Raw genomic sequence first — 57,671 nt, 5'->3', positions numbered from 1 at the left:
CACAAAGCCAACAGTATGTCATCCCAATTTTCATGCTTATTGCGGTCGTATACTTCCTCGTGAACTATGCATTATCTTTGGTCGCAAGAAGACTTGAGCTAAGGCAAGCATGATTTACCTTATATCTTACTATTCGGCACCTGAAAAAAAGAAGGGTAGACTTTCCCTTCGTTTTTTAGGTACCTTTTTGCAATTATCGCTTTCTTCTTAATCCCCTTCTATTTCTTTTTATGTTAAAATAACGAGAAAGTCTTAGAAGGAAAAAATGAAAGCAAGGTGTTTACTATGTCATTTCCGAGGGGAAAAATTTATGATGCAAATATTGAAAGCAGACAACTTCAAGAAAATATCCCTTTACTTGTTTATTTACCAGCTGCTTTTTCCCCAAGTGAAAAGCATTCTCTCATCGTCGTACAGGATGGAAAAGACTACTTCCAATTGGGCAAACTGACCCGTTACGCAGACGAGTTAATTGAACAAGGCTTATTAGAAAAAACGATTATTGTTGCGACACATTATAAAGACATTCCTGATCGTCGAAAAAAGTATCATCCATCGGGAGAGGAAAATTCTTCTTTCATGACATTTCTTGGAAAGGAATTAATCCCCTGGATTGACCAAAAATATCCAACTTATACACAAAGAGAGAAGCGGACATTAATGGGCGATAGTCTTGCTGGAACCGTCTCTTTACGTACAGCCATGCATTATCCAGAACTATTCAAAAACATTATCCTTCATTCGCCTTATGTGAATCAAGAGATACTCAATGAAGTTCAAACTGCACCTCCCTCTGTCCAATTTAAAATTTACCAAGTGGTCGGGACAGAGGAAACGGTCGTAAAAATATCGAATAATCGAGATTTCCTCACACCTAATCGTGAATTGCATCAATTATTTATCGAAAAAGGTTATGAGACTTTTTATGATGAATTTAATGGTGGACATTCTTGGAAATATTGGCAACCAGATGTTAAAAGGGCATTACAAACGATGTTTTCCTGAGCAACCTGTATAAGAATCTGTTATAGTAATGTAATAAGGTATTCATATAAGAAAAGGAGGCAAAAACATGAAATATGGTATTGTCATTTTCCCATCAAAAAAGTTACAGGATTTAGCCAATTCTTACCGGAAGCGTTATGATCCTCACTATGCCTTGATTCCTCCACATTTGACGTTGATGGAAGGTTTTGAAACGGAGGAAAGCCCTGAAAAATTAACCGAAATACTAAATTCAATTGCTCAAAAATATCAGCCTATCCATTTAAAATTCCTTAAAGTTAGTTCATTTCAGCCAATAACCAACACCATTTATCTAAAAGTCGAAAAAACAGACGAACTGGAACGCCTCCATGAAGAACTATACAATGAAATGCCAAGTGACCCACCTGAACATCCTTTCGTTCCTCATGTAACGATTGGACAAAAACTATCAAATGACGAGCATTCCGACGTTTTCGGTGCACTTGGAATGCTAGGTGTTGAACACGAAGAAACAGTTGATCGTATCCATCTAGTTTATCAATTAGAGAATGGTTCGTGGTCAACTTATGAAACCATTCGATTAGGAAAGGATTAATAATAATTATGCAAGCTGTACAAACAACGACAGAACAACAACTAGAAGATGCGTTTTATATTAGAAAAAAGGTATTTGTTGAAGAACAAAAGGTACCATTAGAACTAGAAATAGATGAATTTGAAAATGAATCTGCCCATTTTGTTTTATATGATCAAGATGAGCCTATCGGGGCTGGAAGATTCCGAACAATAGATAAAATAGGAAAGGTTGAGCGGATTTGCATTATGCCCTCTTATCGTGGTATGGGAGCAGGGAAAATCATTATGCAAACAATCGAACACTTTGCAAAAGATAATAAAATTCAACAACTGAAGCTTCATGCTCAAACTTACGCGATTCCGTTTTATGAAAAACTTGGCTACAAGGTATGTTCAGAGGAATTTATGGATGCTGGAATTCCCCATAAGACGATGATAAAGCAAGTAAATGAAGAAAAAACACTGCTGGATTAAGCTGTAACTGATAATAACTATTTCTTATACAAAAACAAGAAGGCATTTCAATGTTATACATATTCATTGAAATGCCTTCCTTTCGTTTTAAAATCAAACTCGTTAAGGTGAATAGGTTTTCTAGATAAATTCTTATCCCTCGTCGCCTTTTTCCTTATTGTCTGTTGATTGTTAGATTGTTTACGATTTAAAATTCTTTGAAATGGAGTAAGTAATGGCACTTTCTCAGTAGTGGAAATCGGCATCGGGTCATGTTGTTTTCGCCGTGTCAAAATTCTTTTATCGTATTCCTGATACTGATAAGGTCGCACAGGCCCAATATATCCCATAAAGCCCCCTCCCATCCATATCTTTTCTCTATTCAATACCCCGAAATGATATGTATGAAACATTTATCTAACTCATTTTAAGAAAAGCCGCCCTTCAGGACGGCAATGCTGATCTTTACCGCTTATTATTTAACATTTTCGAAATAGAATCCATATCTAATTGGTTCCCATCTTGAACAATGGATTTGACCAATTTATCTTCCATTTCTTTAGAAACGGGCTTATTGGCAATACGGGAAACCTTTTTAATGATTCCCCTCACCGTTCTCTCGTCTTTAAAGTTTGCATTTTGCAGTGAATTTGCTAACTCTAAAACTTCATTCATGTTGACGCCTGTTTTCTTTTCTACATTTTTAAAAAAATGATTTTCCATTTCTTCCGCTCCCTTCCGTTCATACTTTATATAATATGAAGGAAAGTCAAATAAGTGTGGTTAAAAATGAAAAAATGAACAGGAAAAAGATAGGTTGCTTTAAACGCAACCTATCTTTTTGTATTCTCAACATTTTTAACAGAAGGCTGCACCAACAATTATCAGCAGGATAAACAAAACAACAATCAAGGCAAAGCCTCCGCCGAAAAAGCCACCACCTGCATAACCACCATAACCACCACATCCACAAGCTCCTGCACCGTATCCATATCCGAACATCTACGCTCACCTCTCTTTTGTTGGTTCACTATAGCTTATGTGTCTAGTGTCATTTGCGTATGGGCGAACCTAAAAAAAAAGAGGCAAAAAAACCAAAAGCACAAGTATTCCGTTTAAAGGATGAACGGTTAAGGACGCGCCATATCCGCATGTCTTCGCCGTTTTGACCAACGTCCTGTTGGCCACTATCCTTTCGGTTTAAAAATAAGAGCGCCAATAAATCCAAACACAATTGCGGCGGAAATACCGGATGATGTGACCTCAAACATTCCTGTCAACACGCCAACCAACCCATGTTTATCCGCTTCAGCCATTGCCCCTTTTACAAGGGAATTGCCAAAGCTTGTAATAGGGATGGTTGCTCCCGCCCCCGCAAAGTCAATTAGCGGTTCATAAAGCCCAAGCCCAGCCAAAACGGCTCCTATCACAACAAATAAACTCAACATATGCCCTGGTGTTAATTTAAGCGTATCCATGATCAACTGGCCAATCATACAAATAAGACCGCCAATCATAAACGACCAAAAAAACATGGCTAACATTTGCTTTACCTCCTCTTACTCGTACTCCAATGAAACCGCATGGGCAATACACGGAATCGATTCTTTTTGTAAAACCGTTAATGGTGAAAGCAGTGCTCCTGTAGCGACGACTAAAATCCTTTTATACCTGCCCCTTTTCATTTCATTTACTAAATGTCCATACATTACAGCAGCAGAACACCCTGGACCACTAGCTCCCGCAAACACTTCTTGTTCATCTGTGTATAGAATTAACCCACAATCATGAAATCTGTTTTCATCAAGAGATATACCTTTTTGCTGAAAAAGCTCTAAAGCCGTATTTCTCCCAACTTCGGCCAAATCCCCTGTAATGACTAAGTCATAATAAGAGGGTTCCCTTTTTAAATCAAAAAAATGCCTTTGAATCGTATCTACTGCTGCTGGTGCCATTGCCCCACCCATATTAAAGGGATCGGTTAATCCCATATCAATCACCTTCCCGATTGTCGCAGAGGTGATACGAGGTGCAGGCCCATTTAGTTTTTCGGCTGTTCCAATAAGCCCAACCCCCGAAGCTGTTGCTGTCCATTGAGCTGTCGGCGGTTTTTGTCCACCATATTCTGTCGGATAACGAAATTGTTTTTCGGCTGAGGCATTATGACTTGCTGTTCCCGTCAAAATATGATTTGCTCCCCCACTATTGATTATGAGGGCGGCAAGTGCCAAACCTTCAGTAGAAAGCGCACAGGCACTGAAAAGTCCTAAATAGGGCATTTGGTTTGTTCTTGCTGCAAATGTGGTTGGGGTAATTTGATTGATTAGATCACCTGAGAGGAAAAATTGTACGGCATCTTCTGTTAAACCCTTTTTTCGAAGAGCGATTTCAACTGCATCTTCCAGTAAAACATTTTGAGCTTTCTCATAAGTATCTTTGCCCATACGCAGGTCATCATGGAATTTATCGAAATCATTTGCCAAGCGACAATCCTTTTCAAAAGGACCCCCAACAACCCCGGTTGATAATATCGTTGGTTTTTGTGAAAAAACCCATGATTGAGCCCCTTGTAGCATTAAAATCCCCCCCATAGTATCCAGATGGTTTTTATTAAAGCGATAACAAAAGCAGAGAATACGCCGAATAAAATAACTGAACCAGCTAATTTAAACATATTACCACCCACACCAACTACAAAGCCTTCTGATCGGTGCTCTATAGCCGCTGAAATGACAGCATTTCCAAAGCCTGTTACTGGTACACCACTTCCTGCTCCACTAAATTGACCCAGTCTGTCATAAGCCCCAAAACCGGTCAAAAGCATCGCAATAAATACCATTGTCGCTGTAGTCGGGTTACCTGCTGTTTGTTCCGTAAAATTAAAGAAATAAATATAAAAATAAGTAATTGCCTGTCCGACTAAACAAAAGAGTCCACCGACCCAAAAAGCGCGAAGACAGTTTCTTAAAAGAGGGCGCTTAAGTTCATGTTTTTTTTGTAACTGGTCATATTGTATTTGTTCTGGTGTTTTTGTTTTATTTTTGCTAGCCATTTATGTCATTTCCTTTTCTAAATTAATAATTTTTTTGAAACGCTTCTTTGCTTCATCCGTTGATATATTTTCTTTTTCCATAGCCTCCTTAAGACGAATGGCTTCCAAGAATATTTTATAATCACTGGAAACAATAAATTTTTTCTGTGGATATTTTCGTTTTAATTGTGCTTGTAACTTTTTTTCAATTTTTTTCATATTGAAGCGTTGGAGATGTTTTACTTTATAAGCAACAATAATTTCCTTCTTTCCTTCAATAACAGCGGCATCATAAATTTCGTCCACTTTATTTACATCTTCTCTTACTTGATAGGCTACAGACTTATCCTTTTCTTGAAAATTCAATTCGATAGGGGCAGGTTGGGTTGTATTCATTAAAGATAGGCGTGCTTCTTCACCGTCTTTATTACCTGAACACCCATTTACTATCAAGAAAAAAAGAGCCGTCATGAAAAGCCATACTATATTTTTTATCATCGGCGCCTCCTGTATTTTCTCTGTCCCTTTTAAAGGAGACATGATTTGTTCTATAAGATATTTTTCTCCAGATTTCTGAAATTATGATGATGAATTAAATCTCCTTAAAAAAATAAAACCTAGTCCCCTCCTTAAAAGGAAAGTGACTAGGTTTTATATGTCTTTTAGTGAATTTTTTTTATAGGTTTTTTTGGCCCACATCCGCAACCTGTTCTTTTTTTACGCCCCTGCCAAGCAGCATTCTTTTTTCTAGGTCTATTATTCATTACAATCACATCCCGGGTAATATTATCTCACTTTATTTTATGTACCCAGTAAAAATGTGTTTGCCAAATTGCCCTTATTCTTCAGAAATCTTGGGTTGGATGATCGTCTCTATAATGGAAGCAAAACCAGCAATCGATAAAATATATACCAAAGGTTCCGCTACTATTGGATAAAACCAGTAGATCAAAAAGATAAAGATTGATACCCAGATCCCTGTACACCAGTAACAATTAATGAGTTGGCCGATCCATCCTCTAAAACCTTTTTCTCTTGGAATAAGATAAATCTCTAATTCGCCATTTTCATCAGGTGCTTCATACTCTTGCATAAAAGGACGTCTAATAAACTCTGTTATTTGATCATAAACCAATAATCTTGTTAATCGAAAAACCGCTAAGCCTAATAAAATGAATGTAAACCAATTGATTGACATCAAATTTCACCCGCCTATTTTTGTCCGATCAAGGCATTTGTCCGTTACCCATTTGGCTAATGTCTAATATGTTATTAATGAATATGGATCAATAGATGACAAGGAGGAATTTATCCATGAGTTACGAAGAAATGGAATCAGTGGAATCAGTTGGATCAGTTGGTACAAATCACTGTGGTGGTGGATGTACTTCAGGATGTGTTTGTCAAGTTGTTCGAGCGATAAAAGATATTCAGGAAATGGCTATTGAAGAAGAAGAATGCCCAAGTTGCCCAACGAATTGCTTTATTGAGCCATTAGGCGGAGCTCCTAATCGTTCCCATGTGGATACCAGAGTATTTACCCTTACAAATAAAAATGGGGAATTATTCAAAGCACTATTTAAAGGTCGTGGAGGCAACTGTATATCGGTTTATTTCAGAGTTGAAGATATCTTTGACAACTGCTGTGCCACATTGCGTGTATTGGTTCCTTTAAATAAAGATGGGGAACCAGTAAAAATAACTCACCACGGGGACATTAATTATGAAGCCCTTTGTGCAGTACGCAGATGGGGAAAAAGCAGCAGCTGCATAACCGTTGATCTACACTGCTTCTGTGCAGTTCAATGTATTGCAGATGTTGATTTACAACTTTGTGATTAATTTTGAAAGCGGAGGGTTCACACCCTCCTCTTAACTAAAAAATAATCCGTATCGCTTGCAGTTCTTCAATAGCGATTGTCCTAACTTCCCCATTAAATGTTTTCACACGAATGGTATCCCCTTCTTTACTCTCCAATATGCCGCGAATTCTTTCATCTTCCTTTATAAATTCACATGGAAATGGAGGCTGAGCCCGAGGAACTTGTAATAAGTATTGCAGCTTTTCAGCTATTGACATTTCTTTAAAAGCTTTAACAGGTGTAAGGTTCCAGGTTCTTTTTCCGGAGTTAGCCTGTTTTCGAAAATAATCTGCTGCTGACTTCGGCTTTTCAGCTGGATGTTCAACTTTTTCTGTAAAGGATTCGTGTTCCTCGGAATTTGTTTGCACTTGGAAAGGAACGCTATTCTTTGGCTTTTTTGGTGTTGGGGGTTTATTTTCAGTTTTATTGATTGTATTTGAATGAGAAGAATAAGAATGTTGCATTGAAAAATCTGGTTTTACAAAATTTGGCTGGTCAATATATAGCAAAGGGCTCTTCCCTTTCTGTTTCTCTTCCATTAAGGTACACCTCCGTATTTCATACTTCGTTTTATATGTATGCAAATAAATGTTCAAGGTGAACTAAACTATAAAAAAAACTGCCACGCTAAAGGTGACAGTTTAAAAAGAACTTGATCCCGCATTAAAGTTTCACTTTACAATGCGACAATATGAAAGCCCGAATCAACATGAATATTTTCCCCAGTAATACCGCGGGAAAGATCACTAAATAGGAATAAAGCTGTATCTCCCACCTCTTCAGGAGTAGTCGTTCTTTTCAGTGGTGCTTTTTCCTCAATATCTTTTAACACACTGTTAAAATCACTAATTCCCTTTGCAGAAAGTGTTCGGATTGGCCCAGCTGAAATGGAATTGACACGAATTCCATATTGACCAAGATCTTTCGCTAAATAGCGGACGCTTGCATCTAGTGAAGCTTTTGCTACTCCCATCACGTTATAATTAGGTACAACCCGTTCCCCACCTAAATATGTCATCGTGACCATGCTTCCGCCTTCTGGCATCATATCTAGTTCTTGAATCACTTTCGCCACTGCGGTTAAGGAATAAGAACTAATATTATGAGCTAAAAGAAATCCATCTCTCGTTACATTTAAATAGTCACCATCAAGTTCTTCTTTATTAGCAAAAGCAATGGCATGGGCAATTCCATGAATAGGTCCCACCACTTCTTTGATTTTACTGAAGCATTGGTGAATTTCCTCATCATTTGTAATATCACAAGGAAGAACAAGCGATTCATTTCCCTCCAAAGAGTCCGCTAAATCACGAACATTTTTCTCCAATCTCTCCCCTGCGTATGTGAACACTAATTTCGCTCCAGCATCGTGAAGTGAACGGGCGATGCCCCATGCGATACTACGTTTATTTGCCACACCCATTACGACAAAAGTTTTTCCTTGAACAGATAGATTCAATTTAATCCCTCCAATAATCACTTTTCGGACTATATTTACTAATAGAACGAATCAAAAATAATACGTGATATTAGTACCTAGTAATAACTATATCATACACGACTACTTTTAAGAAGCACAAAGAAAAAATATTATCTTTGTGCTCTGTATTTAAAATTGTAATTCACGCATTAGGTCATCTACGAATTCTTTCGTTCCGGTGACAACAAGTCGATCCTCTGTTTTTAATCTTGTGTCACCATGTGGGACTAGTGATTCATTATCACGGAAAATCCTAACGACAATGACATCACCAACAAACGGAAATTCACGCAGTTTCATATTATGATAGTTTGGATTACGCATTTCGATCTCATAAAGGGCCGTTTCTTGATTTGTAAAGATATCCGCAATAGCAGGTGATTCAATGACTGCCGTAACAAAAGCCTTTGATGATAGCAAGGTGGAAAATACCTCAACATCGTGTTCTTTTAAAAGGCGAGCTAGATCTGGACTTTCAGTTCGAGCAATGACTCTTTCAATTCCAAGTTCTTTCGCGTGAACAGCTAGTGTCGAATTTAATTCTTCATCACCTGTAGATATAAACAAAATATCGGCATCAAAAACACCCGCATTTTCCAATTCTGATTCACTATAGTCTGGAAGCTCTGTAATATTAAAGACCGTATCGGAAATATGGGAATCAGGTTTCTCCATCTTTTTGTGAAATACCGTGGCTTCAAATAATTCTTTATCCAACTCTTTAGAGACAGGTAGGGTAATTTGATTGGCTCCAATAAACGTAACTTTTTGTTTTGGTTCAAGACCATTTTCTTTTGGAAACCACTTTTTAAAGAAAATAGGTGTCACAATACAGCTAATGACAGCAACTAGAATAAACGTGCTACTCATTTCAGCGGTAATGACATCCATGCGTTCAGCAATTTTAGCTGCGGCAATCACCAAAGATAACGTTGAAGTAAGCAAAAAGGAAGCAGCCAATACAGTTTTTGTATCATACCATTTTCTTAAAATAAACACCGGGAAAATCTTTGAAACGAGTAGTCCAATTAATAGTAATGGAATCAACAATAATAATTCCTTATTACTAAGTAATGACCATAAATCAAGATCAACCCCTACCATGACAAAGAAAATAGGAATTAAAAATCCATAACCAAAGGAATCAAGTTGTCGAACCATTTCTGGTTTAGGATTTAACAATGAGACAAGCGTACCGGCTAAGAAGGCACCTAATATATTTTCCGCACCTAATGATTCGGATAAAGCAACTAATACAATAATTAATGTAAAAATCGCACGAGTGCCAATTTGCACGGTCCCTGTTGACAACCTTTCGATAAAGGAACGGTTTTTAAAACGTCTGCCAACAAAATAAAGAATAACCCCTGCTACAAATAAGATCAGCAACAACCACATGTTTCCTTGGTTATCACCAGATAAGGAAACAAACACAGCTAATAAAATCATCGTCACAAGATCAGCAATAACCGCAATTAAAAGAATAATTTGGCCAATGCCTGTCTTCATGACATTTGCTTCCTTTAGAGTCGGAACCACCACCCCTAAAGAAATGGTAGAAATGATTAAGGTCATTAAGAACACATTATCAATGAGTCCCATCCAGACGAATAAATAAGATAAACCAATCGATAGAACGAAAATCCCCAAAAATATAACAATGGAAACGGTGAGGCGATTCGGTTCTGTTTTTCCATTAGACATTTTAATTTTCTTATTAGACATTTTAAATGCAGAAAAATCTATTTCCAATCCGCTCAAAAACATGAGAAAGATAAATCCAAGTGTGGAAAGAATATCTAACCATGAGCCGCCACGAATTAAGTCAAAGCCGCTTTTTCCAATGATTAAGCCCATTATAATTTCTGCAATGACAACAGGCATAAATGAAATTCGAAAGCGATCAAGGACAAGCGGCGTCAAAAAAGCAAAAATTAATACAATAACGAGTGAAAATAATGATTCGTCCATAATAAAATTCTCCCATCTTAAATCACAAATTAAGAGGTAATCATCTTTTCTAATGTATAAGATAGCTCATAAACATTGTAGCTAATCCAAAATAAATCAATATGGATGTAATATCATTCATAGTTGTAATAAATGGACCTGAGGCAACCGCAGGGTCAATTTTTAATTTATGCATGATCAGCGGAACAAGCGAGCCACCGATCGTCGCAACCAAAAGGGAAGCGAGAATGGCAAAACCAACTAATAAACCTAATATAAGATCATGCTTCCATACAAAAATCACGAGAGAAACCACTACTCCGCAAATAGCCCCAGTTAAAATCCCTGTTCCAGCCTCTTTCAAGATAATTTTAAATTTTCCCGAATCCTCCATCTCTCCTGTGGCGATCCCACGAACGGCTACTGCCAAGGATTGTGTCCCGGCATTTCCCGCCATCCCAGCAATAAGTGGGATAAATACAGCGACAATAGGGACTTTACTTAAGGTATCTTCAAAGCGACCAATTAAGCTTGCAGTAAACATCCCTAAAAAGAGAAGGATAATGAGCCAGGGCAATCGTTTTTTTGCGGCTGTAAATGGACTTTTATCCATTTTGTCGATATCAGAAATACCAGCAAGCTTAGAATAATCATCAGATGCCTCTTCATCAATAACATCAATGATATCGTCGACCGTGATGATCCCTAAAAGATGGTTTTGAAAATCAACAACTGGCAAAGCTAATAAATCATAATCCCGCATTTGTCTGGCAGCCTCTTCTTGGTCATCCCCTACTGAGATAGAAACTACCCGATCAGACATCATTTCTGAAATCATCGTGTCATCATCCGTAATAATTAAATCACGTAAGGACAAAACACCCACTAAACGTAAATCCTCATCAATGACATAAACATAATAAATGGTTTCTGCTGTAGGAGCCTGCTTCTTTAAAATATACATCGCTGATCGTACCGTTTGATTCTGTGAAATGGCCACATACTCGGTAGTCATAATACTTCCGGCCGTATATTCCTTATAATGAAGCAAACCTTTAATTTCTTGGGCAGCATCCTTATCCATAATGGTAAGGTAACTAGCCGTCTGATCTTTCCCTAATTTATTTAATACATCAACAGCATTATCAGCATACATATTAGCAAGCATTTCTGCCGCATATTTCGGCTCCATCTCTGCCAAAATTTCTTTATAATCATTGTCATCTATTTCAAGCATCTCAAAAAAATCCGCTACTTCTTTCGGAGATAAGTAGTAATACATCTTTAATCTAGTCTCTTTATCAATTTTGAAAAAGAATTGGGCCTGATCATATGAGTGAAGATTTAGAAATTCTTGCCGAAAGGATTCAAGATTGCCTTCATTTGCCGTTTGGATCAGTAATTCTTCATTTATGTTTTCTTGTGTATCGTTTATTTCCATGACGACCCTCTCCTTCCAAATTGGTCCCCATTATCCTAACAAATCTTGATCAATTTGTCGTCAATAATTGTCTTTTTTTCTATATTTATTTTTCAGATGATCAATACCGTTAACTTAAACCTTGGTATGATGCAAAATAGAATAGAGATTGGGTATGTTAAAATAATGAATAGAAAATAAATTAGCGATTGACGAAAAAATAGTTACACTAAATATTCAGTTGCTTTGTAGAGTCAAATTCGTGGTCGTTAAAAACTGTCTATCCAAGCAATACGGAGGCACCTTAGATGAAATGAGAGTGAATAAAATGAAAATAGATATCATTGGCGATATTCATGGTTGTTTTCAAGAGTTTAAAGAGCTTACCCTCAAACTGGGTTATTCCTGGGAAACCAACTTGCCTATACATCCTCAAAATCGGATATTAGGCTTCATTGGGGATATTACAGATCGAGGTCCTAATTCAATCGAAATGATTGAACAAACATGGGAACTTTGGAAATACCATGGTGCTTATTATGTACCTGGCAACCATTGCAATAAGTTATATCGTTATTTTCTTGGTAGAAATGTCCAAATTACACATGGATTAGAAACGACTGTTGCTGAACTTGATCAGCTTTCTGTTAAAAAGTTTAATCATATTAAGAAAATGTTTATGGACCTTTATGAACACTCTCCTCTTTATCATGTGCTGGATCACGGTCAATTAATTATGGCCCATGCTGGAATCAGAGAGGATTATATCGGAAAACAAAATAAAAGCGTGAAATCATTTGTTTTATATGGGGATGTAACAGGGGAGACACTTCCAGATGGAAGACCTGTACGAAGAGATTGGGCCAAACATTATAAGGGAAATGCCTTTATTGTTTACGGACATACTCCGGTGAAACACCCACGCCAAATTGGAAAAACTTTTAATATCGATACGGGGGCTGTTTTTGGGGGAAGTTTAACGGCTTTACGGTATCCAGAAATGGAAATGATTTCTGTCCCTTCTTCCTTACCTTATGTCCAAGAGAAGTTTACAACCTTTGATTAAAATCCATCTTCTTATCATTTGGAATTCCATGGATATATGATCAAGCTTATGCTAAAAATGACAGTTCCATCCTGATATAAACACCTCCTGACTTGCTAAAAAGGCCTTTCCTACATGGGTAAAGGCCTTTTTAAATCACTTTCTATTTAACAGGATTTGCAAATCCTCCGGTAAATCAACTTGAAAAGACAGACATTCTTGGCTAATGGGATGAGTGAATTGAATTTGTCGACAATGGAGTGCTTGTCGCTCGATTAAATTCCGTTTCCCACCATATAAGTCATCTCCAAGCAAAGGATGGCCTATATAAGACAAATGCACCCTAATTTGATGAGTCCTCCCTGTTTCAAGCTTTAACTGCACATGCGTAAAGGTTGAGGTTGATTGAATGACCTTATATCGCGTCACAGCCGGTTGCCCATCCCTTCTTACTTCTCGCTCAATAATACTGTCTGATTTACGACCAATTGGCTCATTAATTATCCCAACGGGTTGTTGCAATACACCATCCGCAAAAGCTTCGTAAAATCGCTGGACTTCTCCTTGTTTTTGCATCTGACTTAATAAATGATGAGCATGACGATGTTTTGCAATCAATACTAAGCCTGATGTATCTCGATCCAATCGCGTAACGATATGTACTGCGGAAGCTAGCTTAATTTGTTTATAATAATAGGCTAATGCATTGGCCAAACTTCCTGTCGGCTGCTGCCTTGATGGGATGGTATTCATTCCAGCAGGTTTATTAACAACTAGAAGATCCTCATCCTCATACATAATCCATAAAGGGATAGGTTCTTTGACTAATCGCTCATTTTCTTGTTCTGGAGGAAATAGGAGCTCTAAAAAATCACATTCTTGTAAACGATAACGAACATTTTGCTCCACTCCATTTACACGTATATGGCCACCTGTAAATTTAATAGCCGATAAAGCTCTTCTAGAAATCCCTTGCTCTTGTAAAAATACTTTTATCTCTTTATTCTTATGTTCCCGTGTGATTTCCCAGTTTAATTCATGTTGCTTCATATTTTTATCGACCGTCCGAAATAAATGAATCGTGGACTCTTTTCCAGAAAGGAAATGGGCGAAATCTTGCAAAACGAACCTTCTCTTTTGCTACCTTAAATTGGATTGATTTCACATCTCGATGCATCACGGTTAAATGATCTAGAGTAACATGAAAATCAAAAGAATTAACAGGTTTTAATACGAGAGTATGATGTTCGGGTAAAATGAGCGGGGATCCGACCGTTCTAAATACTCTATTATTAATTGAGGCCATCTCAGCCAATTGAATAGAAGGTAAAGATGGATGAATAATTGCCCCTCCCAAAGCCTTATTATAGGCTGTGCTTCCTGATGGCGTAGACACACAAAGACCATCCCCACGAAAACGCTCAAAATGATCTCCTCGTATTTCCACATCCATTACTAAAGTTCCAACTAGTCCTTTCACTGTGGATTCATTTAAGGCAAGATAACGCATTTCTTTCCCGCCATTACGATAACGGATTGTGACCTCTAACAATGGGTATTCCACTACTTGATAAGGGGTTTTTGCGATCGCAATAACTAATTTCTCTATTTCGCTTGGAACCCAATCCGCATAGAAACCTAAATGTCCAGTATGTACACCAACAAAGGCTGTTTTATCTAATCTAGAACTGTAGCGATGAAATGCATATAATAAAGTACCATCCCCACCAATGGAAATAACAATATCTGGATTGCTTTCGTCATATACCATTTCAAAATCCTGCAAATACGTCCTCACCTTCTGTGTTAAAGCATTAGAAGCAGGATTCCCTTTTGATGTAATGGCAAATTTCAATCCTCTCACCCTCCTAGTTTAATCATTATTTTTCTTCATCTTCTTTGTAGCTTCCTTATTTTTTGTAAAATAAACCTGCGCTTCCTGAATTTCTTCCTTAATTTGCGACATTTCCTCATCAAGACGAAATGCTGCCTCAGCTGCACGTTGCAACCTCATATTGATTTCTTCCGGAAATTCACCTTTATATTTATAATTTAGAGAATGTTCAATCGTCGCCCAAAAATTCATGGCTAATGTTCGAATTTGGATTTCAGCCAAAATCTTTCGCTCCCCTTGAATCGTTTGCACAGGATATTCAATCACAACATGGTAGGACCGATAACCGCTTGGCTTTTTATGAGAGATATAGTTTCTTTCCTCTATAACCTTGAAATCATTTCGTTTCCTTAACAATTCCACGACTTGCTGTATATCATCAACAAATTGGCACATCATTCTTAAGCCGGCGATATCTTGCATTTCCTCCGCTAATTTATCCAACGGGATATTTTTCTGCTGTGCCTTGTCTAGGATACTCGCAATCGGCTTTACCCTACCTGTTACAAATTCAATCGGAGAATGATCCTGTTGTCGTTCAAATTGGGCACGCATCCCTTTTAATTTAATTTTCAACTCATCTACTGCTTGTTTATAAGGAGCTAGAAAAAGTTCCCACTGATTTATCATGCTACCACCTCTTAAAATGCGTGTTCACATCCTCTTAAATGAAAAACAAATACATCTTCCCATCACAACCTCCATCATCCTATGTTAGAAAGACGGAATTAAGAAGCCATCTTTATTTTAGCATAAACAAGTTTTACATAATAATTTTTATCCCGGGCATAGAGTCTAGAGCAGAAAAAATATAAAGTTTATTATATTGAAACCTCTTCGTAAATAAATAATAATAGGAAATAGGGTAGGTTGGGCAGATTCATGAAAGGAAGTTATCCATGTCAGAAGAAATTGAAAAGGAATTTAAAAATCTTGTCACAAAGGAAGAATTTAATCTCCTTTTACATACGTTTCACATTAGCAATCGCGATTTTTTCACTCAAAAAAATCATTATTTTGATACCTATTCCTTTTTGTTAAAAGAAAAAGCTGCTGCTTTGCGTATTAGAGAACTCCCGAACTTTTACGAGCTAACATTAAAAAGAAAAACGATAGAAGGTGTCATCGAAACCAATCAAATCATTAATCAAAAAGAGGCCGATTTATTATTCCATGATGCGATATTACCTGCTGGGGAGATAAAGGAAGCATTGATCAAATTGGGAATTCCCGTTCAAAATTTGACGTATTTTGGGAGCTTAACGACCCATCGTGCAGAACACGAATATAAAGGTGGGCTGTTGGTTTTCGATCATAGTCATTATTTAGATAAGGAAGATTATGAGCTTGAATATGAGGTCAAAGATTGGGAATTAGGAAAAACGATTTTTACAAATTTGCTCACGCGGCTTAACATTAAGCCTCAATCAACCGATACTAAAGTTGGGAGATTATATCGCGCAAAATTAGAGATTATGAAACAATCCGATAAGGAATGATTAACATGAATACATTAGGAGAAATGAAATCCTTAATTGAACTTCAATTATTACAAGGGATGACGCGTTCAAATGCTGAGTCACCTATCCCAAAATCAGGTTCAAATTTTTCGGAGATCCTTGAGCAAACTCTTTTAAATACAGCAAAGGGAAATCTAGAAACTACTGAATCTTTAAATACACTAGGGGCTATGAGCCAACTTGGAGTAAATTTTCTTCCCAGTACAATGACAAAATCAGTTGTACCTAAAGTCAGTCACACGAAAAACAATTCAAAAATAGAAACTAATATAAATGGGATTATCCAACAAGCAGCTGATACATTCAAGTTACCTATTAAATTAATCCATTCTGTCATTAAACATGAGTCCAATTACAATACTAGTGCGGTAAGTTCCGCCGGCGCAACTGGACTTATGCAACTTATGCCTGCGACCGCAAGAGGGTTAGGTGTACAAAATATAAAAGATCCTCTGGAAAATGTGATGGCTGGAAGCAAATATTTACGACAAATGCTAGATAAATATAACGGAGATCTTTCCCTAGCACTTGCCGCTTACAATGCTGGTCCCGGTAATGTAGATAAATATGGGGGAATTCCTCCATTTAAAGAAACACAGAACTACGTTAGAAAAATAACGAATACGTATTATAGTTAAATCAATCTCATTTCCAATTTACTTACTAATAAGCAAGTTGGAAATGAGACTTTTTGTTGTGAAGAAAATTAAACAGGCGCTTGCGCTTTTCTTACCACAGTTCAATTTATTTGAGTTCTGATAAGGTCATTGCTAAAATAAATGTACCATTTTAAACAAAGGAGCGAATCATATGGTTGAGATGAAGATGACACCGTATGATGCTATTGGGGAAAAAAAGCTTCATAAGCTTGTAGAACAATTTTATCTACGTGTCGGCACACATCCCGAACTTACCCCTATTTTTCCTGATGACTTAACAGAAGTTGCCAGAAAACAAAAGCAATTTTTAACACAATTTTTGGGTGGCCCCAAGCTATACACTGAAGAACATGGTCATCCGATGTTACGTGCACGCCATTTACCCCATGAAATTACACCTAGTCGTGCAAAGGCGTGGTTAGCATGCATGAGTGAAGCAATGGATGAAGTGGATATTGAACCAGGCCTCCGAGAGCTTTTCTATACACGTCTAGCCATGACGGCAAAAAATATGGTGAATACTCATTCATCTGATGTTATGCAAGGTGAATTACTTTGAAAACACGACATATCAAGCATCTTTTAAATAAAAGACCAATGGAAATATATTTTTTTGTTGATCCTTTTTGCTCGGAATGCTGGTCACTTTCTCCAATCTTAAAGAAATTACAAATAGAATACGGTGAGTATTTCTCTCTTAAATATGTTTTGTCAGGCAAACTATCTTCCTTAAATCAAATTAAAGATCGAGTTTTCCCTTGTCAGAACAAATGGAAGCAAGAGCAGGGGAGATTCAAAAGATTGAAAAACAGATCTTTACAACAAACACCACATCTTGCCGCTATAAGTATTAAAGCGGCGGAATTACAAGGAAAAAAGGCAGGAGTCCGTTTTATCCAAAAGCTTCAAGAACTATTATTTATCGAGGATAAAGATATTTCGGATATCAATGTGATTCAGCAGTGCGCACAATCTGTTGGCCTTGATCTTAACGAATTCCTACAGGATGTTTATTCAGAAACAGCTGCCAAAGCTTTTCAATGTGATTTAAAGATTTCATCTGAAATGGAAGTAGATGAAATGCCATCTATGGTTTTCTTCAATGAAAAAATCGAAGATGAGGGCATTAAAATTACTGGCTTATACTCTTATGACATTTATGTACAAATATTAACGGAGATGCTTCAGGGATATCCAAAACCTGCAGAGAAACCTCCATTGGAAGTTTTTCTCTCACTAAACCCAGTAAATGCAACACAAGATTTAGCCTTAATTTTTGATGTGTCCCCTCAAAAGGTAGAAAGACAGATGAAAAAATTACAGATCCAACAAAAAGTACAAAAAATCGCCTCACTCCATGGGTCCTATTGGCGATACAAATATAATAATTTATAGGAACAAAAGCGCAAGCGCCTGTTCAGCGACGTACAAATTTAAAGACTTCTGACGAGATAAAGGAAACACGGCGACGAAGGAGCCGATGTTGACTTATCGTAGGAAGAAGGCGTAAATTTGCTAGTCGCTAGGCGCTGGAGCTGGATGTCAACCGTGACATAAGCAATTTATCCACAAGCTAGGATTTTATAATTTCCTAAGCAGTAAGAAAAGCGCAAGCGCCTGTTTAGCGGCGTACAAATTTGGAGAATAAGGTTCAAAGGCTAAATACGCGCCGTCCTGGCGCAACGCCTTTGTGACCAACGTCCTGTTGGCCTGAGATAAAGGAAACACGGTGAGGACAAAGGATGAACCGATGTTGACTTATCGTAGGAAGAAGACGTAAATTTGCTAGCCGCTGGGCGCTGGAGCTAGACCTAGAAACAAAAAAAGCACAAGCGCTGTATAGCGCTGGACAAAACTGTTAAAAAAGGCATCCCCAATTTAGGTGGATGCTTTTTTATCATGAAAAGAGGGTTGTATACATATATATAGAAGTAGTAAGGTCCAACCATGAAAGGAGTCCCAAGGATGCGAAAAATTAGCCTCCTTCTTATCATCGTTTTTATCATCGCATGTTTCTTTCTTCATATTTTAGCATTATTGCGCTTAATTTCGCTTTATATCACTTCCCCGCTCCTTTTTATTGGATTATTCACACTGGTCTCTTTTATGAACAGAAAAAATAGATTTAGGGGATTTCATTAATTTTAAAGACTGGTACAAAAACGCCCATCGGTCATTCTTTTATTGTGAAATTCTTTTTTGAACGCGCATCATAAAACTATAAAAAGAGCGAACTTTTCTATCAACATGATAGAAAAATGCGCTCTTTGTGCAATGGTAGGAAAGTATAGAATGTTTCTTAGGGTTACTTCGGAACTCGGTGTATTTTTTGTCCAGCTCCAGCGCCCAGCGACTAGCAAACGGGTGCTTCCGCTTTTCTTGTTATTCAGAAAGCAGGGCTTCCATTTCGTTTAATTTTTCCTCAAAAATTTGACAAGCAGCTTCAATTGGTTGTGCAGAAGTCATATCTACGCCTGCTTTTTTCAATACTTCAATAGGATAGTCGGAGCTTCCCGCCTTCAAAAACGCTAGATAACGTTCAACAGCTGGATCTCCTTCTTCTAAAATTTGTTTCGACAATGCTGCGGCCGCGCTAAATCCTGTTGCATATTGATACACGTAATAATTATAATAAAAATGAGGGATTCTTGACCACTCTAGGCCAATTTCATCATCAATATGAATATCCTCTTCTCCAAAATATTTCTTATTTAGTTCGTAATATTCCTTCGTTAATAAATCCGCTGTTAACGCTTCTCCATTCTGATCCTTTTGATGGATAAGATGCTCAAATTCTGCAAACATCGTTTGCCTGAAAACAGTCCCACGGAAACCTTCAAGATAATGATTTAATAGATATAATTGTTCATGTTTATTCTTTGCATTCTTAATCATATACTCATTAAGAATGGACTCGTTTGTCGTGGAAGCAACTTCCGCCACAAAAATAGAATAATTTCCATATGGATATGGTTGGTTTTTACGTGTGTAATAACTATGGACACTGTGACCAAATTCATGAGCAAGTGTGAAAAGATTATTCACATTGTCCTGCCAATTCATGAGAATATATGGATTTGTTCCATAGGCCCCTGATGAATAGGCTCCACTCCGTTTTCCTTTATTCTCCATCACATCTACCCATCTATTTTCAAAACCTTCTTTTAATATGTTTGTATACTCGCTACCTAACGGGGCAAGTGCTTCTACAACGATATCCTTTGCTTCTTCATATTTCACTTCCATCTTGACTTCTTTGACAAGTGGAGTATACAAATCATACATATGAAGCTGGTCGACCTTCATAATTTTCTTACGTAACTTTACATAACGATGGAGTAAATACAAGTTTTTATTAATGGTATTCACTAGGTTATCATAAACACTTTCAGGAATATTATTTGCCGCAAGTGCTGCTTCGCGGGCAGAACTGTAATCACGGACCTTAGCAAAGAAATTGTCTTTTTTGACTGTTCCGTTTAATGTACTTGCAAATGTATTTTTAAACTGACCATACGTTTCATATACCTTTTTAAAAGCTGTTTCTCTTACTTTCCGATCCTGACTTTCAAGAAAACGAATATAGTTTCCATGGGAAATCTGGACATCTTCCCCATTTTCATCTTTAATAACAGGAAATTCTAAATCTGCATTATTCAGCATTCCGAATGTTGTACTTGCAGAGCCTAAAGCTTCAGAAGCTTGGGCAAGCATCGCTTCTTGTTCCGCCGATAAGACGTGGCCACGTTGCAAATTAATTTCCTCTAAAGCATGACGGTACACTTGTAACTCACTATTTTCTTCAACAAATTGGGCTATTTTGCTTTCGTCCATCGCTAAAATTTCTGGAACAACATAGGAAAATTCACTTGCAAAAATTGAATATAAACTTTCAGCTCGTGAATTTAATCCTTGGTAATGAGAATTTCCTGTATCTTGATCGTAGCGCATATGGGCATATGTATATAATTTCCCTAATCGTTCAGATAACTGCGATTGAAATTGCAGAACCTGATTTAGTTTGTCTGCACTTTCTGCGATGGTCCCCTTATATTGTCTTGCCTGTTTCACAAGCTCCTTGACCTCTTCGTATTCTTTTTCCCAGGCTTCATCAGTTGGGAAAATATCCTCTAAGCGCCAAGTCATCTCCTCTGCTACTTCTGACCGTTGTGGCAATGATTTAATCGTTGTTTCTTTTGTCATAACCATCCTCCTCTAAATTCACAAAATCCTCGATATGCGAAAAATCCTACAATACTATCTATTCTACCTATACAATATAAATCCCTGCAACTTTAATGATTGGTTGAATAGAGGTTATGCAATATATCTTTTTGAAATACGGCATTTTCCTTCATAATTGCTTCTTCTGCATTTTTGGGGATCTCCACTTTTTTTTCAATCACAAATAAGTCTTCTCCTATTTTCGATAAATATTCTATGGTAGTAAGCAGAGAAAAATATTCTGAAATGGTCATTTTCCAACTATATAAGTTATGAAGGTCTAACGGAAATTCGCGAATCGTAATGGAACCATTCTTTATACGTGTAAATATTTTTTGATTTACCCATTTCAATGAGAGCTTTTGTCCAACTGGTAATCCATGTAAACAATCAAGATATAAATAAAATTGCCAAACAATCGGCGGTTCATAGATGAAGTGCGCATGAGGTACAGGGATCCCACAAATTTCCGGCAAAAGGAATGGGTTATGCCCACTTGTGTAAACCTCTTTTAAAAATGGATCCTCTTGAAGATTCCCATAATAGACTTTATGTTGTAACCACGTTCTTTTTTCATTCAACCAAATTTGACTATCATAGGCGTTATCATTCATATTAAGGGATGGCTTTTTATTGTTAAGAAGGGATACCTCTTGTAACACTCCTAGTAACTTTGTGGATGTTAAGGAGATCATTTTTGAAAGCTGTAAAAATGCCTTTTTCTCAGGTAAATAACTCAAAAGGGTTAATCCAGAATGGGGGTTATGTTTGCTTAGGGAAAATTGGAAATCTGTTAATTCAAAGATTTTATTTTTTCTTTTTTTGTAAGGAGTCGTTCCGAGGACCCATATAGGCAGTATATCGAGTTTCTGATAACCTGCGTTTCTTTCTTCTAAACGCTGCCTAGGTAAGGGAGAACATTGAAATTCAATAGCATAAGTGAGGTCACCTTTCTTTACAAACAGATCAGGTCTTTGTTGGATTTCAGGGAGGTAATATTCTAAATAAACGTCAAACCCCTTTCTTTTATAATGTTGATATAAATGTTTTTTGCCTAGTAAATGTCGGGGACTTTCAGGTTCTGTCGTGAGGAAGGCGCAGTTTGCAAAGCGCTTATGGGCGAAATGAGGGATGCGGATTTTCCCAACCTTTAGGATTAAGGGTTCTTCACAAACAGGACAATAATAGTGCGAGGAAAGCTTTTGTTTCACAAAGTCCTTTGGAACATTGATCAATGATACAAGTTTTCCTTTGTCATTTAATGCCGTTAACAATTTTTTCACTCCTTTATCTTACACTATTCGCCACAAACTGATAAAATCCTTTAAAACAACAGAAAAAAACCGATTCTTTTTAGGAACCGGCTGATTTATTCAAAATATTGGTTTAGAGTAGACCATACATTTTTCTCAATAATGTTTTTACCATATTCCACCAAACGATGAATCGTTATGTTACTTTCCTTCCCATATTCAAGAAGAATACTTAGTGAATTGTTTATATCATCTTCATCAAATAGTTCTTCGGGAAATTGAACATGTAAATAATAAACGTTATTCCACGAAAACAATTGTGTTTTAATTTGTTCATCTAAGTTCTTATTTTTTGAAAGGGATAGGAGATCTTCAAAATCTCTGAATTCAAAGACGTATTCAAATTTGTGTTTTGATTTTCCATAATGATTCACTTGAAAATTCTGATCCAGCAAATCTTCTATCGCATGATCAATCGGTATCTCACCATGTTTCTCATCAGGAATCGGAAGTTCTAATTTCTGTCCATCTTTAGACAGTTGCGCCTTTGTGACGATCACTTCGAGTCCCTTATCAAGAGCTTGTATCTGGATCCAAAGTGGTCCTTCATTAAGGAATTCATCTTCTTCGTGGATTTCTTCCATCATTTCCCAAAATAATTCTTCACTTCGTTCTCGATCATACCAGATTTCTTCACGGTCAAAACCACGTTCCTCTATATCTATATAAGAAATATATAGCTTGACTGTGTTTTCATTAATGCGTTCAATCTCCAAAATCAACACTCCCTTCTATAATAGTTGGTGAAGGGATCACGATCCCGTATCGGAGATTCTTATCCTCAGAAAGAATGAGTGTATATTGTTCTCCTTGTACTTCTATTTTATGATAAGTAGCGGATAAATGGAAACAAAAGCTACCTTAAAGTTTAAAATCCTCAAATGCCTATAGTTTACCTCATGTTTTGCTTATTTTATCTAACATAGAAGAGAAAATCAAGGTCATTTTCAAAATTTTCTTTTGCCTATGGCCAAGTTTCTTGAGTTCTCACTAGATGAATTTGTTTGTTTATAAGGATGAAAAAAGGCCAGCCCATTAGTCGATGCACGACATAATAGGTTTAGCCTTTTCAAATAAGATTAATTAACCATTTTTTGCGCTTCACGAAGCTGATAAGTCCGAACCTTTCTAGGAAGGAAGCGTCTAATTTCATCTTCGTTGTATCCAACCTGAAGCCGTTTCTCATCTAAAATAATGGGACGTCTTAAAAGACCCGGATTTTTTTGAATTAATTCAAATAATTGTTGTAGGGGCAATGATTCTAAATCAACATTTAATTTTTGGAAAATCTTAGATCTTGTCGAAATAATCTCATCGGTCCCATCCTCTGTCATACGCAAGATTTCCTTAATTTCGTCTAACGTAAGAGGATCTGAAAAAATGTTTCTCTCTTTATAAGAAATATTTTGTTGCTCAAGCCAATTTCTTGCTTTTCTGCATGATGTGCAGCTAGGTGAAGTGTACAACGTTACCATAATAGAACCACACTCCTGATTAGAATTTGAATTCTTGCTTCATCTATTGAATGAATGACTATATAATGTAAAACAGTCATATGTAAGTAACAGACTTACATTGTTTTATTGATAAATAAAAGAACCTTACATATGTATTATACACCAAACTTAGCATAATGAATAGGTTCTTTTGAGTATTTTCCTATCTGTTACACAAAAAACACATTGCTGTTACAATTTGTTCCTATATTCATTCATTACCCATTATAGATTTATTTTAAACAAGAATTTCCTTTTTTTACTATCCCCGAAATCAACTGCTTCATACTTGGATAATAAAAATTTTTCCACTTATGATTAAAAACGAATTGAGGCCGGGACAAAAGAAAAGTGTTTTCACCAAAGAAAAAACCGAACTACTATAGCGCATATACCCCGCTCCGGAAAAATACTTCGCTTTCCGCGGGCGGCTGGTGAGCTTCCTCAGGCCTACAGGATGTAGGTCACGAAGGCGTTGCGCCAGGACGGCGCGTACTTAGCCTTTGATCCTGAGGTTAGCACTCCGGGATCTCGCTGATGCCTCCTCCCGCTGGAGTCTACGTATATTTCCTCCGCTAAGGCAATGCATTGTTCATCTTTGGAACTTAGCATTTTGTAAGATAGGCTCTACTTCTTTCCAACCTTATAATCAACATTTTCTGTATAAGTATTCCCGGCATTCCATAATAAGAATTCATTGATTCCTTCATCATAAAGGGCTCTGATTTGGTCTTCCACTTGCTTTTTACCATATACTTGATAATTTCCAGAACCTAAATAAGAAGCTGTAAAATCTTGGAGCCACGGACGTGATATGGGGGCATTTTCCAATTCTCCAAGTTTGGCGTTTTCTACTTTTGCATATTCTTTAACAAGCTTATATGGTTCTAAATCAGGTTTTGCAATCCCAAAATAAGAAGTCCAATGACTTGGATAAATCATGGAAGAAATCACATCAACATTTTCAGATATCTTATGAAAGTTTTGCCCAATTCCTGGTGCTTCAGGTAGTGTAGCCGTGTAACCAAATATATCCACAGATACTTTTACATTATATGGCGCTAGTTTTTCTTTCGCATAGGCAACAAAATCTGTTACGGCCTTGACCCTTTTCTGAATATTATCTTCATCCGCATCAGCGTAATCGCCCATACTATAGGTTAACGATCCATCTCTATTTTCAAAGCCTTCGGGGAAACGAACATAATCAAATTGAATTTCTTGAAACCCTAATTTTGCTGCTTCAATCGCAATATTAACATTGTAATCCCATACCTCTTTCATAAATGGATTAACAAAGGACTCCCCTCTCCCATTCGTCCATACCTTGCTCCCTTCTTTAAAAGAAAGCTCTGGTTTTTCTTTCGACAATTTGGAATCCTTAAAAACAACAATTCTAGCAATTGGATAAATCTGCTTTTTCTCCAAGGTATCCATCATTTTTTGAGGATCTGTTATGTAATCTTGTGAGATATCCGCGTATGGGGAATCCTTTGGCAATTTATATGTAATATCTCCCCAATCGTCTTTTATATCAATCACCATGGCATTCAGATCTGTCGAATCAATCATATCAACTAATTGATCAAAACGGGCTCCTCCAGCTGAATGACCAGTAAGATAAACACCTCTCACAGCATCTGGATATTCAAACTTTCTCCCAGAATCATATACAAATCTCGGCATCACATCTGGGAGTACTTTACGATCAACGGCTAATTCCCTTACCTTCAAAGGCTGCGTTGAAATTTCTGTTTCTGCGGAAACTCTAATGAAAGCCACACAAAATAATGCAGCTGCAATTGCCGCAACCATCGAGCCCTTCTTCCAATTCACTACTAACCTCTCCCTTTTAAAAAAATGTCTATTTTTATTATTTCTTGTTAATTTATGTCTTTTTCATTCTAACAATATTTTTAGCTTAATTAAACATCTTTTCCATTTTCATCCTTCTTGGTAAACAGTTTGGTTCTTTATACCTTGCTTGATTGTGCCACTATGAGCAGGTATAATGAGGTAATAATGATCATATATGGTTCCTTTATACCTCAATTGGTTTAAGGTAAAACATTGCTTGTAAAATGGAAAACCCATTCTCTTCATATAATGGGGCTAGTTGCTTAAGGAGGATTTCTAGATGAAAACAATTTTCTCGGGTATTCAACCGAGTGGCGTCATTACCCTTGGTAATTATATTGGCGCAATTAGACAGTTTATTGAGCTTCAAAATGATTATGATTGCTATTTTTGTGTAGTAGACCAACATGCCATTACAGTTCCCCAAGATCGTTTAAAATTAAGAAAAAACATTCGATCTTTGGCTGCCTTATATATCGCTGCTGGTTTAGATCCTCAAAAAGCCACTTTATTTGTTCAATCAGAGGTACCTGCTCACTCCCAAGCAGCATGGATGTTACAATGTATAGCTTATATTGGTGAATTAGAACGAATGACTCAATTTAAAGATAAATCGGCAGGTAAAGATGCTGTCTCTGCTGGACTATTAACGTATCCACCTTTAATGGCAGCTGATATTTTATTATATGGCACCGATTTAGTCCCTGTTGGCGAGGATCAAAAGCAACATTTAGAGTTAACGAGAGATTTAGCCGAGAGATTTAATAACCGTTATAATGACATATTCACCATTCCGGAAGTACGGATTCCTAAAGTAGGTGCAAGGGTGATGTCTTTACAGGACCCTACTAAAAAGATGAGTAAATCAGATACCAATCAACGTGCTTTCATTACAATGCTAGATGAACCTAAGCAAATCGAAAAGAAAATAAAAAGTGCTGTCACAGATTCAGATGGAATCGTTCAATTTGATCAGAAAAATAAACCTGGAGTATCGAATTTACTCTCCATTTATTCTATCCTGGGAAATAAAAGTATAAAAGAACTTGAAGAAATGTATGTTGGAAAAGGATATGGAGATTTTAAAACTGATTTAGCTGAGGTTGTATTAAATTATATTACTCCTATTCAAGAGCGTTTTTATCAATTAGTGGAGTCAAAAGAATTGGATGATATTTTAGATGAAGGTGCAGCAAAAGCTGCGGCAAAAGCAAATAAAATGGTTAAAAAGATGGAAAATGCTATGGGCTTGGGAAGAAAAAGAAAATAACTTGTTTTTCACAAACAATAAGGCGCTGTTCTATGAAATAAACTTAGTCATTGGAGGCTAAGCAGCCTGTCAATGTGCTAAGCTAGTTTAGACAGTCGCCTTATTTTCTTTTTAATTGACTTTAGAGTCACATTCCATTTCCCAAAGCTTTTCAAAGAAAGGCTGTCCCTTAATCATATTTTCGCAAAGCATAAGATGTTTGTTGGACCAACCAATCTTTGTTTCTTCATAGAGACATTCCCAAACTTCCTCAAACGGCATGGTTTGAATGTCATGATACCGATGCGGGGCCCACTCAGTGTACCAATATCTTATTTCTGAGGTGTTTTTGGAGGCATAGAGCTGATCAAGGGCCATAAATAGCAGATGCTTTAATTGGCGTTCTTTTCTAGTCAATCCATACATTAATTTAGGATCTGGTGCTAAAATATGATGTTCCTTCTTCCTCTCACTTTGCTTCCATTTATACTGTGCTTTTTTGGTTTGTGCTGTCATTTCATAAACGAGTTGTTCTTGACGAGGAATAAGCCTGCTTTTTCTTAAAGGGATATTATAACCAAGTGTATCAACCGCCATGATCCCCTTCCCGTCAGTTACGACAAAACAATTCTCTAATTGTACTCGTTCATGATTTTTTCTTAAATAGGCTTTTTTGTAAACGTCATTCATTAATTGTTGTGGAAGTTCCGCCATATTATTTTCAATGTAATGAAAGAGAGCGGTATCTATTAGTAATAAAGGTACCTGATCTAAAAGCTCGATCACGTCTTCCCCTCTCCTCCATTCATGAAATTGGCAAACATTATAACCGTTCTCTTCCCCCTCGAACCAATTCACCCATACATCATGAAGATATAGCATTTTAATCCCTCACTTCATTACTATTTGTCAATCAGTATAGGCAGGCGAGAGTAAATTTATTCCTTTGGAATAGAATCATCCATTTTTCTATCTATATCGAATAGAGCATAGGTTATCAAGGAAATCCCTAAAGGAAGTAAATAACTTTCTGGCCGTCTTACCACAAAACTTATATACTCAATCCAAGTATTTCCCATCACGATCAAATTTAAATAGCCAATTAAACTAACTCCACCGGAAACAGCTAAACAAAACCCCGTTAAAAAAAGGATAACTCGAAATATCATTGATTGGCACTTCCCGTATTTTTATGGTAATCAGGATATTGTGTGCTAATGCCATTTGCCAACTTGTCCCAACTTATATATATGCAATTGAAAAGGGGGGTATTCCTTTCTACGAAGTTATAAAGGAATTGTTTTTTAGCATTTCATTAGAGGAAATGGAAAATGTGTCCTTCATAGTGATCTTATTGTTACGAATATACCCTCTTGCAATTTCGTAACCGATCGCATATCCCATCATATTGGGGATTCCCTTTCTACCACCGAATAATAAGTGATCGTGCTTAGAATCATTTCTTTTAATCTGAAAGGATGGTATATAGTATTTCTCCATCATTTCTTTCAATTTGTCTTTTGAAAATGCCTCTGTCCAAAAAGCAGTATGTTTTTTCCCGCAGCTATTTAATACCGCCGTTTCTGCTAGCCCCTCAAATAAAATGGAATCTAATAAAGTATACTCATTTGTTTCCTTTTTATATGTCGACATTCTAGCTGTGTGATGATATTCATGAACAAACAATGCCTCCAATTGTTCATCACTTAAACCTGCAGATATAAAAAGAAAAATAGCGTCAGAAAAGGATAAACCCGCACGTCCCCGAAGTTGCCTCATAAAAAAGTGATGATTTTGATTAATTGGAAATAAATATATGTTTACAGAAGGACCTCCCCATTTTTTCTTATATTTTTGATAAATAACCTCTACTCGTTCCCAAACCTTTTCTTGTTTGAGCTGGTTAAATAAGCGTAAACTTCTTTTTGATGGCTCATACATACCAAATCTTAATAAATATTGATAGAAATCGTGTTCATCTGTAATTTCAGGCCTTGCTAACTTGCCCATCCTCCATGGTTGTTCAAAATATTTCTCGCCCCATTGATCTGTTTCGATTACCCCAATGTCTATTCCCCCCTTAAAATACATCGTAATGCAGAATAAAACTTACTACATTTTATTAAACAAAAAAATAAGGGTGAATAAAAAAACACGACCACAAGGCCGTGTTTTTTTATTCATATTTTTTAAAAGCTAAGGTTGCATTATGTCCACCAAAACCAAGGGAGTTACTAATAGCAGCCGTGATGTTGGCTGAACGTGATTCGTTCGGTACATAGTCTAAATCACATTCTGGATCAGGTGTTTCATAATTGATTGTTGGGGGAAGGATACCTTCTTTAATCGCCATGACAGTGAAAATCGCTTCTACCCCACCTGCAGCTCCTAGGAGATGACCTGTCATCGATTTGGTAGAGCTAATGGCTAACTGATGAGCATGATCACCAAAAACGGTCTTTACGGCCATGGTTTCAAATTTATCATTATAGTCTGTGCTTGTCCCATGCGCATTGATGTATTGTATATCCTCTGGCTTTAATTCACCATCTTGGATGGCCATTTCCATAGATCTTGCTCCACCTTCACCACCCGGTGCAGGAGCAGTGATATGATAAGCATCACCAGTCGATCCATACCCTACAATTTCAGCATAGATTTTCGCACCACGGTTTAAAGCTTGTTCCAACTCTTCCAAAATCACAATTCCCGCACCTTCTCCAATGACAAAACCATCGCGATTTAAATCAAATGGTCTACTTGCTGTGTTTGGATCAGGATTGGTCGTCAATGCTGTGTTTGCACAGAATCCAGCATAAGACATCCGAGTAATCGGAGCTTCTGCACCGCCAGCGATCATGGCATCTGCATCACCTCTTTGAATGGCTTTAAAAGCATCGCCTATCGAGTTTGTGCCTGTTGCACAAGCTGTTACAGTACATGAGTTAACCCCTTTTGCACCAAGATAAATAGACACTTGGCCAGTCGCCATATCCGGAATCATCATCGGTACAAAAAATGGACTTACACGGCGATAACCTCTTTTTTGGAATGTTTCAAATTGAGTTTCCAATGTTTCTAATCCGCCAATTCCAGAACCTATCCAAACGCCTACTCGATCTGCATTCGTTTCATCAATCTTTAATTGCGCATCTTCCACCGCCATCATCGCGGATGCTAATGCATAATGAGTAAATCGGTCCATTTTACGGGCTTCTTTTCTCTCGATATATTTTTCAATATTGAAGTCTTTTACCTCTGCCGCTACCTTCGCAGAAAACTGTTCTGGGTCCAATCTCGTTAAGGGACCCACACCCGACTTTCCAGAAACAATATTTTCCCATGCTGTCTTTGCATCATTTCCTACAGGAGAAACAGCGCCTACTCCCGTTACTACAACTCTTCTTTTCAATTTTTCCAGCTCCTTTATTAAAAAAAGAAGTATAATTTCTTGTTATTTGTCTAGCTCCGGCTCCTAGCGACTAGCAAATTTACACCTTCTTCCTACGATAAGTCAACATCGGTTCGTCCTTCGTCCTCACCGTGTTTCCTTTATCTCAGGCCAACAGAACGTTGGTCACAAAGGGGTTGCGACGTACAAGGATGTACTAGTGCAGACGAAGCGACAGGACGTCGCGATTGAGTCTGCCACCAGGACGGCGCGTATTTAGCCTTTGAACCTTATTCTCCAAATTTGTACGTCGCTGGACAGTCGCCTTCCACTTTTCTTGTTATTTTCCCCATTTCATGGCGATGGCACCCCAAGTGAGGCCTCCGCCAAAGCCTACCATGACGACGATGTCACCATCTTTAATCTTTCCAGATTCTAAATCATCATACAAAGATAGTGGAATCGAGGCAGATGAGGTATTCCCATATTTATGAATGCTTTTTGACATTTTTTCTTCTGGCAATTCCAGACGTTCCCTAGATGATTCCATAATACGAATATTGGCCTGATGAGGAATTAAGAAATCTACATCATCCTTCGTAAGCCCTGCTTTCTCGATCACGTTGACGGAAGCATCTCCCATTTTGCGCACAGCAAACTTGAAAACTTCCCGACCATTCATCGTGATATATTGATCTTGATACAAATATTTGCCCCCAGATCCATCAGAACCTAATTCAAAGGATAGAATTCCTTTGTCTTCGGCGACAGGGCCAATAACCACTGCACCAGCTCCATCACCAAATAACACCGCCGTATTGCGATCATTCCAATCTGTAATTTTCGATAACTTCTCCGCGCCTACTACTAATATATTTTTATATGAACCTGTTTCGATAAACTGCTTTGCAGTAATCATACCATACATGAACCCCGCACACGCAGCACTTAGATCCATAGCTGCAGCGTTTTTACATCCCAGTCTGTCTTGTAGTATACAGGAGACTGTCGGAAAGGGTCGATCTGGTGTGACGGTTGCAACCATAACCATATCGATCTCCTCTGGTAACACTCCTGCATCATCTAAAGCTTGCTTTGCAGCTTCATAGGCCATATCCGAGGTGTTTATATCATCTGAGGCGATCCTTCTCTCTTCAATTCCTGTACGAGTACGAATCCATTCATCAGATGTATCCATCATTTGCTCTAAATCCTTATTTGTTAATACTTTCTCAGGAACATACTTACCAATCCCAATTACTCCAGCGCCCATGCAGCGACCCCACTTTCTAAAATAAACGTTATTATCATATATTAGGACTTGGTGCTAAGTATACCATTATACATTTTTGTTGTAAATTGCCTTAATGTTTTCGTGAGATCACTCCTATTCTTTCCAGTTTACCTCCCTTTAATCTATAGAATTTGGACTGAACTTAGATATTTTCGTTGCTCGTTTGAATTTCCCTCTTTTTCCTTTAAAATTTTAACATCAAAGCCTAACAACCATCTGCTTTAACCTTCTCTGCTAAATGATGAATCACACTTCCTATTTCTCCCCCCTCAGTATTTTTGATCCATTCACTATAATTGTTAAGTCTGAAATAAATATCTTCATTTCCCATCGTAATATGGTATTCCAGCACTTCCCCACCCATTTTTATTCTCTCTTCCTTTATTTTCTCTATTGCTTGAGAAAAAGTCGAGTAAGATCGCTGCATGCAAGAAGGTTGAATAAGTACAATCGGCGTTTGAATCTGCATCGAATTCTGTTCTTTTAAAATAGAAAGCAACAAATCATGTACTTCTGTTTTCTGTTGTGAATAAAAGTCGACTAAAGGGACAATGATCATTAAAACCTTTTCGTCGAAAATATTTTTCTCCTCATGTAAATGGGCATATTGTAAATGGGCATTTCTGCCGATAAATAGCCATCTTTCTTCCTGCTCACTTGTTTGCCATTGAATAAAATCCTTTGCGTACACTTGGTAATCTTGTTCCAATAATTGTTCACAAATCATAAAACCATATCGTTGCCGGGCTCCTAAAACAATGGCAGATTTCATCGTATTCATCCCCCTATTTTTACTGTTATTATTAGACTATGCATGATGTTTCCTTTTTTAATCCCTGCAATCACAATCCAGCAAATGAAAATGTAAAGAAAGTAAGAGCGATCGTTATGAAAAGTATCACTTTATAAATTTTTATCCATATGGTATGATTGCAGTATTCGGTTATCATCTAACTTCTTAATAAAATAGAATATTTTCGGGGGATTTAATATGAAATTCGTAATGACCTTTGTATGGGCCTTCATTCTTGGACATGTTGTAAGCTATGTTATTTCATCTATGAACAGTATTCCATATAGCTTTGGAACTGCGTCCATTTTTGGCGTGGTGATCTTTGTTTTGGTTTCCTTGATTGGAACTGTATCGATTTCACCACAGCCCACTAACGAACGTTAAAAAAACTCGCCGCTTTGGCGAGTTTTTTGTTGAGCTTTAATGCAGGATGGTTATTTGGTCGTCTTGTACTTCAATCTTCAACGTGGTAAAAGGGTGGACATGTCCGGCAATAATTTCTTTTGCCAGTTTCGTTTCAATATGACTTTGCATATATCTCTTTAGCGGACGGGCACCATATATTGGATCGTATGCCGCTTGAGCAATAAAACGTTTTGCGTCTTCTGATATTTCTAGTTGGATATTTTGTTCGCTTAAACGTTGCCGTAATTCATTCAATAGTTTTCCGACAATCCCTACAATATTATTTAATGTGAGTGGTTTGAACAAAATGATATCGTCTATTCTATTGAGAAATTCTGGGCGGAACGCCGTACGCAGTTGTCCCAATACAAGCTCTTTTGTTTTTTCGTCAATCTCTTCTTGGTCCCCTTCTCGTTCCAATAGGTGCGCGGAACCAATATTTGAGGTCATAATGATGACCGTATTTTTGAAATCCACTCGTCTTCCTTGGGAATCGGTAATCCGTCCATCATCCAATACTTGTAATAAAATATTAAAAACTTCAGGATGGGCCTTTTCAATTTCATCTAATAAAATAACAGAATAGGGTTTTCTGCGGACTGCCTCCGTCAGTTGTCCCCCTTCTTCATAACCAACATAACCAGGTGGTGCCCCGATTAAGCGTGAGACTGCGTGTTTTTCCATATACTCTGACATATCGATGCGGATCATATGCTCTTCACTATCAAATAAAGTTTCCGCAAGAGCCTTTGCCAATTCAGTTTTTCCCACCCCTGTTGGTCCTAGGAAGATAAATGAACCTATTGGTCGATTCGGATCTTTGATCCCTGCTCTTGCTCGTAGTACGGCGTTACTCACGAGTTCCACTGCATCGTCCTGTCCGATTACACGCTTATGCAAAATAGAGTCTAACTTTAATAATTTTTCCCTTTCCCCTTCAACCAATTTCATAACAGGAATTCCTGTCCAACGTGAAACAATTTCGGCAATTTCGTCCTCCGTAACCTCTTCTTTCACAAGGCGATTTTCATCTTCCTGATGAGCAATGACTCTCTCTTCCATTGCTTGCAATTCTTTTTCAATGGCTGGAATTTTTCCATGGCGGAGTTCTGCCGCACGATTGAGATCATATTGATTTTCGGCGTCTTCTAACTCTCGGCGAAATTTCTCCAATTCCTCTCTTTTTCCCTGAAGTTGTAAGATTTCATCTTTTTCAGATTGCCATTTTGCTTTCATTTCATCTGCTTTTTCTTTTAGATCTGCTAGTTCTTTCTGAAGGATCTCTAGACGTTCTTTACTTGCCTCATCCTCTTCTTTCTGAAGGGCCGCCTCTTCAATTTCCAATTGCATCACTCTTCTCGTTACCTCGTCAAGCTCGGTGGGCATTGAATCAATTTCCACCCGAATATTGGCACATGCTTCATCAACAAGATCAATCGCTTTATCTGGCAGAAACCGGTCCGTTATATAACGATCAGATAAAGTCGTTGCCGCTACTAAAGCTCGGTCATGAATATTGACCCCATGGTGAATTTCAAACCGCTCTTTAAGTCCTCTTAATATGGAAATGGTGTCTTCCACGGTTGGCTCAGAGACTAACACCTTTTGAAAACGCCGCTCTAAAGCCGCATCTTTTTCAATGTGGAGACGATATTCATCTAAAGTAGTCGCACCAATACAATGTAGTTCTCCTCGTGCTAGCATCGGTTTCAGCATATTGCCAGCATCCATCGCACCTTCCGTTTTTCCTGCCCCGACAATGGTATGAATCTCATCTATAAATAGCAGGATTTTCCCTTCACTTTTCTTCACTTCTTGGAGCACAGCCTTTAAGCGTTCTTCAAACTCACCACGAAATTTTGCACCTGCAATTAAGGAACCTATGTCCAATGAAAAAATCGTTTTATCCTTTAATCCTTCTGGCACATCTTTTCTAACAATCCGTTGTGCCAATCCTTCAACAATAGCCGTTTTCCCAACGCCCGGTTCCCCAATTAAAACAGGGTTATTTTTTGTTTTTCTTGATAAGATGCGTACAACATTGCGAATTTCCTGGTCACGGCCAATAACAGGGTCATGCTTCCCTTCCTTCACTTCGGAAACAAGATCTCTACCGTACTTCTTCAATACTTCATAAGTTGCTTCAGGGTTTTGTGACGTCACATGCTGTCCTCCTCTAATCCGGTCAATTTCATTTTTCAGATTTTTTTCTGTAATGCCTTTTTGAGATAAAAATCTAGATAATTGATTGTTAGATAATTTCATTAAAGCTAAGGCAATATGCTCGACAGATATATACTCATCTTCCAATTTTTCCTTTGCTTTTTCTGCTTCTCGTAACAGACTCTGTAAATCAGAACTAAGGTATTGTCCTCCTTTAATACCTTCCCCTGTTACCTGGGGTTTTGTAGCCATGTACCGATCAAGTTGTTGTTGAATTTCACTTTTTGCTACTCCTAAGCCTTCATATAAACGAGCCAGCAAACTATCACTTTTTTCTAACAAGACATACCATAGATGAATCACATCCAATTCAGGATGACTTTCCTTCACGGCTTTTTGCTGTGCCTCAACAAAGCCTTCTTGCATCGTCATCGTCATGTTGCTTAGATCCATTTGCTCACATCCTATCACTCGTTTACTCTAAGTTTCTTGTGCTTTTCTTCACTTACGAAAAACAGCGGAAGGCTTCCAAAAGGAGCTTTCCGCCATTCGATCATTGACTAGGGTATTACTAGTCTTCTGTTAACAAATTCCCTATTCTAACCTTTTTAAACGTGACAATTCAGGATATGCCCAAAGCGATTTTTGCATAACGTGACATTTTATCCTTAGACCAAGGTGGACTCCAAACGATATCAACATCGACTTCTTTTACCTCAGGTATATCTACAAGAGCCGCATTTACCTGATCGACAATCACAGGTGCCAGCGGGCATCCCATTGAGGTTAATGTCATCGTCACTTTTGTCAATCCATTTTCATCCATATCAACGTCATAAACCAAGCCTAGATTCACAATATCGATTCCAAGTTCTGGGTCAATGACTTGTTCCAACGCACCCATGATATTTTCTTTCAAAGCTTCATCCATGCTTTTTTCCTCCTTTTAGAACTGTCTCCTTTATTCTATCATACCAAAACCGTGGGAAAATCAAACTAAAATGATCCCGTTATTTAAGACAATTGTCTATATTTTTACAGCCGAATTATGTTGAGGAAATAAATGATTTTCAAACCAATCAACTGTTTTTAAAAGGGCCTCTCGACTGACCTTATGACCTGCTTTCGCATCTACAATAAATTGTAAATTGGCAGGTACTTTTGTATATGCCTCTTTACTTTTCTCATAAAAATCAAAAGTTGGCTGAAATGGCACAATCGGATCCTGCTTTCCGTGCCAGATTAACAAGGGCCGTTGTGCTAATTTTTCAGGATTCATGCTTAAATCAAAAGGCTTTAAAGATGCATATTCATGCTCTAACTCCTGATCTGAAAAAGGAAGTTTTACTCCTGCTTCTTTTAGTTGTCTAATTTGGCCTCTTGCTAATTTCTCGTAACTCGGGCTACCCATTAAGGAGACAGCTGCTTTAATCCATTTATATTGTGTAAGGGCCCCAAAAGTAATAATACCGCCCATAGAGGTACCAACAAGTCCGATTTTCTCAGGTTTAGCTAGCTCTCTGTTAACGAATTCGTTTTTCAAAACTTCCAATTCAGAGATCGTCTGAACAACCATCCTCCAAAATTGGAACATCAATTCTTTGTTGCTTTGCCCATTACTTCTTTCACCGTGAAGATGAACATCCGGTAATACTACTCGAAATCCCTTTTCTGCCAATAAATAAGCAAAGTGAAGATTATGTTCCTTCGCAGACGTAAACCCATGAATAAAAAACACCATTGGCTGTGCAAGATCACGATATTCATCTTTTATAACATGAAGAAATGGGATATCTTTTAATTTTTCATTATGAATCTCAATCATGCTGGCTCCCCTTTACAAAATTGACTTTCAAATATCTTCATCTTATCACTAGAAAGAAAAAGTGCCAAATGTGGCAGTTTTTTATATGCTTTTTCCAGTTAGTGATTGTACTTTTCACATAAAATCGGTAAACTTAAGGCAATGAACGACGGCTTTATTATATTTTATCCATAGGAGTGATTCGGGATGACGGTTAAATTATTTGCAGACAGTGCGTCTGATTTGCCATTATCATATTTTCAAGAGCATGACATTCAATTAATCCCTCTCCAAGTTCATTTAGATAACAAAAATTATTTAGATTTGGAAACCATAACACCTAAAGAGATATACAAAGAAATTCGAGCAGGGAAAATGCCAAAAACATCTCAAGCCTCCCCTCAATTATTTCAGGAATTATTCACTAATTTAGCGGAACAAGGTCAGAAAGGTTTGTATATTGCGTTTTCCTCTGAGTTATCGGGCACGTATCAAACGGCTGTTATGATCCGGGACCAAGTGAAAGAAGAATACCCAGAATTAGAATTAACGATTATTGATAGCAAATGTGCATCCATCGGTTATGGATTATGCGTAAAAACAGCAGTTGAAAAATTAAAAGCTGGTGCAACAATAGAAGAAATCATTGCTGACGTTGAATTTCATTGTCAACATATGGAACATTTATTTACTGTTGAGGATTTAGATTTTTTGGCAAGAGGCGGCCGACTGTCTAAGGCTTCAGCTTTTTTAGGTGGATTATTAAATATTAAACCCCTTCTTCATGTGGAGGATGGGAAACTCGTGCCGATCGAAAAAATTCGTGGAAAGAAAAAATTACTGAAGCGAATGTTAGATGTGATGGAGGAACGCGGCGTCAATCTGCAAAATCAGACGATTGGTATAAGCCATGGAGATGATGAGGAACTCGCACTAGAAATGAAAAAAATGATTGAAGAACGATTTGGCACCAAAAAATTCTATATTAATATTATTGGTGCTGTGATTGCCTCTCATGCTGGCCCCAGTACACTGGCGATCTTTTTCCTAAACAGTGAACAAGCATAATATCTCCATTTAACAGGAAAACTAAACATCATTTCCACATGAAAGGAGATTGGTAAAATGCGTTACAACACTTCAGATAACGACAAAAAGGCTAGGGATAACCAAGCTACTCAAGAAGCTAAAAATGAATTACGTGAAAGAAATCGCAAAGCCGGAAAAAATCAATATTCAAAGAAAACAGATCATCTGTAAACATTGGGGAGCATACCGCTCCTCATTTTTTAATAATATGCAGGTTGTTCCCCCTTGCTTAATCAACTATAATAAGAGGAAGTATATTTTCGGGAGGGAAAAAGATGGCAAAAGAAAATTCATTTGATATTGTTTCAAAAGTTGATTTATCAGAAGTGACGAACGCGATTAATATTGCCATGAAGGAAATTCAAAATAGATATGATTTTAAGGGGAGTAAAAGTGAAATTAGCCTACAAAATGATGAACTTGTTCTCATTTCCGATGATGAATTTAAAATGAAACAACTAAAAGATGTATTACTCAGTAAACTAATCAAAAGAGAAGTGGCGATTAAAAATCTGGACTATGGCAAGTTAGAAAGTGCCTTTGGTGGAACGGTTCGCCAAAGAGCGAAAATCGTCCAAGGAATTGATAAAGAAAATGCAAAAAAAATCAATACACTCATTAAGCAAAGTGGTATAAAAGTTAAAAGCCAAACTCAAGATGAACAAATCCGCGTAACAGGTAAAAATCGTGATGATCTTCAACAAGTCATTCATCTTATCAAAGAGGCCGATCTACCGATTGATGTTCAATTTGTCAATTATCGATAATCTGCATTCATACATAGAGAGAATCATAAAAACACCGAACAGAGAAGCTCAGTTCGGTGTTTTAATACGTCCGTTTGCTTTTAATCAATCGGCTTGTTCTTTCCTCTCCGCCATGCAATATACATAAATAGGCCGAACAGGGCAAACACAATAAAAATGGAAAGGATAAACAGAATATTATATCCACTCTTTTCCATCAATTTATAGATCTCCGCTTGATCTCGATCAATCACAAGCTGATATTCCCCATCTGCACTTCTCACAAGATCATTGTTTAATAAACCTCTTAACTCTTTTTCGTCCTCTAATTGCTCCTTAGATAGGCGAACGGCTTGATCTTTCGTCGTATTATTTACGGCAATGACCAGCGTATCTGCTTTGTATTGTCTCTGGTAGACGACCATCCCATCTTTCTCATACAGGAGTTTGATTGTACCCCTTGTTAAAGCTGGTTGTTCCTTACGAATCTGACCTAACTTTGAAATATAATCACTTAATTCCTTATCCGCCCGAAAATTCATTAAAGGAATATTTTCAGGCAATTCTTTACCATCTACCGCTGTTTCCGTCGCATAATAGACCATTGGCATTTCTGGTTGGGTATATAAAAATGCTAAAGCCTGTTTCCACCCAGTAATAGGATAGGTCCCTTTCTCAAGCATTTCCGTTGTAAATCTAGGTGTATATTGATTATCAAAAAAAGCAATTCTTCGAGAAAATTTCTTTTCATTTTTTTCCCATAGATCAAATAGAGGTTGAAAAGATTGATTCGGTTCGGAAAGTTCTTCTCTCAATAACCGATTTAGAGGAACATTTACCATACTATCAAATCCAAGTTGATCATAAGCCTCTAATTCGGTTTGATCTAAGTCCTTTTCAAATCCTGTAATAAATATATCTGGTTTTGCTTTCTTGACTTCTGAAATAAAGTGCTCCCAATAAGCCGGAGTTAATTCTTTAAGATGATTCATCTGAATCCCATCTACCCCGACATCAATCCAAGAAAGAGTCGCCGATAAAAGAACTTCCTCTAAATTCGGGTATTCCTCTGGAGACATCACAGGTATTTCAAGGATCATTTTCATTTTTCGTTTGTGTACTTCATCTACAAGTTGTTTAAACTCCTCTATCGTGCCAAAATGGGGCTCAGGTTGTGTATAATCCTTTACCCACTCCCCATGAAATCCCCCTTCTTCGTTAGCAAAAATAGAAGAAAGTTGCACAACAGTGAAATTCATCTCTTTTATGTAATCAAGCTGATCTATAATCCCCTGGAAATCACCACCCTGGTAGCGTAATGGATCTTGGACATTTACGTCAAAGTCATTATCCACATCCCCATCTGAGAAGCGATCAACCATAAGGGAATAAATCATTTCATCTTGCCAATCCTGTCCGTTGATTCCTTCTGCACCCACTGTGATAGGAACTAAAAGAAATAATGGACTCAATAATATTGTAATCATGAATTTTTTTAACAAAATCAATACCTCCAAGAAAAAAACCGCACACATGCGGTTTTACGATGCAAACCAATTCCAGCCTAGTGGAAGCCTTGCACCAAGATAAAAAGTGACAATAAATGCAATAATAAGAATGGTCCAGAACACCCCTGTTTTTTTACCTAACTTCGTTCGAATTAAAACCATTTCCATCATCGCGATCACAACGACACCAAAAAGAAATTTTACTCCGTAAAGAGCTGGGTCAGTACTACCCCATTTTGAAAAGAGCAGCACTCCTGTCGTGATAATCAATAAATAAAAAACACGTAAGATCATTTGCACGATCGTCATCGCTTTTTCTTTGCCACTTTTATGTAGAGCGACAGCAACAATAAATAAAATAATAGCAATCACCCACGTTGTAATATGGGCATCCGTACGATCAAACATTCATTTTCCTCCTTTCAAAGTACTAGCAGATTAACAATTTGGTTTCATATTATCATATATAGGCTAAAAACCACAGGATTAACCATTTATTTCACAATATTGTACATTTTACCTATTCATTACCTTTCACTTGCGGATAGTTTCTTCTTATTACGACCATAAGTAAGCATGCGCCAAAGTTTTTCTACAGGACCTTGCTTAAATTTAGATAACCATATTTCCGCAAAAATAACTTGTAAAACAAAAATACCAATCGCTAACCATGTGCCACCGGCTACAGATATCTTTCCGTATAAGCCTAAACCATATGAATAAAAAATCAATGTACCAATAATAGATTGGCTTAAATAAATTGTGATCGACATTCTTCCCGTGTTTGCCAGGGGTTTTAATAATTTTGCCATAAACGGACTAGACATCAACAGAACGATAAGAGCAATATAAGCGACACTTAATAATGGACCACCAATCATATCTTGTATATATTGATTGCTGATTGTTTGACCAAATGCAATTGGGAGGATCTTTCCAGCCAAACCAAGTAATAAAAACACAAAAAATAATACGGTCCATAATACCTTATGACGATTCGCTTTTTCTAGCCATTTTAATTTTGCTGCTCCTGCTCCAACCATCATAAAAGGGAGGATCATGAAAATAATCATAATAAAGCTAGCCGGTCCATTCGTCATATACCAATCTAGTACACGCCTTTGTGTGACTTCCCAAAACGTGCCATTTGCATAGACGTCGGCGGAAAGTTGAAGATTCATAATATCCGTAAAATCTCCAAGAGTAGATGTATCGATGAAAGAAACCATGATTAAGATAAAACTCATAAATAATTGTGGGAGTATGTATACAGCAACCCCTATAGACAGTAGGAGCGGACCAGATAACCTAAGCATAGGTAATAATAGTAATCCCATTAAAGCATATATGATGAGAATGTCCCCATGCCAAATAAGAAAGGCATGAATGATTCCAAACATCAGTAGGACAAGGAGCCTGCGAACACTGACCTTCCAAAATGAAGTTTCTTTTGAACGAAAGCGATCCCTCATTAGCACCATTCCATAGCCAAACATCATAGCAAATATTGGATAAAAGCTCGCTTGAACCAAAATATCAATCCACATGTAAGATGTTAAATCATCATACTGCCACCATTCATACGGATTATAATAACTGAATGGTGAATGAAAACTCAGCATATTGACAATAAAAATCCCTAGTAAGGAAAAACCTCTTAAACTATCAAGAGAGTGCAAACGATCTCTTGATAAAGTGGGACCTAATGAATATTCCATAACTTAATACTCTCCCCCATCTCCTTTTCTTGCATCCTATTTATTCTAACCTTTCCGCGCTTAAAAGCACAATTCCTTTTCCTTTTTCATAAGATAAATTGTTACAATATCGCGAATTAAAATTTTCCCCAATCATAACACATAACAAAGGAGTGAACGGTAATGCCTGGTTTTGTCGGAGCCGTTCAAATCATTACGCTTAGTAGCTCTGGGACTTTTAACGTTGGGGATGTTTTTCAACTACACCCTGTTTCCTCATCTAAAGTATTTGCAGGTGCTGGATCATTTAATACAGGCGATCAAATCGCTGTCACGAATCATTATTCCGCTACAAATACGTATGATAGCGACACACTAGATCAGGGTATTATGTTTACACTTTAAAGCTTTTCATTGGGAGAGAACTTTATGACGATTCACATTCAACAATCCATTCATATTCAAACGATCAGAATTGGCGCCCTTACCAATTCCTCGGTTCTGCAAATTGGGACAGCCGGTGTGATTACTCCTTCCTCTCATTTGTACAATACAGGAGGTTTTAAAGGTCCTGCACCATCTATTGCAATAACTGGTGAAGCAGGTGAAGCTGGGTCAGAAGTAAGTCTTGTTCCCTTAGGTTAATGAATACTCTGTTTGAAGGTGGTGCAATATGGATCCTTATTACTTCCAACAACTTTATGAACAGGTCCAACACCAGCAAAAACAACTAGAATATCTAAAAACATCCCTTGATAAATTAAATACTGAGCTTAGCCAACTGAAAGAAAAACCATCCATTGTTGTGGAAAAATTAGACTATAAATTTGATCAATTAAAAGTCGAAACATTGGAAGGGACATTAAATATTGGATTAAATCCATCAGACCTTGAAGGTATCGAAGATATGTCTCTGCCCCCCAAGCGACATAGTGATCATATGCAATTAAAGGAACAGCTCCTTAAAAGGGTGAATCAATACCTAGATGAGAACGTGGACTCTGTTGTAGAAGAAACCGAAAAAAAGCTTAATAAAAAATTGGATATCCAGTATAGAAATCTGATTAAAGAGGATATCCAAAAACAATTACCCGCAAGAGTTGACCATTATATTCAGCAATCAATCCACCATTCAAACCGGGAGCAAACAGAGAAACAGCATTTAGACAATATCTATCAACAAATTATCGGAGACATTAATCAAGGCATTTATGCTTTCATTTCACAAGTACCCCAAGGGCAAGATAGGAAAGATCATTAAGAAAAGTGTCAGCGCCCGTTTTATAAATAACGACTAAGAAAAAAGGAGATTTGCAATGAATTTACATGTCATTAATCGGGAGCTTTGTGTGGGAGATATCAAAATAACAGGTGTTACAACTTCATCCTTATTATTAGTTGGCGATGCAGACACGATTCAATTAGCTTCCACTTTTGATACCCCACCAGAGTCCTTAATCATCGGTCCCTTTGTTCCACTTCCACCGGAGGATGAAAATGTGGAAACGTAATTCAATGGTTGAAACCATTCATATTACCAACATCCTTTTCAGTTCCATCCTCGAAATTGGGGATACTGCCCAAACTAGAGGATTCAGTCGAGCACTAGCTGACCAACGTAGAGAAGAAATCTTTTTTGGTAAGGAAGGAAATTTTGGTGCTTACTCTATTTTTTCTGAACCTACATTGATGCCCATATTACCTGAGCTCCCCAAAATCCAAAAATACCAAGCTTTACCTAATATTAGAGTTAGGAGCATCCGAATTAAAGGACTTTCCGCTTCCGCGATCACGCAAATTGGAAGCACCCACAACGTATACATGGATTCAAGAGTACATCATATAAGACATATTCCTGCTGAAATCATGAATAACGAGGAAGGAGAGTAAAGAATGCCTGCCCTAATTGGACCTGTACAAATTTTTAATGTAGAAGGCGGAACTGTGCATTTTGGGGATACGGCCGTGATCTCCCCTAAATCGGCTGCCAAAACAACCACTGGATCTGGTTCCAACAGTTCAGGAGCCTTTGTCGCTGTTTTAAATGGGATTAGTGCAAATGGAACGGTTGATACCAATTTAATTGATCAGCCGACCCTTGGAAATAATTAAAGACTAGGTGTTGATCACCTAGTCTTTCACTTGAGGCCAACAGATTAATTTCAAGCTACAACGCCCACTGATAACTGTATATCAGCATAAAAATGAATCCAAGTATTTTTTATAATGATAGAAAATGTCCCCCATCAAAGAAATATAAATATTTTTCTTTTACAGGGACTCCCCATATATTTTGCAGGGCTTGTTCATATAAATCCAGCTGTACTTGATAACGTTTAGTCAGGATTGGTTTGGCTTGAGAAAAACCATCTGGAAATTTACCTTGAATCGCATCTGTTTTATAGTCTAATAGGAAAATTCCATCCTCATTTTCCCATACACAATCAATAATTCCTTGCACCAAAATATTCTCCTCTTGGCTGTCCCAATCAGGATAGACGGTATGAGCAGGGATTCCCATCGTAAAAGGTACTTCTCGATATACTTTATCGGCTGTTAGCAATTGCTTTCCTAACTTATGCGCAAAGAAGTTGACAATTTGCTCACTTGGAATAGCATCCTTTTGCTCCAATGTAAGAATTTCCTTCCCTACGAGTTGATCCAGCAGTTCTTCAATGGACTGTATTGTTGGAAGGTGCGTTAGATGAATATGTTGCATCACTGTATGCATAGCTGTTCCAATTTCAGTTGATGATAGATGACCTTTTTTCTTCATAAACTTTGGCCGATCGTAGAGGAGTTTTTGCTCTCGATTGACCAATTGAGTGCCGCTTGCCTCATCCTTTATTTCAAAAAGTCTTTTTAGTTCCGTCACCGATTGCTTCGACATCTTATGTGTGGCAATGGAATATGGGTAATTCCACTGAAGTCTTTTATAGATCTCTTCTTTTTCAGGTGAGGTAAACGGAATAGCTTCTCCTGCCTGTACATTTGTTAACCATTCCTCATCGATCGACTCCTCTTCATCAACTTTAACCGCTAAAGATTTTTGCGAGACAATCTCTATTCTCCATTGGGAAGGGTGCTGAAGAGGATTGAATTCCATTCCGTTAGAAAATTCCTTCGTTTGTTCATGCCGCACAAGCGCTCGGCCGATCCAATCTAAATAAGACGTCGCAGCAGCTCGTTCATGGTCTCGGAGTAACCATCCAGATGTCTTTGCTACACTTGACCATTTTTTCACTTCTTTTTCGAAGTTCTTTACACTGCCAATTAAATACAATTTCTCCTTCGCTCTTGTCATAGCAACGTATAATATTCTCATTTCTTCGGCTAGTAATTCCATTTTTTTCTTTTTCCTTAAAGCAATTTGAGGAAGTGATGGATATGAGATCCGTTTTTCTGGATTTACGTATTTACTTGCAAACCCGAATTCCTTATCAAATAAAAAACTACTTTGAATATCCCTCATATTAAACTTTTTCCCAATCCCACCTATAAAGACAACAGGAAATTCCAACCCTTTACTGGAGTGAATGGTCATAATCCGAACGACATCTTCTTCCTCGCCAAGCGTACGCGCTACACCTAAATCATTTCCTCGCTCTTGCATTCTTTCAATAAATCTTAGAAAACGAAACAGACCACGAAACGAAGTTAATTCATATTGACAAGCCCGATCATAGAGGGCACGAAGGTTTGCTTGGCGTTGTTTTCCACCAGGTAATCCACCAACAAATTCATAAAAGTCAGTATCCCGGTATAATTGCCAGATTAATTGGGATAAGGATCCTTCTCTAGCCAAACTCCTCCATTCATCTAACTGAGCAAATAATTGCGATACACGTTGGTGTGCCTGCGTATATTTCGGGTCAGGTATAGAAGCAATAAATTGCTTCATCGCTTGGTAATAGCTTTTCTTTCTCGATTGGATCCGAATATGAGCAAGTTCCTCTTCATTTAGACCGATGATTGGGGACCGAAGAACAGCCGCAAGTGGAATATCCTGATCCGGATTATCGATTACTTTTAGCAAAGACAGCATAATAGACACTTCGATTGCTTCAAAATAACCCGTCGATAAATCCGCGTAAACGGGTATCCCTAAGTTTTTACACTCATCCATAATATCTGGAGCCCAACCGAGTGAACGTACAAGGATGACAATATCTTTATATTGAACTGGTTTTTCATCTTTAGATTTTAAATGGTAGATTGTTTTGCGCTCATCGATCATCGTTCTAATTTTCTGTGCGATGAGGCGAGCTTCTAATTGAGATTGCTCAAGCTCCATTAAGTCAAAATCTTCGCTTTCAGCTGATGGATCTTCTTCCTCGTCTGACCGATTTACGAGTGAGATTTCTACTGGATATGGATCAGATTCAGATTCTGCGTAAGCAGCTCCCTTTACTAATTCAGCATCTTCACTATATTCAATTTCTCCAACTGTAGACCCCATAATTTGTTTAAAAATAAAATTAACACCTTCTAAAACTTCTTGTCGACTGCGGAAATTCTTGGATAAGTCAATCCGCAGACCAGAATCTTCACCACCAGGGGTAAAACGTAAGTATTTATCTAGGAAAAGATTCGGCTCTGCTAAGCGAAAACGATAAATGGATTGCTTAACGTCTCCAACCATAAATAAATTTCCGTTTTTCTCATCCTCAGCCGCGACAAGCCGAAGAATGGTTTCTTGAACTAAATTGACATCTTGATATTCATCCACCATAACCTCTTTGTACTGATTGCGATAGGCGAGGGCGATTTCCGAAGGTGCAATCGCCGAGTCTTCTTTATTTAAGAGAATTTCTAAACAAAGATGTTCCAAATCAGCAAAATCAACAAGCCCTTTTTCAGCTTTTTTTAAGGAATATTGATTGGCGAATGTTTTCACTAAGTCAATCAAGCTTTTCAGAATCACTTTCATTTCTTCCATATCTTTTAAAAATGAAGCTGGTTTTCTTGAAAAGAGCTCTTTTTTCAATTTTTCTAATATGTTTTTAGCTTGTTTGCGATATTGATCCGCATCCTCGATTAATTCGGGATCATACTCCTCCCCTTTACAGGGTTTTGCCCTTGAGAATCTCCATTGATTCATAACCTCATAAAGATTCTCCCACCCTTGCCAATAGGCCTCTTCCATTCCTTTCACAATCAAAAGATCATCCAGATAGTTATCTTCTCTTGGAGAAGGACCACCAGGAAGTTGGGCGATCTCCACCGCTGCTTGAAGCATTTCTTTCGCGGCAGCTAACTGAAGCTGAACATCAAATTTTAATGCGCTAATAAACGGTAATTCATCAATCGATTGGTCATCCGCGAGATCATACATGTCCACAATTTGATTTAGCCACTGATCAGGATTGGGATGTGACCTAGAAAAATCATACAATTTAAATACCAATTCTTGTAAGGCATGATCACTGCGGTCATTTGTGAAAGTATCGACAAGTTGGAAAAAAGCTTCATTTTCTTTCAAACCATATTCATATTCAAATACCTCGTCTAACACTTCATCACGAAGAAGGTCAGCCTCTGTTTGGTCAGCAATTCGAAATCCTGGATCAATATCCACTAAATAATAATGACTTCTCACCACATTTAAGCAAAATGAATGCAAGGTAGAGAAAGAAGCACTATTTAAAAGACCTAATTGTCTGCGCAAATGAGTCGATGTTGGGTCTTCCTCGATTGCTTTTTCCAAAGCCTCTCCGATCCTATGTCGCATTTCTGCTGCGGCAGCGTTGGTGAATGTAACGACCAGAAGTTGATCGACATTAACTGGATCATCTATTGATATTATTTTTTTAATGATCCGTTCAACAAGTACGGCGGTTTTACCTGAACCCGCTGCAGCGGCAACTAAAATATCCTGCCCTTTGGCCATAATGGCTTTCCATTGATCATCTGTCCATGTGACAGATTTAGGCTTTATTGGAATGATCGTTTTCATAAACAGCCTCCTTTATCATTGCCAATGCATTGTTCACTGATCGTTTAGGGATGAGGCGATAATCATTCTCCTCTTGTGAAGGATCAAACTGACAGACAGGTTTAAAAGCACAAAATTGACATGGTGTTCGATCATTTAATTTATAAGGAGAAATGGACACCTGTCCATCCATAATCCGTTCTCCTGAATCTTTATAAAGTTTTCTTACATATTGTTGTAGGCTGTCAAAGTCTTCACGGCTAGCGGCGCTTGATCTAGAAGTTAAGTGACCATCCTTTTTCAAACCGGCCGGGATAAGATCTGATGTCCCAGAAGATAAGGAAGTATCCATTAATTGGACCACATCCGCCTGTCCAAGAAGCAGGCCTTTCATTTTAAATTGCTTTAAAATTTCCTTTTCAATTTGATCTTCTGGTAAATTTTGCTCGCTATCCACCATAGGGTTATGAACATGAAAATAAAGGACACCTGCTGGAATGGCTTCTGTTCCGATTAATTGTGGTGCATGCGTAATGACAATATCCAAATAGGTCAGCATTTGTAGAGACAATCCATATAAAACTTCATTTAAATCCAATGCTCTTGCACTAGACTTATAATCAATCACCCTTAAGTAGAGACCATTTTCATCTTCCGCTTTGTCCACCCGATCAATTCTCCCTTGAAGCTGCATCTTTGTGCCATTTTTGAGCGTAAAGGTTAAAGGGGGTAGATCTTTAAATGGCCCGAAAGCCAACTCTATTCCAATTGGATCAAAACCGCTCGATTGCGCATGTTGTCCAAGAATAAAAGTTGCTCTTGCAATAATTTGCTCCAGTTTTCTTTTTATATAAAAATAACGATTGGTGCTTAACAATATCTGGTTTAATAGCTTGGGTGCTAATTGATGTACCGCGTCTTTCGCTAGTTTTATACATTCTGAATGATTTAGATGTCTCCACTCTACATTCTGATGTTTGATTTCATTGGCAATCCACTTTAATGCCGCATGGAATAGATCTCCTATATGTGGAGCTTCCAAGCGAAAAATATCTCTTTCATGTAACCGAAGCCCATGTGCACTAAAATGCGAAAATGGACAAGCATGGAATAATTCCATTCTCGACACACTTGCTAGGATTTCCTTTCCATATAACGCTTGACTTGTTTCACCTGAAAGCTTTCTTGCCTTATTACTAGAAAATAAGCTGGATAAAATATGTCGAGCTTTTATTTTTCGCGTAGGATGCTCGACGAAAAAATTATACACATCCCACCAAAAATCGGCGATCGGATAATTCCTTTTCTTCATTTGCAATTGCCTTGATAAATAGGCAATGGCTGTCGTCGGATGATAGATATAGGATAATTGTTCTTCAAAATCCAGTTCGATCGGCTCACTCACTTCATAGCTCTTTTTCATTTCTGGAAATAGTCCTTGAATTCTCTTTAAATATGGAGAAGGCAACAGCGCTTTTCCCTCTTCGTTTGCAAGTGGATAAGATACATATAATTGCTTACTTGAAATGGTAAAGGCACGATAAGCAACAAAATCCTCATCTAAGGCAAGGTCCTTTCCACTTGGAGCTAGTTTGATACCCTTTTCTTCTAGACTTGTCCGATCCTCATCTGAAAAAACACCATCATTTTCAAAACTTGTTGGTAAGACACCATCATTCAAACCTGCTATAAAAGCAACCTTCACATTAGAAAGTCTGGATAACTCCATATTGGCAACGGAGACTTGGTCGATTGCAGGTGGAATCAAAGAAAACTTGGCAGCCTCCAAACCCGCTTCTAATATAGAGATAAATTTTGTCATAGATAATGGCTCTTCACCGAGAATCTCAACAAATTCATCCAGTAATCCGATGACCATATCCCAAGCTTGGTCATGCTCCCTAGCAGCATGTAACCTTCCTAACTTCTCAACTTCCAAACTCCGCACTTCAAGTTTTCTAGGAATTTCAAGTTCTTCCAACAAGAGATATACAGCTTCACATAATTCCCGGCCATTTTGTGCCTTTTTCAATCGTTTAGCCAATTTCTGTAATGGTGCAACAACGAGCTCACGAGAAGCATTTAATTCAGCCTCCAGCTCTCTTTCCTCCTCTGTTTGCGGTACATTTTCCATTTCCAAACCAACATAACGTTTATAAGTCCATTTCTGCGAGTTTGTCCATTGCTCTCCTTTTATTCCATTGGCTAAACAATAATTTTCAAGGCGATCCATTTTCTCTCTTAACTTTGATAGATTTTCATTTAATGGGAATAAAAGATCCGTTTTCACCGCTCGAAAAACAGGCTCATATCGCCATTGACTACTTACTACTTCCAAAGCGCTGCGAATAAATTCAATCAAAGGATGATTGAGCATCGTTCGTTTTTGGTCAAGGAAAAAAGGAATGTCATAATCATAGAAAACAGTTTCTAGCATTTCGTGATATTCATGTTCATTTCTTAACAAAATAGCGATATCTTTATACCTAAACCCCTTCTCCATGACAAGTCGACGAATTTCTCTGGCCACTCCTTCTATTTCCGCGCGACGATTAGCAGCGATCTTTAATTCAATCGCTGGAGATTCGGTAAATGGTTGATGGGGACGTTTTTCAAACTGAGACTGAAGATGTTGTAAGCTTTCTTCTTCAAATCTTTTGCATTGATATAAAAAGACATCGTCCTCTATTTGAATATGGTTAGAGCGCATCAACTCAAATAATCGAGAATACGTTTCACCCGTCGTTCTAAATAAATATAAGTCGTCTGGCATCGTGCCATATTTAAACGGGCGATCAAGCACAAGAGCGATCGAAACCCGTTTGCAATGGTTCGTCAATTCCTCAATAACCCGGTATTCCTGTGGTGTAAAACTATGAAATCCATCAATATAGATTTCCGCGTCTTTTAGATAGCTTGAATCTTTAATGGATTCTGCCAGTAGATCTAGATAATCATTTGTGCCTACATGCTTTCCTTCCAAACCTTGAATAAATTTACTATACAAAAGTTCTAAATCATGTAATTTATCAGCAAGCACACGTGTCGAGGCTCCAAATGCTAAATCTGTTTTTTTCTCAGACAGTTCCTCGGGTGTAATACAATAATGCTGAAATTCAGTTAACACTGTCTCAATTTGTTGAATAAATCCCGTTTTATCAGAAGCTTTTTTAAATAGCTTCAGTTCTTCTTTATGATCCTCAATAATTTTACGAATCAACATATTCATACCTGTGCTCGTAATCCGTTTCCGTCCCATTCCACCTGTTTCCTGTAGAACACGCCAGGCGAGCCTTGTTAGACTATACACTTGAGCACGGATCATCCCAGTAATACCCGAAGTATTGATGAGCTGATATTCTGACAAAAAGGTCATCTGTTCCGGAACAATATACAAAATCGGATGACCATTTGGATCATTTTCCAATTTCTCTTTTATTTCATCTAAGAACAAGGTCGTTTTCCCTGTTCCTGAACGTCCAATCACGAATCGAAAAGACATCTATTCCAACTCCTTTTGTTATGGAGGGTATATTCATTTTCAATCATCTATTATATCATAAAGAACATATATTCCTACCAAAAAAGTTACCTATACAAAGGTAACTTTTTCGATTATGTCTGTTTTTTTCTTATACGTCTAGCTCCACCCAGCGACTAGCAAACTTTCGGTGCCTGCTTGCGTAAGTCAACAGGATGTTGGTCAGAACGGCGTTGCGACGTACAAGGATGTACTAGTGCAGACGAAGCGACAGGACGTCACGATTGAGTCTGCCGCCAGGACGGCGCGATTTTAGCCGTTCAACCTTATTAACCAAGTTTGTACGTCGTTAAACGGGCGCTTACGCTTTTGTTCCGATATTTATGTAACTTTCTCCGTTTTTATCCTCGCTCATGTACCTTCTCTTCAATTTTACTTTCAATTTGTTTTCCGATAAACCAAAGTATCGTAATAATTACTAACACAATAGCCGTCCGAACAGGTTGTTTAATTAACGAGATTATATCATATCCGATGAAACTTAATGTGAAAATCATTACAGCTTTTCCAGCAAATACAGCTATCATATATTGATAAATACTGATCTTTGAGATTCCCGCTACAATATTCACAACAGCAGAAGGAGTGAATGGAAAACATAATAAGAGAAACAAGGGACCGAACCCTTTTTTCTCCAACCAGTTTGTTAAACTTTGGAATTTTTTTCGCTTTAATAAAAAGTGAAATATGCGTGTATTTCCATATCTACGAACAAGCAGAAAAACGAGAAGTGCACCTACCGATGCCCCAATCCAGGAGAATAGAAAACCCCACCCAAGTCCAAAAGCATTTGCATTGGCTAATACAAAGAGAAACAAAGGTAAAAAGGGCAGAAAAGCCTCAAGCAATGGCAATAAAATTCCTGGTAGTGGTCCAAATGAACGATAGTGGTCAATCAAATCCGTAATATTTTCCAATGTGAACCAGTCTTTAAACGAATGAAAGTCCATAATTTGCTATTCCTCGATCCATCATGCAAGATATTCTACTAAAAATTATATCATAAACAGATTTTCCTTTATCTATTTTTAGTATACCTTTCACAAATTCGGCTAAACTTTCTCTCTGCATTTTCATTAAAAAATCGTTCTCTTAAAAGTTATGAACCTTTGTTCCCGATCTTACAGGAAGTATGGTGGATGCAGAACCCACCATTTATCATTTCCATTTTCCTCTACCCTTGGATGGGAGATTTAGTTGGTGATAGATATTTTTCAAACCAATCCCGTATATATTCTAACCGTTTGATTCGGAAATCTGTTTTCCCACTCCGGGATAATTCATGATTGGATTCAGGAAAACGAATAAACCTTGTCTCTTTGCCATTCTTCTTCAACGCAATAAATAACTGTTCTCCTTGTTCAATCGGACAACGATAATCTTGTTCACTATGCAAAATTAATAGCGGAGTCTTAACATGCTTCACATATTTGAGAGGAGAATGTTTCCATAATTTTTCTATATCCTCTAAATCAGATAGTATTTGCCACTCAGTAAAATAATAACCTATATCACTAACACCGTAGAAACTAATCCAATTACAAATCGACCTCTGCGTAACAGCCGCTTTAAAACGATCTGTATGCCCTACAATCCAATTGGTCATAAATCCACCATAACTACCACCCGTCACACCAAGTCGTTCTTGATCAATATACTCAAAGGAACGAAGGGAAAAATCGATAGCAGCCATTAAATCCTCATAATCTCCCCCACCATAATCTCCCCGCACAGCATTCACAAATTCTTGTCCATATCCATGGCTTCCCCGGGGGTTGACATATATCACAACATACCCTTCCTCTGCCAAGGTTTGAAATTCATGAAAATAGGTATTTCCATACATAGCATGAGGGCCGCCATGAATTTCTAAAATAGTTGGATATTTTTTTCCTTCCTGAAAATGGACTGGTTTCATGATCCAACCTTGGACCTTCCAACCATCTTTTCCTTCAAATTCCATCATTTCAGGACAAGATAATTCTCTTGTGGCTAAAAACTCTTTATTTACTGTTGTTAACCGCTCCTTCTTTCCAGTTTGCAAATGCACATAATACAGATCACCCGGATCAGCTGGCGAGCTAATACATGCAAGAGCGGTATCGTTCCTAGGATTAAGGGAAAAACCATATACATGTTCATCATCATTGAGTGCTGGATACATTTCGCCAGAAACGTTTCCAAAATAGATCAGTGTATTTCCATGATCTGTTATTTGAAAATAAAAGCTTTGACTATCATTCAACCACTGTACACGTGGAGATACGACGCCTTGCAGGAAATCACCGACAATGAAATCGCCAACCGGTGCATCTAAAGCTTCAGTAAGGCAAACTTTTGTCTCTTTCTCTACATCATACAACCATAATTTTGCTTGAGTCGCATTTTCATATTCACGTTCGCTTCCTACGTAAGCCAAATAACGGCTATTAGGTGACCATGAAGTCTGAGAAAAACTGCCTCTTCCAGCTGTTAAGTTTTGGCTTTGTTTCGTTTCCAATTCCAGTAGAAAGACATCATTCACAAATGAAAAATCAGTGTCTTCTGCTACATCAGCTATATAGGATATGTATTTTCCATCTGGTGACCATGCTTCTAAATGACAATGGTAAGTTTTGTTTGTTAATTGTTCAACCTCATTTTGCTCCAAATCCACGACAGCAATCTGGGTAATCAACTCTACATCAAGAAAGCCGCCCGAATCCGATTTATATTTCATTTTATCAACAATGAGTGGTTTCATGCTTTTTTCCTTTTTCTCTTTATCAGGGCGATCATGAATAGTCTCATCTTGTCCAATTTTCGTTGAAAAGGCTAATTTTTTCCCACATGGAGACCAAACTGGATTTGTTGCCCCATTTTTAGAAAAAGTAACTTGCCTCGCCTCTCCGCCATGTTTAGATATAATGTAAATTTGCGATTGACCATCACGTGAAGAAACAAAAGCAATCTGGTTTCCGTCAGGAGACCAAACAGGTGACGAAGTTTTCCCTTGACTAAAAGTCCATTGTAGCGGTTTCTTTTCGTCTAAATGCATGTAAAAAAGATTAGAGATATAATCATCTGTTTCCTTATCTATATGAGTTTCAATATAGACCAGTTCTTCTCCATTTGGTGATAATTGTGGGTCTGCCACTGTTTTCAATTCATATAAATCGTTTGGCTTGATTCCTTGCTTTCTTTCCATCCAACTCACTCCCCTTGGGTATTATTAAGGATCAAAGGCTAAATTCGCGCCGTCCTAGCGCAACGCCTTTGTGATCAACATCCTGTTGGCCTCTCCCTCTTATCTTTTTCCAAAATTTGCTACTTGTCAAATGATTTATGGCTGTGTAAAATAATCAGAACAAACGTTCCTAAAAGGAGATTGGATATTATGTCAAGAATTCCAACAAACGATTTAGAGGTCATTGAGCAGGCCATTTATTTGCCTATTTTACTGAAGATTCTACAACGTGATTTACAATTAATTGAAAAAACACCTTTTAAACTAGGAAATCCATACATAAAACTTATCGAAGAAACGATCGCAACGATTCAAAAAGATTTATCCAAGGTAAAATATTATATGAGCCACCACGGAATCAAAGTTCAACGTTTAAAATCGGATGAAGCCTTTACAATGTATTGCTTTTTTTATAAGGGCTATGAAGAATTGCATAATTACTTCAATCCGAAGTTACGGCATAAGACTGAGGAATTGATGGAGTTTTATATAAGAAAGAAGAAAATATAGAGATGCATTTTCAGCTAATCGCGATGATTCAACCCAATTAACCCGCTAGGAGCGGATCAATTGGGTTAAGTTATTTTTTTGGAAACCTTGACTAAATCTCTTAATTATTTATATGGCCTATACGGCCCTCTTTCTTCAGATGCCTTCATAAAATATGATTGCTTAAACATATTATACATCTCAATCCGTTGAACACTTTTCTCATATTCAATTCTAAGCATGGCTGTTCGCGACATTTGGGTTCCAAAGGGAACAGACGAAATCGAAACAGTATATTCACGATTATTTAGAAACTTCACAACAGTCGTGGCCTTAACGTTTCCCTTTCGAAAGGACTTTACTTGATCATGGGCAATCCACGCACAAAATTCATGTTGAGGTGACTTAGTTGGAAAAAAATAAATGGGTGTATGCGATTCTAAGAGGATAGGTGCTTTGTGGGTAATATTAATTAATTGTCTTGTGCCATTACGACGCCCTTCGTAATCGCATCCATAATATCCACAATTTCTTTTAATAATGCTGAGTGGTGACTCTGCCGAATAATAAAGCTCATCCACTTCAATTATTTCAGTTATGCTTTTTCCTTCCCTTTCAATCGGTCTAATCATTAGGGTAAAAGGATTGATCAAATATTCTTCAATTAGTTCTTTATTCACATTTTTCTCCTCCTACATATAGTTCTATATTCACAGAACAGTATATCTTAAGATTCATATAATGTCAAAATAATCCAAATGTAAATTTTAAAAAATCACATTGGAAAATTCCAATTATTCAATTGATTTTTTCCCGTTTATTCGGTATAATTAAAAAAAGTGTCAGAGGTGATCAGCAATGGAAAAAAGAAAATCTTACCAAGAGCTGCTAAAAGAATATACAATGACACAAAACAAAAATAATACTCAAGAAATGCAATGGTATGTTGAATTTATTTTAAATGATCTCTTGCAGCAGAGAAAAGAACGGGAACTTCGGATAGCTATCGACCATGCACTTGATCAGAATGACCGTAATGCTTTTAAAAAATTATCAAAAGAGTTAAAAGATCTTATTGGATATTGAATCCCCTTACAAGGGGATTTTTTGTTGTAAAAAGCAAGGAGAAGAAAAACATGTTTTCTTCTCCTCACCCTATTCTTACTTATTAAGTTCATATTCATCAATCTTTTTGATACGTTCCAGCATCGTAGGGTGCCCATAACGGAATATTTTCACCAAATACGGAGGATTGACTTGACTAAGTCCTGCTTTTGTTAAACTTTGGAATGATTCGATCCCAGCCTCCTTATCCTGGGTCATTTCAATCGCATAGGTATCTGCCCTCGACTCTTGGTAACGGGAAACCATATTCGTTAGCGGGCTAGCCGCAAACAATAGAACAGATGTGATCAATAGAAAAGCAGGTAAGGAACTCAAGCTGCTCATTTTTTCCACTTTCCACTCTTTTCCTCGTCTTGCTAGCCAACGCTCCATTAGTTTAGCTGTAAGCCAAAGCCCTATTAGCGATAAGAGGATATAGCCAGCCATGCCAATATAGATATGCTTCTCAACATAATGCCCCATCTCATGTGCCATGATAAACAGAATTTCTTCCTCACTTAATCGTTCAAGTGTCGTATCCCAAAGAACAATCCGTGAATTGGAGCCTATCCCATTCACATAGGCATTCAACGAGTTTGTTTTAGTAGACATATCTACCTCATAGACATGTTCAGCTGGAATATTCGCTTTATCCGCCATCTCGAGAATTTTTGTTTCAAGTTCTTTATCCTTCAAAGGATAAAAATCATTATATAACGGATCAATCACAACAGGCTGGATAAACATCATGAATATGGAGAAGGGAATCATCAGTCCCCAAGCTGCAAGCCACCATCGTTTCGGGAATTTTTTTATTAAAAAATATAAAACGGTAATCACAACAAACATTGTTCCATAACTCACCCAAAAATCAATCAACTTATCTTTCATCCACCCCGAGAAAGTCTGTGTTGAGATCTGGTATGATTTCGATATGGTAAAGGATAAATAACTTAAAGGGAACATAATAATAAAAGAAGTTAGAGACAACCAAAATAAATAAATGGCTGATCGAATGACATAGAACTTAGATGTATGGTTTGCCCATCTTTCAAATGTAGCTGATACACCAAAAATCAAAATCAAGAAATAAAATAACCATTCATAAGGCGTCGCTAAGAAAAAAAGCAAATTGCGGATTCTAGAATAATCTTCACTTAGCATTAGTTCTCGACCATTTAGAAAAGTTGCCGGATCAACCGCTGTTCCACGCAACGCTTCTGGGACCGCGGTATTCGCGAAGAAAAACAAATAAGCATACATCGCTATTCCAAATAAAAGATACAACACAATGGCACGAAAAGCCCATTTACGAATCATAATCTCCCCCCTTGTCCATCTCTCGTATTGTCAAAAAATCTATAGTAAAAAGTTAATCCATCCTTGACTTAAAAGGGTTTATAAATAAAAAACTTGCCACCCCCTAAATTCTGAGGATAATTGAGGTTACCAGACCACCAACATCCCAGA

The 57,671-nt window shown here is 37.5% G+C and carries 62 protein-coding genes (1 of these 62 running past the window's edge); 24 read left to right on the top strand and 38 right to left on the bottom strand.

All coding sequences use genetic code 11. From position 1 onward, the window contains the following. From KI363_RS08755 to KI363_RS08740, 4 genes are all read left to right on the top strand, one after another. A protein-coding gene (locus KI363_RS08755; protein ID WP_158320542.1) for an amino acid ABC transporter permease crosses the window boundary here: on the top strand, positions 1–113 show its 3' portion. It extends 538 nt beyond the left edge of the window; only the last 113 of its 651 coding nucleotides appear in the window; its start codon lies off the left edge, out of view; the stop codon is at positions 111–113. 172 nt (positions 114–285) lie between these two features. After that, entirely contained in the window at positions 286–1,005 is a 720-nt protein-coding gene (locus tag KI363_RS08750; protein WP_158320543.1) for an alpha/beta hydrolase, read from the top strand. A 67-nt stretch (positions 1,006–1,072) separates the two neighbouring features. Continuing rightward, a complete protein-coding gene (locus KI363_RS08745; protein WP_158320544.1) occupies positions 1,073–1,582 on the top strand; it encodes a YjcG family protein in 510 nt (169 codons plus the stop codon). Positions 1,583–1,590: 8 nt separating this feature from the next. Further along, positions 1,591–2,037 (top strand): GNAT family N-acetyltransferase, encoded by a 447-nt coding sequence (locus KI363_RS08740; protein WP_212966125.1) that lies wholly within the window; start codon positions 1,591–1,593, stop codon positions 2,035–2,037. Positions 2,038–2,090: 53 nt separating this feature from the next. On the opposite strand, the gene KI363_RS08735 is transcribed toward KI363_RS08740, so the two are convergent. From KI363_RS08735 to KI363_RS08700, 8 genes are all read right to left on the bottom strand, one after another. After that, entirely contained in the window at positions 2,091–2,366 is a 276-nt protein-coding gene (locus KI363_RS08735; protein ID WP_158320546.1) for a hypothetical protein, read from the bottom strand. A 115-nt stretch (positions 2,367–2,481) separates the two neighbouring features. Next, positions 2,482–2,739, bottom strand: coding sequence for a sporulation-specific transcription regulator SpoVIF (gene spoVIF / locus KI363_RS08730; RefSeq protein ID WP_158320547.1), 258 nt, complete (start codon positions 2,737–2,739; stop codon positions 2,482–2,484). A gap of 135 nt (positions 2,740–2,874) precedes the next feature. Next, positions 2,875–3,018 (bottom strand): YjcZ family sporulation protein, encoded by a 144-nt coding sequence (locus KI363_RS08725; protein ID WP_158320548.1) that lies wholly within the window; start codon positions 3,016–3,018, stop codon positions 2,875–2,877. A 185-nt stretch (positions 3,019–3,203) separates the two neighbouring features. After that, on the bottom strand, positions 3,204–3,560 hold the full coding sequence (gene spoVAE / locus KI363_RS08720) for a stage V sporulation protein AE (RefSeq protein ID WP_158320549.1): 357 nt from the start codon (positions 3,558–3,560) through the stop codon (positions 3,204–3,206). A gap of 15 nt (positions 3,561–3,575) precedes the next feature. Then, positions 3,576–4,592: a stage V sporulation protein AD gene (spoVAD, locus tag KI363_RS08715; RefSeq protein WP_212966124.1), complete on the bottom strand. Its 1,017-nt coding sequence runs from the start codon at positions 4,590–4,592 to the stop codon at positions 3,576–3,578. Continuing rightward, positions 4,592–5,068: a stage V sporulation protein AC gene (spoVAC, locus tag KI363_RS08710; protein ID WP_158320551.1), complete on the bottom strand. Its 477-nt coding sequence runs from the start codon at positions 5,066–5,068 to the stop codon at positions 4,592–4,594. Before spoVAC ends, spoVAD begins: the two co-directional genes overlap by 1 nt. Beyond that, positions 5,069–5,545, bottom strand: coding sequence for an ESF1 family protein (locus KI363_RS08705; RefSeq protein WP_212966123.1), 477 nt, complete (start codon positions 5,543–5,545; stop codon positions 5,069–5,071). It lies immediately after the preceding gene. 340 nt (positions 5,546–5,885) lie between these two features. Beyond that, entirely contained in the window at positions 5,886–6,245 is a 360-nt protein-coding gene (locus KI363_RS08700; RefSeq protein ID WP_158320553.1) for a DUF1360 domain-containing protein, read from the bottom strand. Between the two features lie 116 nt (positions 6,246–6,361). On the opposite strand from KI363_RS08700, the gene KI363_RS08695 reads away from it, so the two are divergent. After that, a complete protein-coding gene (locus KI363_RS08695; protein WP_373306759.1) occupies positions 6,362–6,889 on the top strand; it encodes a CotY/CotZ family spore coat protein in 528 nt (175 codons plus the stop codon). Positions 6,890–6,923: 34 nt separating this feature from the next. On the opposite strand, the gene KI363_RS08690 is transcribed toward KI363_RS08695, so the two are convergent. The 4 genes from KI363_RS08690 to mgtE all read right to left on the bottom strand — a co-directional run bounded on the left by KI363_RS08690 (position 6,924) and on the right by mgtE (position 11,780). Next, a complete protein-coding gene (locus tag KI363_RS08690; protein ID WP_212966122.1) occupies positions 6,924–7,448 on the bottom strand; it encodes a CotO family spore coat protein in 525 nt (174 codons plus the stop codon). A gap of 137 nt (positions 7,449–7,585) precedes the next feature. Then, the gene (fabI, locus tag KI363_RS08685; protein WP_212966121.1) at positions 7,586–8,368 is read right to left on the bottom strand and encodes an enoyl-ACP reductase FabI; all 783 of its coding nucleotides are present in this window, start codon (positions 8,366–8,368) and stop codon (positions 7,586–7,588) included. Between the two features lie 150 nt (positions 8,369–8,518). Then, complete coding sequence (locus KI363_RS08680) at positions 8,519–10,360, bottom strand: monovalent cation:proton antiporter family protein (protein WP_212966120.1); 1,842 nt, start codon at positions 10,358–10,360, stop codon at positions 8,519–8,521. Positions 10,361–10,409: 49 nt separating this feature from the next. Further along, positions 10,410–11,780 (bottom strand): magnesium transporter, encoded by a 1,371-nt coding sequence (gene mgtE / locus KI363_RS08675; RefSeq protein ID WP_158320557.1) that lies wholly within the window; start codon positions 11,778–11,780, stop codon positions 10,410–10,412. A gap of 307 nt (positions 11,781–12,087) precedes the next feature. On the opposite strand from mgtE, the gene prpE reads away from it, so the two are divergent. Further along, positions 12,088–12,825 carry a bis(5'-nucleosyl)-tetraphosphatase PrpE gene (gene prpE, locus KI363_RS08670; RefSeq protein ID WP_212966155.1) on the top strand — a complete coding sequence of 246 codons (738 nt, stop codon included), beginning with the start codon at positions 12,088–12,090 and terminating at the stop codon, positions 12,823–12,825. Positions 12,826–12,960: 135 nt separating this feature from the next. Here prpE and KI363_RS08665 read toward each other — a convergent pair whose 3' ends face one another. The 3 genes from KI363_RS08665 to yjbM are packed head-to-tail and all read right to left on the bottom strand — an operon-like array spanning position 12,961 to position 15,325. After that, on the bottom strand, positions 12,961–13,926 hold the full coding sequence (locus tag KI363_RS08665; protein WP_373306758.1) for an RluA family pseudouridine synthase: 966 nt from the start codon (positions 13,924–13,926) through the stop codon (positions 12,961–12,963). Further along, positions 13,859–14,659 carry an NAD kinase gene (locus KI363_RS08660; protein WP_158320560.1) on the bottom strand — a complete coding sequence of 267 codons (801 nt, stop codon included), beginning with the start codon at positions 14,657–14,659 and terminating at the stop codon, positions 13,859–13,861. Before KI363_RS08660 ends, KI363_RS08665 begins: the two co-directional genes overlap by 68 nt. A gap of 18 nt (positions 14,660–14,677) precedes the next feature. Beyond that, entirely contained in the window at positions 14,678–15,325 is a 648-nt protein-coding gene (gene yjbM / locus KI363_RS08655) for a GTP diphosphokinase (RefSeq protein ID WP_212966153.1), read from the bottom strand. Positions 15,326–15,597: 272 nt separating this feature from the next. Here yjbM and KI363_RS08650 point away from each other — a divergent pair, with 272 nt between their 5' ends. The 5 genes from KI363_RS08650 (at position 15,598) to KI363_RS22555 (ending at position 19,019) form a co-directional block, all read left to right on the top strand. Continuing rightward, positions 15,598–16,197 carry a CYTH domain-containing protein gene (locus KI363_RS08650; protein WP_212966119.1) on the top strand — a complete coding sequence of 200 codons (600 nt, stop codon included), beginning with the start codon at positions 15,598–15,600 and terminating at the stop codon, positions 16,195–16,197. A 5-nt stretch (positions 16,198–16,202) separates the two neighbouring features. Next, entirely contained in the window at positions 16,203–16,856 is a 654-nt protein-coding gene (locus KI363_RS08645) for a lytic transglycosylase domain-containing protein (RefSeq protein WP_212966118.1), read from the top strand. A 172-nt stretch (positions 16,857–17,028) separates the two neighbouring features. Further along, the gene (locus tag KI363_RS08640; protein WP_281414095.1) at positions 17,029–17,436 is read left to right on the top strand and encodes a globin domain-containing protein; all 408 of its coding nucleotides are present in this window, start codon (positions 17,029–17,031) and stop codon (positions 17,434–17,436) included. Positions 17,437–17,474: 38 nt separating this feature from the next. Beyond that, a complete protein-coding gene (locus KI363_RS08635) occupies positions 17,475–18,272 on the top strand; it encodes a ClpXP adapter SpxH family protein (protein ID WP_212966152.1) in 798 nt (265 codons plus the stop codon). Between the two features lie 552 nt (positions 18,273–18,824). Next, a complete protein-coding gene (locus tag KI363_RS22555; RefSeq protein ID WP_505744239.1) occupies positions 18,825–19,019 on the top strand; it encodes a hypothetical protein in 195 nt (64 codons plus the stop codon). Positions 19,020–19,259: 240 nt separating this feature from the next. Here the strand turns inward: KI363_RS22555 and pepF are convergent, their stop codons facing one another. The 5 genes from pepF to KI363_RS08610 all read right to left on the bottom strand — a co-directional run bounded on the left by pepF (position 19,260) and on the right by KI363_RS08610 (position 25,725). After that, entirely contained in the window at positions 19,260–21,080 is a 1,821-nt protein-coding gene (gene pepF, locus KI363_RS08630; protein WP_212966117.1) for an oligoendopeptidase F, read from the bottom strand. A gap of 92 nt (positions 21,081–21,172) precedes the next feature. Continuing rightward, positions 21,173–22,375, bottom strand: a complete 1,203-nt coding sequence (locus KI363_RS08625; protein ID WP_212966116.1) for a competence protein CoiA — start codon at positions 22,373–22,375, stop codon at positions 21,173–21,175. Positions 22,376–22,470: 95 nt separating this feature from the next. Beyond that, on the bottom strand, positions 22,471–23,130 hold the full coding sequence (gene mecA, locus KI363_RS08620; RefSeq protein WP_212966115.1) for an adaptor protein MecA: 660 nt from the start codon (positions 23,128–23,130) through the stop codon (positions 22,471–22,473). Between the two features lie 363 nt (positions 23,131–23,493). Next, positions 23,494–23,889, bottom strand: a complete 396-nt coding sequence (gene spxA / locus KI363_RS08615) for a transcriptional regulator SpxA (RefSeq protein ID WP_158320567.1) — start codon at positions 23,887–23,889, stop codon at positions 23,494–23,496. Between the two features lie 648 nt (positions 23,890–24,537). Then, a complete protein-coding gene (locus KI363_RS08610; protein WP_158320613.1) occupies positions 24,538–25,725 on the bottom strand; it encodes a putative glycoside hydrolase in 1,188 nt (395 codons plus the stop codon). Between the two features lie 322 nt (positions 25,726–26,047). On the opposite strand from KI363_RS08610, the gene trpS reads away from it, so the two are divergent. Then, positions 26,048–27,037, top strand: coding sequence for a tryptophan--tRNA ligase (gene trpS, locus KI363_RS08605; RefSeq protein WP_158320568.1), 990 nt, complete (start codon positions 26,048–26,050; stop codon positions 27,035–27,037). Between the two features lie 111 nt (positions 27,038–27,148). Here the strand turns inward: trpS and KI363_RS08600 are convergent, their stop codons facing one another. The 6 genes from KI363_RS08600 to KI363_RS08575 all read right to left on the bottom strand — a co-directional run bounded on the left by KI363_RS08600 (position 27,149) and on the right by KI363_RS08575 (position 32,473). Next, positions 27,149–27,898: a YjbA family protein gene (locus KI363_RS08600; protein ID WP_158320569.1), complete on the bottom strand. Its 750-nt coding sequence runs from the start codon at positions 27,896–27,898 to the stop codon at positions 27,149–27,151. Positions 27,899–27,954: 56 nt separating this feature from the next. Then, the gene (locus tag KI363_RS08595; RefSeq protein ID WP_158320570.1) at positions 27,955–28,185 is read right to left on the bottom strand and encodes a YuzI family membrane protein; all 231 of its coding nucleotides are present in this window, start codon (positions 28,183–28,185) and stop codon (positions 27,955–27,957) included. A 109-nt stretch (positions 28,186–28,294) separates the two neighbouring features. Beyond that, entirely contained in the window at positions 28,295–29,026 is a 732-nt protein-coding gene (locus tag KI363_RS08590) for a DUF2268 domain-containing putative Zn-dependent protease (protein WP_191967327.1), read from the bottom strand. 166 nt (positions 29,027–29,192) lie between these two features. Beyond that, positions 29,193–30,428 (bottom strand): beta-ketoacyl-ACP synthase II, encoded by a 1,236-nt coding sequence (fabF, locus tag KI363_RS08585; protein WP_158320572.1) that lies wholly within the window; start codon positions 30,426–30,428, stop codon positions 29,193–29,195. A gap of 319 nt (positions 30,429–30,747) precedes the next feature. Then, positions 30,748–31,680, bottom strand: a complete 933-nt coding sequence (locus KI363_RS08580) for a beta-ketoacyl-ACP synthase III (RefSeq protein WP_212966114.1) — start codon at positions 31,678–31,680, stop codon at positions 30,748–30,750. A gap of 226 nt (positions 31,681–31,906) precedes the next feature. Then, entirely contained in the window at positions 31,907–32,473 is a 567-nt protein-coding gene (locus tag KI363_RS08575; RefSeq protein WP_212966113.1) for a hypothetical protein, read from the bottom strand. A 219-nt stretch (positions 32,474–32,692) separates the two neighbouring features. On the opposite strand from KI363_RS08575, the gene KI363_RS08570 reads away from it, so the two are divergent. Then, entirely contained in the window at positions 32,693–32,878 is a 186-nt protein-coding gene (locus KI363_RS08570; RefSeq protein ID WP_158320575.1) for a YjzD family protein, read from the top strand. Between the two features lie 36 nt (positions 32,879–32,914). Here KI363_RS08570 and clpB read toward each other — a convergent pair whose 3' ends face one another. The 3 genes from clpB to KI363_RS08555 all read right to left on the bottom strand — a co-directional run bounded on the left by clpB (position 32,915) and on the right by KI363_RS08555 (position 36,887). Further along, positions 32,915–35,515: an ATP-dependent chaperone ClpB gene (gene clpB / locus KI363_RS08565; RefSeq protein WP_158320576.1), complete on the bottom strand. Its 2,601-nt coding sequence runs from the start codon at positions 35,513–35,515 to the stop codon at positions 32,915–32,917. Between the two features lie 169 nt (positions 35,516–35,684). Beyond that, a complete protein-coding gene (locus KI363_RS08560; RefSeq protein WP_158320577.1) occupies positions 35,685–35,993 on the bottom strand; it encodes a metal-sulfur cluster assembly factor in 309 nt (102 codons plus the stop codon). A 96-nt stretch (positions 35,994–36,089) separates the two neighbouring features. Continuing rightward, positions 36,090–36,887 (bottom strand): alpha/beta fold hydrolase, encoded by a 798-nt coding sequence (locus KI363_RS08555; protein ID WP_158320578.1) that lies wholly within the window; start codon positions 36,885–36,887, stop codon positions 36,090–36,092. Positions 36,888–37,073: 186 nt separating this feature from the next. Between KI363_RS08555 and fakB the strand changes: the two genes are divergently transcribed. The 3 genes from fakB to KI363_RS08540 all read left to right on the top strand — a co-directional run bounded on the left by fakB (position 37,074) and on the right by KI363_RS08540 (position 38,722). Next, positions 37,074–37,934: a DegV family protein gene (gene fakB / locus KI363_RS08550; protein ID WP_158320579.1), complete on the top strand. Its 861-nt coding sequence runs from the start codon at positions 37,074–37,076 to the stop codon at positions 37,932–37,934. 57 nt (positions 37,935–37,991) lie between these two features. Continuing rightward, on the top strand, positions 37,992–38,126 hold the full coding sequence (locus tag KI363_RS08545; protein ID WP_158320580.1) for a DUF3941 domain-containing protein: 135 nt from the start codon (positions 37,992–37,994) through the stop codon (positions 38,124–38,126). Positions 38,127–38,230: 104 nt separating this feature from the next. Next, positions 38,231–38,722, top strand: a complete 492-nt coding sequence (locus tag KI363_RS08540; protein WP_158320581.1) for a YajQ family cyclic di-GMP-binding protein — start codon at positions 38,231–38,233, stop codon at positions 38,720–38,722. Between the two features lie 80 nt (positions 38,723–38,802). On the opposite strand, the gene KI363_RS08535 is transcribed toward KI363_RS08540, so the two are convergent. The 3 genes from KI363_RS08535 to KI363_RS08525 all read right to left on the bottom strand — a co-directional run bounded on the left by KI363_RS08535 (position 38,803) and on the right by KI363_RS08525 (position 41,927). Next, positions 38,803–40,203, bottom strand: coding sequence for an alpha-amylase family glycosyl hydrolase (locus KI363_RS08535; RefSeq protein WP_212966112.1), 1,401 nt, complete (start codon positions 40,201–40,203; stop codon positions 38,803–38,805). A 39-nt stretch (positions 40,204–40,242) separates the two neighbouring features. Further along, on the bottom strand, positions 40,243–40,617 hold the full coding sequence (locus KI363_RS08530; RefSeq protein WP_158320583.1) for a YisL family protein: 375 nt from the start codon (positions 40,615–40,617) through the stop codon (positions 40,243–40,245). Between the two features lie 119 nt (positions 40,618–40,736). Further along, positions 40,737–41,927, bottom strand: a complete 1,191-nt coding sequence (locus KI363_RS08525) for a DUF418 domain-containing protein (protein WP_212966111.1) — start codon at positions 41,925–41,927, stop codon at positions 40,737–40,739. A gap of 162 nt (positions 41,928–42,089) precedes the next feature. On the opposite strand from KI363_RS08525, the gene KI363_RS08520 reads away from it, so the two are divergent. The 6 genes from KI363_RS08520 to KI363_RS08495 are packed head-to-tail and all read left to right on the top strand — an operon-like array spanning position 42,090 to position 44,018. Further along, the gene (locus tag KI363_RS08520; RefSeq protein WP_158320585.1) at positions 42,090–42,311 is read left to right on the top strand and encodes a spore germination protein; all 222 of its coding nucleotides are present in this window, start codon (positions 42,090–42,092) and stop codon (positions 42,309–42,311) included. Between the two features lie 24 nt (positions 42,312–42,335). Then, positions 42,336–42,551 (top strand): spore germination protein GerPB, encoded by a 216-nt coding sequence (locus KI363_RS08515; protein WP_212966110.1) that lies wholly within the window; start codon positions 42,336–42,338, stop codon positions 42,549–42,551. A gap of 28 nt (positions 42,552–42,579) precedes the next feature. Beyond that, complete coding sequence (gerPC, locus tag KI363_RS08510; protein WP_158320587.1) at positions 42,580–43,167, top strand: spore germination protein GerPC; 588 nt, start codon at positions 42,580–42,582, stop codon at positions 43,165–43,167. Between the two features lie 55 nt (positions 43,168–43,222). Next, positions 43,223–43,417, top strand: a complete 195-nt coding sequence (locus tag KI363_RS08505) for a spore germination protein GerPD (RefSeq protein WP_158320588.1) — start codon at positions 43,223–43,225, stop codon at positions 43,415–43,417. Continuing rightward, the gene (locus tag KI363_RS08500; protein ID WP_191967329.1) at positions 43,404–43,796 is read left to right on the top strand and encodes a spore germination protein GerPE; all 393 of its coding nucleotides are present in this window, start codon (positions 43,404–43,406) and stop codon (positions 43,794–43,796) included. Before KI363_RS08505 ends, KI363_RS08500 begins: the two co-directional genes overlap by 14 nt. A gap of 3 nt (positions 43,797–43,799) precedes the next feature. After that, the gene (locus KI363_RS08495; RefSeq protein ID WP_158320590.1) at positions 43,800–44,018 is read left to right on the top strand and encodes a spore germination protein; all 219 of its coding nucleotides are present in this window, start codon (positions 43,800–43,802) and stop codon (positions 44,016–44,018) included. Positions 44,019–44,127: 109 nt separating this feature from the next. Here the strand turns inward: KI363_RS08495 and addA are convergent, their stop codons facing one another. The 4 genes from addA to KI363_RS08475 all read right to left on the bottom strand — a co-directional run bounded on the left by addA (position 44,128) and on the right by KI363_RS08475 (position 54,569). After that, the gene (addA, locus tag KI363_RS08490; RefSeq protein WP_212966109.1) at positions 44,128–47,862 is read right to left on the bottom strand and encodes a helicase-exonuclease AddAB subunit AddA; all 3,735 of its coding nucleotides are present in this window, start codon (positions 47,860–47,862) and stop codon (positions 44,128–44,130) included. Further along, a complete protein-coding gene (addB, locus tag KI363_RS08485) occupies positions 47,834–51,343 on the bottom strand; it encodes a helicase-exonuclease AddAB subunit AddB (protein ID WP_212966108.1) in 3,510 nt (1,169 codons plus the stop codon). Before addB ends, addA begins: the two co-directional genes overlap by 29 nt. A gap of 380 nt (positions 51,344–51,723) precedes the next feature. After that, complete coding sequence (locus KI363_RS08480) at positions 51,724–52,332, bottom strand: TVP38/TMEM64 family protein (RefSeq protein WP_212966107.1); 609 nt, start codon at positions 52,330–52,332, stop codon at positions 51,724–51,726. 224 nt (positions 52,333–52,556) lie between these two features. After that, a complete protein-coding gene (locus KI363_RS08475; protein WP_212966106.1) occupies positions 52,557–54,569 on the bottom strand; it encodes an alpha/beta hydrolase family protein in 2,013 nt (670 codons plus the stop codon). A gap of 189 nt (positions 54,570–54,758) precedes the next feature. On the opposite strand from KI363_RS08475, the gene KI363_RS08470 reads away from it, so the two are divergent. Continuing rightward, positions 54,759–55,118 (top strand): YhjD family protein, encoded by a 360-nt coding sequence (locus tag KI363_RS08470; protein WP_158320595.1) that lies wholly within the window; start codon positions 54,759–54,761, stop codon positions 55,116–55,118. Between the two features lie 104 nt (positions 55,119–55,222). Here KI363_RS08470 and KI363_RS08465 read toward each other — a convergent pair whose 3' ends face one another. Continuing rightward, a complete protein-coding gene (locus KI363_RS08465; protein ID WP_158320596.1) occupies positions 55,223–55,777 on the bottom strand; it encodes a competence protein ComK in 555 nt (184 codons plus the stop codon). 178 nt (positions 55,778–55,955) lie between these two features. Here KI363_RS08465 and KI363_RS08460 point away from each other — a divergent pair, with 178 nt between their 5' ends. Beyond that, positions 55,956–56,183: an IDEAL domain-containing protein gene (locus tag KI363_RS08460; RefSeq protein ID WP_158320597.1), complete on the top strand. Its 228-nt coding sequence runs from the start codon at positions 55,956–55,958 to the stop codon at positions 56,181–56,183. A 75-nt stretch (positions 56,184–56,258) separates the two neighbouring features. Here KI363_RS08460 and KI363_RS08455 read toward each other — a convergent pair whose 3' ends face one another. Next, on the bottom strand, positions 56,259–57,521 hold the full coding sequence (locus KI363_RS08455) for a M48 family metallopeptidase (RefSeq protein WP_212966105.1): 1,263 nt from the start codon (positions 57,519–57,521) through the stop codon (positions 56,259–56,261). Positions 57,522–57,671 lie beyond the last annotated feature (150 nt).

This window comes from Lederbergia ruris (assembly GCF_018332955.1).
In the GTDB taxonomy this organism is placed as follows: domain Bacteria; phylum Bacillota; class Bacilli; order Bacillales; family Bacillaceae_C; genus Lederbergia; species Lederbergia ruris.
The sequence above is the reverse complement of the archived record's forward strand: the minus strand, read 5'-3'. Positions and strand labels throughout refer to the sequence as shown.

What these genes read in the sequence shown, in the direction of transcription:
- KI363_RS08695 (WP_373306759.1), top strand. Translation starts at nt 6,362, where the DNA reads ATGAGTTACGAAGAAATGGAATCAGTGGAATCAGTTGGATCAGTTGGT.
- KI363_RS08635 (WP_212966152.1), top strand. Translation starts at nt 17,475, where the DNA reads ATGGAAATATATTTTTTTGTTGATCCTTTTTGCTCGGAATGCTGGTCA.
- KI363_RS08570 (WP_158320575.1), top strand. Translation starts at nt 32,693, where the DNA reads ATGAAATTCGTAATGACCTTTGTATGGGCCTTCATTCTTGGACATGTT.
- KI363_RS08460 (WP_158320597.1), top strand. Translation starts at nt 55,956, where the DNA reads ATGGAAAAAAGAAAATCTTACCAAGAGCTGCTAAAAGAATATACAATG.
- KI363_RS08555 (WP_158320578.1), bottom strand. Translation starts at nt 36,887, where the DNA reads ATGATTGAGATTCATAATGAAAAATTAAAAGATATCCCATTTCTTCAT.
- trpS (WP_158320568.1), top strand. Translation starts at nt 26,048, where the DNA reads ATGAAAACAATTTTCTCGGGTATTCAACCGAGTGGCGTCATTACCCTT.
- KI363_RS08475 (WP_212966106.1), bottom strand. Translation starts at nt 54,569, where the DNA reads ATGGAAAGAAAGCAAGGAATCAAGCCAAACGATTTATATGAATTGAAA.
- KI363_RS08575 (WP_212966113.1), bottom strand. Translation starts at nt 32,473, where the DNA reads ATGAAATCTGCCATTGTTTTAGGAGCCCGGCAACGATATGGTTTTATG.
- KI363_RS08525 (WP_212966111.1), bottom strand. Translation starts at nt 41,927, where the DNA reads ATGGAATATTCATTAGGTCCCACTTTATCAAGAGATCGTTTGCACTCT.
- fakB (WP_158320579.1), top strand. Translation starts at nt 37,074, where the DNA reads ATGACGGTTAAATTATTTGCAGACAGTGCGTCTGATTTGCCATTATCA.
- KI363_RS08745 (WP_158320544.1), top strand. Translation starts at nt 1,073, where the DNA reads ATGAAATATGGTATTGTCATTTTCCCATCAAAAAAGTTACAGGATTTA.
- KI363_RS08600 (WP_158320569.1), bottom strand. Translation starts at nt 27,898, where the DNA reads ATGCTATATCTTCATGATGTATGGGTGAATTGGTTCGAGGGGGAAGAG.
- KI363_RS08455 (WP_212966105.1), bottom strand. Translation starts at nt 57,521, where the DNA reads ATGATTCGTAAATGGGCTTTTCGTGCCATTGTGTTGTATCTTTTATTT.
- spxA (WP_158320567.1), bottom strand. Translation starts at nt 23,889, where the DNA reads ATGGTAACGTTGTACACTTCACCTAGCTGCACATCATGCAGAAAAGCA.
- KI363_RS08515 (WP_212966110.1), top strand. Translation starts at nt 42,336, where the DNA reads ATGACGATTCACATTCAACAATCCATTCATATTCAAACGATCAGAATT.
- KI363_RS08725 (WP_158320548.1), bottom strand. Translation starts at nt 3,018, where the DNA reads ATGTTCGGATATGGATACGGTGCAGGAGCTTGTGGATGTGGTGGTTAT.
- KI363_RS08700 (WP_158320553.1), bottom strand. Translation starts at nt 6,245, where the DNA reads ATGTCAATCAATTGGTTTACATTCATTTTATTAGGCTTAGCGGTTTTT.
- KI363_RS08680 (WP_212966120.1), bottom strand. Translation starts at nt 10,360, where the DNA reads ATGGACGAATCATTATTTTCACTCGTTATTGTATTAATTTTTGCTTTT.
- KI363_RS08645 (WP_212966118.1), top strand. Translation starts at nt 16,203, where the DNA reads ATGAATACATTAGGAGAAATGAAATCCTTAATTGAACTTCAATTATTA.
- spoVAC (WP_158320551.1), bottom strand. Translation starts at nt 5,068, where the DNA reads ATGGCTAGCAAAAATAAAACAAAAACACCAGAACAAATACAATATGAC.
- KI363_RS08520 (WP_158320585.1), top strand. Translation starts at nt 42,090, where the DNA reads ATGCCTGGTTTTGTCGGAGCCGTTCAAATCATTACGCTTAGTAGCTCT.
- KI363_RS08740 (WP_212966125.1), top strand. Translation starts at nt 1,591, where the DNA reads ATGCAAGCTGTACAAACAACGACAGAACAACAACTAGAAGATGCGTTT.
- KI363_RS08705 (WP_212966123.1), bottom strand. Translation starts at nt 5,545, where the DNA reads ATGATAAAAAATATAGTATGGCTTTTCATGACGGCTCTTTTTTTCTTG.
- KI363_RS08690 (WP_212966122.1), bottom strand. Translation starts at nt 7,448, where the DNA reads ATGGAAGAGAAACAGAAAGGGAAGAGCCCTTTGCTATATATTGACCAG.
- addB (WP_212966108.1), bottom strand. Translation starts at nt 51,343, where the DNA reads ATGTCTTTTCGATTCGTGATTGGACGTTCAGGAACAGGGAAAACGACC.
- KI363_RS08735 (WP_158320546.1), bottom strand. Translation starts at nt 2,366, where the DNA reads ATGGGATATATTGGGCCTGTGCGACCTTATCAGTATCAGGAATACGAT.
- KI363_RS08500 (WP_191967329.1), top strand. Translation starts at nt 43,404, where the DNA reads ATGTGGAAACGTAATTCAATGGTTGAAACCATTCATATTACCAACATC.
- mgtE (WP_158320557.1), bottom strand. Translation starts at nt 11,780, where the DNA reads ATGGAAATAAACGATACACAAGAAAACATAAATGAAGAATTACTGATC.
- gerPC (WP_158320587.1), top strand. Translation starts at nt 42,580, where the DNA reads ATGGATCCTTATTACTTCCAACAACTTTATGAACAGGTCCAACACCAG.
- KI363_RS22555 (WP_505744239.1), top strand. Translation starts at nt 18,825, where the DNA reads ATGAAAGGAGTCCCAAGGATGCGAAAAATTAGCCTCCTTCTTATCATC.
- prpE (WP_212966155.1), top strand. Translation starts at nt 12,088, where the DNA reads ATGAAAATAGATATCATTGGCGATATTCATGGTTGTTTTCAAGAGTTT.
- spoVAD (WP_212966124.1), bottom strand. Translation starts at nt 4,592, where the DNA reads ATGCTACAAGGGGCTCAATCATGGGTTTTTTCACAAAAACCAACGATA.
- KI363_RS08545 (WP_158320580.1), top strand. Translation starts at nt 37,992, where the DNA reads ATGCGTTACAACACTTCAGATAACGACAAAAAGGCTAGGGATAACCAA.
- KI363_RS08650 (WP_212966119.1), top strand. Translation starts at nt 15,598, where the DNA reads ATGTCAGAAGAAATTGAAAAGGAATTTAAAAATCTTGTCACAAAGGAA.
- KI363_RS08610 (WP_158320613.1), bottom strand. Translation starts at nt 25,725, where the DNA reads ATGGTTGCGGCAATTGCAGCTGCATTATTTTGTGTGGCTTTCATTAGA.
- KI363_RS08750 (WP_158320543.1), top strand. Translation starts at nt 286, where the DNA reads ATGTCATTTCCGAGGGGAAAAATTTATGATGCAAATATTGAAAGCAGA.
- KI363_RS08595 (WP_158320570.1), bottom strand. Translation starts at nt 28,185, where the DNA reads ATGATATTTCGAGTTATCCTTTTTTTAACGGGGTTTTGTTTAGCTGTT.
- KI363_RS08530 (WP_158320583.1), bottom strand. Translation starts at nt 40,617, where the DNA reads ATGTTTGATCGTACGGATGCCCATATTACAACGTGGGTGATTGCTATT.
- KI363_RS08540 (WP_158320581.1), top strand. Translation starts at nt 38,231, where the DNA reads ATGGCAAAAGAAAATTCATTTGATATTGTTTCAAAAGTTGATTTATCA.
- KI363_RS08495 (WP_158320590.1), top strand. Translation starts at nt 43,800, where the DNA reads ATGCCTGCCCTAATTGGACCTGTACAAATTTTTAATGTAGAAGGCGGA.
- KI363_RS08505 (WP_158320588.1), top strand. Translation starts at nt 43,223, where the DNA reads ATGAATTTACATGTCATTAATCGGGAGCTTTGTGTGGGAGATATCAAA.
- addA (WP_212966109.1), bottom strand. Translation starts at nt 47,862, where the DNA reads ATGAAAACGATCATTCCAATAAAGCCTAAATCTGTCACATGGACAGAT.
- pepF (WP_212966117.1), bottom strand. Translation starts at nt 21,080, where the DNA reads ATGACAAAAGAAACAACGATTAAATCATTGCCACAACGGTCAGAAGTA.
- KI363_RS08590 (WP_191967327.1), bottom strand. Translation starts at nt 29,026, where the DNA reads ATGGGCAAGTTAGCAAGGCCTGAAATTACAGATGAACACGATTTCTAT.
- spoVAE (WP_158320549.1), bottom strand. Translation starts at nt 3,560, where the DNA reads ATGTTAGCCATGTTTTTTTGGTCGTTTATGATTGGCGGTCTTATTTGT.
- KI363_RS08480 (WP_212966107.1), bottom strand. Translation starts at nt 52,332, where the DNA reads ATGGACTTTCATTCGTTTAAAGACTGGTTCACATTGGAAAATATTACG.
- spoVIF (WP_158320547.1), bottom strand. Translation starts at nt 2,739, where the DNA reads ATGGAAAATCATTTTTTTAAAAATGTAGAAAAGAAAACAGGCGTCAAC.
- KI363_RS08560 (WP_158320577.1), bottom strand. Translation starts at nt 35,993, where the DNA reads ATGGATGAAGCTTTGAAAGAAAATATCATGGGTGCGTTGGAACAAGTC.
- KI363_RS08640 (WP_281414095.1), top strand. Translation starts at nt 17,029, where the DNA reads ATGGTTGAGATGAAGATGACACCGTATGATGCTATTGGGGAAAAAAAG.
- clpB (WP_158320576.1), bottom strand. Translation starts at nt 35,515, where the DNA reads ATGGATCTAAGCAACATGACGATGACGATGCAAGAAGGCTTTGTTGAG.
- KI363_RS08470 (WP_158320595.1), top strand. Translation starts at nt 54,759, where the DNA reads ATGTCAAGAATTCCAACAAACGATTTAGAGGTCATTGAGCAGGCCATT.
- KI363_RS08580 (WP_212966114.1), bottom strand. Translation starts at nt 31,680, where the DNA reads ATGGGCGCTGGAGTAATTGGGATTGGTAAGTATGTTCCTGAGAAAGTA.